The sequence below is a fragment of the Clostridium autoethanogenum DSM 10061 genome, assembly GCF_001484725.1.
Lineage (GTDB): Bacteria > Bacillota > Clostridia > Clostridiales > Clostridiaceae > Clostridium_B > Clostridium_B ljungdahlii.
The window spans coordinates 980,417-1,038,087 of the sequence record NZ_CP012395.1; the positions used below are offsets into that span (position 1 = coordinate 980,417).

General features: G+C 30.2%; 55 protein-coding genes, 1 pseudogene and 1 riboswitch (1 of these 57 cut by a window edge). Of the genes and pseudogenes, 18 read left to right on the forward strand and 38 right to left on the reverse strand.

Annotated elements, in window-relative coordinates; genetic code table 11:
• Positions 1-143: 143 nt before the first annotated feature.
• Positions 144-302 (reverse strand): hypothetical protein, encoded by a 159-nt coding sequence (locus tag CLAU_RS20840; protein ID WP_013239557.1) that lies wholly within the window; start codon positions 300-302, stop codon positions 144-146.
• A 294-nt stretch (positions 303-596) separates the two neighbouring features.
• Here CLAU_RS20840 and CLAU_RS04320 point away from each other — a divergent pair, with 294 nt between their 5' ends.
• Complete coding sequence (locus CLAU_RS04320) at positions 597-1,871, forward strand: SH3 domain-containing protein (protein ID WP_013239558.1); 1,275 nt, start codon at positions 597-599, stop codon at positions 1,869-1,871.
• A 308-nt stretch (positions 1,872-2,179) separates the two neighbouring features.
• Here CLAU_RS04320 and CLAU_RS04325 read toward each other — a convergent pair whose 3' ends face one another.
• From CLAU_RS04325 to CLAU_RS04335, 3 genes are all read right to left on the reverse strand, one after another.
• Positions 2,180-3,019, reverse strand: coding sequence for a response regulator transcription factor (locus CLAU_RS04325; RefSeq protein ID WP_013239559.1), 840 nt, complete (start codon positions 3,017-3,019; stop codon positions 2,180-2,182).
• Positions 3,020-3,143: 124 nt separating this feature from the next.
• A complete protein-coding gene (gene ymfI, locus CLAU_RS04330; protein WP_013239560.1) occupies positions 3,144-3,887 on the reverse strand; it encodes an elongation factor P 5-aminopentanone reductase in 744 nt (247 codons plus the stop codon).
• A gap of 50 nt (positions 3,888-3,937) precedes the next feature.
• Positions 3,938-6,004 (reverse strand): methyl-accepting chemotaxis protein, encoded by a 2,067-nt coding sequence (locus CLAU_RS04335; protein WP_013239561.1) that lies wholly within the window; start codon positions 6,002-6,004, stop codon positions 3,938-3,940.
• Between the two features lie 236 nt (positions 6,005-6,240).
• Positions 6,241-6,330, forward strand: a riboswitch (glycine riboswitch).
• A 143-nt stretch (positions 6,331-6,473) separates the two neighbouring features.
• Between CLAU_RS04335 and CLAU_RS04340 the strand changes: the two genes are divergently transcribed.
• The 4 genes from CLAU_RS04340 (at position 6,474) to CLAU_RS04355 (ending at position 10,586) form a co-directional block, all read left to right on the forward strand.
• Positions 6,474-6,743, forward strand: a complete 270-nt coding sequence (locus tag CLAU_RS04340) for an ACT domain-containing protein (RefSeq protein ID WP_013239562.1) — start codon at positions 6,474-6,476, stop codon at positions 6,741-6,743.
• An 18-nt stretch (positions 6,744-6,761) separates the two neighbouring features.
• Positions 6,762-8,120, forward strand: coding sequence for a PFL family protein (locus CLAU_RS04345; protein WP_023162007.1), 1,359 nt, complete (start codon positions 6,762-6,764; stop codon positions 8,118-8,120).
• Between the two features lie 172 nt (positions 8,121-8,292).
• The gene (locus CLAU_RS04350) at positions 8,293-9,351 is read left to right on the forward strand and encodes an HD-GYP domain-containing protein (RefSeq protein ID WP_013239564.1); all 1,059 of its coding nucleotides are present in this window, start codon (positions 8,293-8,295) and stop codon (positions 9,349-9,351) included.
• 191 nt (positions 9,352-9,542) lie between these two features.
• A complete protein-coding gene (locus tag CLAU_RS04355) occupies positions 9,543-10,586 on the forward strand; it encodes a PocR ligand-binding domain-containing protein (protein WP_013239565.1) in 1,044 nt (347 codons plus the stop codon).
• A gap of 172 nt (positions 10,587-10,758) precedes the next feature.
• Here the strand turns inward: CLAU_RS04355 and CLAU_RS04360 are convergent, their stop codons facing one another.
• The 4 genes from CLAU_RS04360 to CLAU_RS04375 form a co-directional block, all read right to left on the reverse strand.
• On the reverse strand, positions 10,759-11,286 hold the full coding sequence (locus tag CLAU_RS04360; protein ID WP_013239566.1) for a 2'-5' RNA ligase family protein: 528 nt from the start codon (positions 11,284-11,286) through the stop codon (positions 10,759-10,761).
• Between the two features lie 210 nt (positions 11,287-11,496).
• Complete coding sequence (locus CLAU_RS04365) at positions 11,497-12,297, reverse strand: hypothetical protein (RefSeq protein ID WP_013239567.1); 801 nt, start codon at positions 12,295-12,297, stop codon at positions 11,497-11,499.
• 25 nt (positions 12,298-12,322) lie between these two features.
• Positions 12,323-12,742 carry a GNAT family N-acetyltransferase gene (locus CLAU_RS04370; protein WP_013239568.1) on the reverse strand — a complete coding sequence of 140 codons (420 nt, stop codon included), beginning with the start codon at positions 12,740-12,742 and terminating at the stop codon, positions 12,323-12,325.
• A 43-nt stretch (positions 12,743-12,785) separates the two neighbouring features.
• Positions 12,786-14,114 carry a nucleotide disphospho-sugar-binding domain-containing protein gene (locus tag CLAU_RS04375; protein ID WP_013239569.1) on the reverse strand — a complete coding sequence of 443 codons (1,329 nt, stop codon included), beginning with the start codon at positions 14,112-14,114 and terminating at the stop codon, positions 12,786-12,788.
• Between the two features lie 125 nt (positions 14,115-14,239).
• Here CLAU_RS04375 and CLAU_RS04380 point away from each other — a divergent pair, with 125 nt between their 5' ends.
• Complete coding sequence (locus tag CLAU_RS04380) at positions 14,240-14,662, forward strand: DUF2000 domain-containing protein (protein WP_013239570.1); 423 nt, start codon at positions 14,240-14,242, stop codon at positions 14,660-14,662.
• 42 nt (positions 14,663-14,704) lie between these two features.
• Here the strand turns inward: CLAU_RS04380 and CLAU_RS04385 are convergent, their stop codons facing one another.
• The gene (locus CLAU_RS04385) at positions 14,705-15,496 is read right to left on the reverse strand and encodes an AraC family transcriptional regulator (protein ID WP_013239571.1); all 792 of its coding nucleotides are present in this window, start codon (positions 15,494-15,496) and stop codon (positions 14,705-14,707) included.
• Positions 15,497-16,334: 838 nt separating this feature from the next.
• Between CLAU_RS04385 and nifJ the strand changes: the two genes are divergently transcribed.
• The gene (gene nifJ / locus CLAU_RS04395) at positions 16,335-19,859 is read left to right on the forward strand and encodes a pyruvate:ferredoxin (flavodoxin) oxidoreductase (protein WP_023162010.1); all 3,525 of its coding nucleotides are present in this window, start codon (positions 16,335-16,337) and stop codon (positions 19,857-19,859) included.
• Between the two features lie 172 nt (positions 19,860-20,031).
• On the opposite strand, the gene CLAU_RS04400 is transcribed toward nifJ, so the two are convergent.
• A complete protein-coding gene (locus tag CLAU_RS04400) occupies positions 20,032-20,169 on the reverse strand; it encodes a CDIF630_02480 family spore surface protein (RefSeq protein WP_455551084.1) in 138 nt (45 codons plus the stop codon).
• 228 nt (positions 20,170-20,397) lie between these two features.
• Between CLAU_RS04400 and CLAU_RS04405 the strand changes: the two genes are divergently transcribed.
• Positions 20,398-22,176, forward strand: coding sequence for a glycosyl hydrolase family 28 protein (locus tag CLAU_RS04405; protein ID WP_013239574.1), 1,779 nt, complete (start codon positions 20,398-20,400; stop codon positions 22,174-22,176).
• A 97-nt stretch (positions 22,177-22,273) separates the two neighbouring features.
• On the opposite strand, the gene CLAU_RS04410 is transcribed toward CLAU_RS04405, so the two are convergent.
• Positions 22,274-23,023, reverse strand: a complete 750-nt coding sequence (locus CLAU_RS04410) for an AAA family ATPase (RefSeq protein ID WP_013239575.1) — start codon at positions 23,021-23,023, stop codon at positions 22,274-22,276.
• 18 nt (positions 23,024-23,041) lie between these two features.
• The gene (locus CLAU_RS04415) at positions 23,042-23,827 is read right to left on the reverse strand and encodes an IclR family transcriptional regulator (RefSeq protein WP_023162011.1); all 786 of its coding nucleotides are present in this window, start codon (positions 23,825-23,827) and stop codon (positions 23,042-23,044) included.
• A gap of 182 nt (positions 23,828-24,009) precedes the next feature.
• On the opposite strand from CLAU_RS04415, the gene CLAU_RS04420 reads away from it, so the two are divergent.
• On the forward strand, positions 24,010-25,191 hold the full coding sequence (locus CLAU_RS04420; RefSeq protein ID WP_013239577.1) for a pyridoxal phosphate-dependent aminotransferase: 1,182 nt from the start codon (positions 24,010-24,012) through the stop codon (positions 25,189-25,191).
• 51 nt (positions 25,192-25,242) lie between these two features.
• Here CLAU_RS04420 and CLAU_RS04425 read toward each other — a convergent pair whose 3' ends face one another.
• From CLAU_RS04425 to CLAU_RS04435, 3 genes are all read right to left on the reverse strand, one after another.
• Positions 25,243-26,061: a nitroreductase family protein gene (locus tag CLAU_RS04425; RefSeq protein ID WP_013239578.1), complete on the reverse strand. Its 819-nt coding sequence runs from the start codon at positions 26,059-26,061 to the stop codon at positions 25,243-25,245.
• Between the two features lie 183 nt (positions 26,062-26,244).
• Positions 26,245-26,778: a MaoC family dehydratase gene (locus CLAU_RS04430; RefSeq protein ID WP_023162012.1), complete on the reverse strand. Its 534-nt coding sequence runs from the start codon at positions 26,776-26,778 to the stop codon at positions 26,245-26,247.
• 273 nt (positions 26,779-27,051) lie between these two features.
• Complete coding sequence (locus tag CLAU_RS04435; RefSeq protein WP_013239580.1) at positions 27,052-27,675, reverse strand: TetR/AcrR family transcriptional regulator; 624 nt, start codon at positions 27,673-27,675, stop codon at positions 27,052-27,054.
• A gap of 168 nt (positions 27,676-27,843) precedes the next feature.
• Between CLAU_RS04435 and pdxR the strand changes: the two genes are divergently transcribed.
• Both pdxR and CLAU_RS04445 read left to right on the forward strand, forming a co-directional pair.
• Positions 27,844-29,298, forward strand: coding sequence for a MocR-like pyridoxine biosynthesis transcription factor PdxR (pdxR, locus tag CLAU_RS04440; RefSeq protein WP_023162013.1), 1,455 nt, complete (start codon positions 27,844-27,846; stop codon positions 29,296-29,298).
• A gap of 14 nt (positions 29,299-29,312) precedes the next feature.
• Positions 29,313-30,005, forward strand: a complete 693-nt coding sequence (locus tag CLAU_RS04445) for an aspartate/glutamate racemase family protein (RefSeq protein WP_013239582.1) — start codon at positions 29,313-29,315, stop codon at positions 30,003-30,005.
• A 347-nt stretch (positions 30,006-30,352) separates the two neighbouring features.
• Here CLAU_RS04445 and CLAU_RS04450 read toward each other — a convergent pair whose 3' ends face one another.
• A complete protein-coding gene (locus CLAU_RS04450; protein WP_023162014.1) occupies positions 30,353-31,798 on the reverse strand; it encodes an MFS transporter in 1,446 nt (481 codons plus the stop codon).
• A gap of 166 nt (positions 31,799-31,964) precedes the next feature.
• On the opposite strand from CLAU_RS04450, the gene CLAU_RS04455 reads away from it, so the two are divergent.
• Positions 31,965-32,603 carry a TetR/AcrR family transcriptional regulator gene (locus CLAU_RS04455; protein WP_023162015.1) on the forward strand — a complete coding sequence of 213 codons (639 nt, stop codon included), beginning with the start codon at positions 31,965-31,967 and terminating at the stop codon, positions 32,601-32,603.
• Positions 32,604-32,655: 52 nt separating this feature from the next.
• Here CLAU_RS04455 and CLAU_RS04460 read toward each other — a convergent pair whose 3' ends face one another.
• From CLAU_RS04460 to CLAU_RS04510, 12 genes are all read right to left on the reverse strand, one after another.
• Positions 32,656-33,867, reverse strand: coding sequence for a YecA/YgfB family protein (locus CLAU_RS04460; protein ID WP_023162016.1), 1,212 nt, complete (start codon positions 33,865-33,867; stop codon positions 32,656-32,658).
• A gap of 143 nt (positions 33,868-34,010) precedes the next feature.
• Positions 34,011-34,373, reverse strand: a complete 363-nt coding sequence (locus tag CLAU_RS04465; protein WP_013239586.1) for a sulfite exporter TauE/SafE family protein — start codon at positions 34,371-34,373, stop codon at positions 34,011-34,013.
• Between the two features lie 65 nt (positions 34,374-34,438).
• Positions 34,439-36,958: a CoA-disulfide reductase gene (locus CLAU_RS04470; protein ID WP_023162017.1), complete on the reverse strand. Its 2,520-nt coding sequence runs from the start codon at positions 36,956-36,958 to the stop codon at positions 34,439-34,441.
• A 224-nt stretch (positions 36,959-37,182) separates the two neighbouring features.
• Positions 37,183-37,743 (reverse strand): class I SAM-dependent methyltransferase, encoded by a 561-nt coding sequence (locus tag CLAU_RS04475; protein WP_023162018.1) that lies wholly within the window; start codon positions 37,741-37,743, stop codon positions 37,183-37,185.
• 36 nt (positions 37,744-37,779) lie between these two features.
• Positions 37,780-38,079: a HesB/IscA family protein gene (locus CLAU_RS21435; RefSeq protein ID WP_338032499.1), complete on the reverse strand. Its 300-nt coding sequence runs from the start codon at positions 38,077-38,079 to the stop codon at positions 37,780-37,782.
• Between the two features lie 125 nt (positions 38,080-38,204).
• Positions 38,205-38,567: a C-GCAxxG-C-C family (seleno)protein gene (locus tag CLAU_RS04480; RefSeq protein WP_013239590.1), complete on the reverse strand. Its 363-nt coding sequence runs from the start codon at positions 38,565-38,567 to the stop codon at positions 38,205-38,207.
• Positions 38,568-38,667: 100 nt separating this feature from the next.
• Complete coding sequence (locus tag CLAU_RS04485; RefSeq protein WP_013239591.1) at positions 38,668-38,955, reverse strand: ArsR/SmtB family transcription factor; 288 nt, start codon at positions 38,953-38,955, stop codon at positions 38,668-38,670.
• Between the two features lie 437 nt (positions 38,956-39,392).
• Positions 39,393-40,361, reverse strand: a complete 969-nt coding sequence (locus CLAU_RS04490; RefSeq protein WP_023162020.1) for a permease — start codon at positions 40,359-40,361, stop codon at positions 39,393-39,395.
• 115 nt (positions 40,362-40,476) lie between these two features.
• On the reverse strand, positions 40,477-40,716 hold the full coding sequence (locus CLAU_RS04495) for a thioredoxin family protein (RefSeq protein WP_023162021.1): 240 nt from the start codon (positions 40,714-40,716) through the stop codon (positions 40,477-40,479).
• 173 nt (positions 40,717-40,889) lie between these two features.
• Entirely contained in the window at positions 40,890-41,183 is a 294-nt protein-coding gene (locus CLAU_RS04500) for an ArsR/SmtB family transcription factor (RefSeq protein WP_023162022.1), read from the reverse strand.
• Between the two features lie 168 nt (positions 41,184-41,351).
• Positions 41,352-41,885 (reverse strand): DUF421 domain-containing protein, encoded by a 534-nt coding sequence (locus CLAU_RS04505; RefSeq protein ID WP_023162023.1) that lies wholly within the window; start codon positions 41,883-41,885, stop codon positions 41,352-41,354.
• 92 nt (positions 41,886-41,977) lie between these two features.
• Positions 41,978-42,430 carry a CBO0543 family protein gene (locus tag CLAU_RS04510; RefSeq protein WP_023162024.1) on the reverse strand — a complete coding sequence of 151 codons (453 nt, stop codon included), beginning with the start codon at positions 42,428-42,430 and terminating at the stop codon, positions 41,978-41,980.
• 227 nt (positions 42,431-42,657) lie between these two features.
• Between CLAU_RS04510 and nhaA the strand changes: the two genes are divergently transcribed.
• Entirely contained in the window at positions 42,658-43,848 is a 1,191-nt protein-coding gene (nhaA, locus tag CLAU_RS04515; protein ID WP_023162025.1) for a Na+/H+ antiporter NhaA, read from the forward strand.
• 268 nt (positions 43,849-44,116) lie between these two features.
• Here nhaA and tnpA read toward each other — a convergent pair.
• Both tnpA and CLAU_RS04525 read right to left on the reverse strand, forming a co-directional pair.
• Positions 44,117-44,591, reverse strand: a pseudogene (gene tnpA / locus CLAU_RS04520) (IS200/IS605 family transposase).
• A gap of 246 nt (positions 44,592-44,837) precedes the next feature.
• Positions 44,838-45,290, reverse strand: a complete 453-nt coding sequence (locus CLAU_RS04525) for a DUF2680 domain-containing protein (protein WP_023162027.1) — start codon at positions 45,288-45,290, stop codon at positions 44,838-44,840.
• Between the two features lie 220 nt (positions 45,291-45,510).
• On the opposite strand from CLAU_RS04525, the gene CLAU_RS04530 reads away from it, so the two are divergent.
• From CLAU_RS04530 to CLAU_RS04545, 4 genes are read left to right on the forward strand one after another with little or no spacing between them, the layout of a single operon-like run.
• The gene (locus CLAU_RS04530; protein WP_013239598.1) at positions 45,511-46,203 is read left to right on the forward strand and encodes a response regulator transcription factor; all 693 of its coding nucleotides are present in this window, start codon (positions 45,511-45,513) and stop codon (positions 46,201-46,203) included.
• Complete coding sequence (locus CLAU_RS04535) at positions 46,196-47,998, forward strand: ATP-binding protein (protein ID WP_013239599.1); 1,803 nt, start codon at positions 46,196-46,198, stop codon at positions 47,996-47,998. Before CLAU_RS04530 ends, CLAU_RS04535 begins: the two co-directional genes overlap by 8 nt.
• Positions 47,995-48,420 (forward strand): SHOCT domain-containing protein, encoded by a 426-nt coding sequence (locus CLAU_RS04540; protein ID WP_013239600.1) that lies wholly within the window; start codon positions 47,995-47,997, stop codon positions 48,418-48,420. The genes CLAU_RS04535 and CLAU_RS04540 overlap by 4 nt, the downstream gene beginning before the upstream one ends.
• On the forward strand, positions 48,407-49,555 hold the full coding sequence (locus CLAU_RS04545) for a 4Fe-4S binding protein (RefSeq protein ID WP_013239601.1): 1,149 nt from the start codon (positions 48,407-48,409) through the stop codon (positions 49,553-49,555). The genes CLAU_RS04540 and CLAU_RS04545 overlap by 14 nt, the downstream gene beginning before the upstream one ends.
• A gap of 47 nt (positions 49,556-49,602) precedes the next feature.
• On the opposite strand, the gene CLAU_RS04550 is transcribed toward CLAU_RS04545, so the two are convergent.
• The 4 genes from CLAU_RS04550 to trmB form a co-directional block, all read right to left on the reverse strand.
• On the reverse strand, positions 49,603-49,800 hold the full coding sequence (locus CLAU_RS04550; protein ID WP_023162028.1) for a hypothetical protein: 198 nt from the start codon (positions 49,798-49,800) through the stop codon (positions 49,603-49,605).
• 207 nt (positions 49,801-50,007) lie between these two features.
• Complete coding sequence (locus CLAU_RS04555; RefSeq protein ID WP_013239602.1) at positions 50,008-51,084, reverse strand: M24 family metallopeptidase; 1,077 nt, start codon at positions 51,082-51,084, stop codon at positions 50,008-50,010.
• A gap of 92 nt (positions 51,085-51,176) precedes the next feature.
• A complete protein-coding gene (locus CLAU_RS04560) occupies positions 51,177-51,755 on the reverse strand; it encodes a GDSL-type esterase/lipase family protein (RefSeq protein WP_029169987.1) in 579 nt (192 codons plus the stop codon).
• Between the two features lie 18 nt (positions 51,756-51,773).
• Positions 51,774-52,409 (reverse strand): tRNA (guanosine(46)-N7)-methyltransferase TrmB, encoded by a 636-nt coding sequence (gene trmB, locus CLAU_RS04565; protein WP_013239604.1) that lies wholly within the window; start codon positions 52,407-52,409, stop codon positions 51,774-51,776.
• Between the two features lie 167 nt (positions 52,410-52,576).
• Here trmB and CLAU_RS04570 point away from each other — a divergent pair, with 167 nt between their 5' ends.
• Complete coding sequence (locus CLAU_RS04570) at positions 52,577-53,725, forward strand: hypothetical protein (protein ID WP_013239605.1); 1,149 nt, start codon at positions 52,577-52,579, stop codon at positions 53,723-53,725.
• A gap of 274 nt (positions 53,726-53,999) precedes the next feature.
• Here the strand turns inward: CLAU_RS04570 and CLAU_RS04575 are convergent, their stop codons facing one another.
• The 4 genes from CLAU_RS04575 to CLAU_RS04590 all read right to left on the reverse strand — a co-directional run.
• Positions 54,000-54,635 carry a site-2 protease family protein gene (locus tag CLAU_RS04575; RefSeq protein WP_029702351.1) on the reverse strand — a complete coding sequence of 212 codons (636 nt, stop codon included), beginning with the start codon at positions 54,633-54,635 and terminating at the stop codon, positions 54,000-54,002.
• Positions 54,636-54,666: 31 nt separating this feature from the next.
• Positions 54,667-55,692, reverse strand: coding sequence for an NHL repeat-containing protein (locus CLAU_RS04580; RefSeq protein ID WP_013239607.1), 1,026 nt, complete (start codon positions 55,690-55,692; stop codon positions 54,667-54,669).
• A 35-nt stretch (positions 55,693-55,727) separates the two neighbouring features.
• Positions 55,728-56,738, reverse strand: a complete 1,011-nt coding sequence (locus tag CLAU_RS04585) for a phosphodiester glycosidase family protein (RefSeq protein ID WP_013239608.1) — start codon at positions 56,736-56,738, stop codon at positions 55,728-55,730.
• 382 nt (positions 56,739-57,120) lie between these two features.
• Positions 57,121-57,671, reverse strand: partial view of a PhoH family protein gene (locus CLAU_RS04590; RefSeq protein WP_029169988.1) — the end only. Its footprint extends 826 nt past the window's final position; only the last 551 of its 1,377 coding nucleotides appear in the window; its start codon lies off the right edge, out of view — the gene reads right to left on this strand; its stop codon occupies positions 57,121-57,123.

Sequence of the window (57,671 nt, forward strand, 5' to 3'; positions counted from 1 at the left end):
CTAAAATTTTATATCTTAACTTCTATGCTAGCTCTAGAAGTTATTTACCTTGAAATTTTAATTAATAATATAAAAAAGGCAGGGCTCCTAATGAGCTCTGCCTAAATTAATCAAATACATTTTGTGTACGTAAAATTATTCAATCATGTATCTACAATTATATTACTCATTAGAAAAGGATTCAATTTTTTTGAGAAGCAAAAGTAACTAGCGCTAAAATAAAAATAGCCCCAGCTAAAAGTAAAGTTAAAATAATATTTTTCACTTATTGCTTCTATTTCCTTTCTAATGATGTTTTTCATTAAATTTCCCCTCCATTGCAAATAATGCCACTAATTTTATAAATTAATTCTTAATCTATTTGTTCTCAATTATAGCATGTTTATTCCTTATGTCAACAGTAAGTTTCCAATTTTATTTATTTTTATCGTATAAAATATGAAAACTTTGCTAAAACTAATGGAAAATTATTTTAAACCATAGTATAATTAAATTAAACATTTTTTTAATATTATTAAAAATAATTATATTATATAAAATTTATGTGAATTTAAAATGTTATTTTTAAATATACTATAATTTCAGGAGGAAAGAGCATGAACACGTCTAAAAAACTGATCTTTGCTTTTTTTATGTCAGCATCTCTTATGAATAGTAAGGGCTTGGTAAGTACTGTATATGCTGCTGATGTACCAAATATGAGCAGTAGTGCTTATACTGCTGTTGGAAATATATTTGCAAAATCAGGATACACCGGGCAATGTACCTGGTTTACTTATGGAAGAGTACTTGAAAAATTAGGAATTGCACTGCCATCACAATTTTACGGTAATGCAGTAGACTGGTGGTATGCAAATGCCAGTTCAAACGTATACCCTTATGGCTCAGAACCTAAAGCAAATTCCATAGTTGTATGGGGTGGCGGTCCACATGGATATGGACACGTTGGCTTTGTGGAAGAAGTAAGTGGAGATACTGTATATTTTAACGAAGGAAACTTCAATATAAGAGGAAATTATGACGGAAGTGAAAAAACGCTTTCAAAAGAGGCTATAAAAAATAGAGGAAATTTGTACCTTAAAGGATACATATATGTAGGCGATGGCAGAAAGTCTATTCCAGCTAGCAATCCTTCGCCTAGCAATAACAGTAGTTCAAATTCAGCCCCTGTTACTAATATTTCCAAAACAGGAATTGTTAACATTTCAAATAGCAGTTCCACATTGAATGTAAGGAATGGGGCAGCTACGTCCTTTGGCGTTATAGGAGGATTAAAGAAAGGACAATCCGTTGCTATAGTAGGATCAGTTGGAAGTTGGTATAAAATTAAATATAATTCTTCTTACGGATATGTGAGCTCTTCTTTTATAAGTGCAAGCTCACAAGCTAGTCCTAGTAGTCAGCCTTCTTCTAATTCGGAAGCACAATATTTATCTCCAGCTTCTGCGAAATCAGGTTATGTTAAGCTTAGTGACAGTTCATCATCTTTAAACTTAAGAACATCTCCAGGAGGTTCTGTAATAGGATCGCTTGCTAATGGTACTGCTGTAAATATATTAGGAACTAGTGGAAGTTGGTATAAAGTAACTGCAAACGGAAAGTCAGGATATGTTTCTTCTAGCTATATAAGTAATTCACAGTCCATAGTAGCAACTGCTGCAAGCGTTCAGTCTACAACTTTGAAAACTGGTACTGTAACATTAAGTAATAAGTCTTCAGTATTAAACTTACGAAGTAACCCTTGGACTGGTCGTATTGTATCCACTCTATCTTCTGGAACCAAAGTAACCATAACAGGCACAGATGGGCGTTGGTATAAAGTAACTGTTGGTTCCTTAACAGGATATGTTCATTCAGATTACATCAAGTGATTCTTAGGTTCAGGTGGAGTTTTCTTATAAGGAATACCTTTTCTGCATCTGAACCTTATTAACAGTATTCTTAGTGTCTTTAGCACTTTAGAATACGTTATCCTTTAGGGGAAGAACTTATCCAGGCGCGTAGCAGTGCTTATCCCCCACTTTGAAGAAAAGCAGATATCCCAAATCTTTGATTTGGTGATAGTCGCTTTCACAGAGTGCGATGGGGGTGTTAGCAATGGTAGCGATCGGATAAAATAAAAAAATAATATTGTGTAGAACTATCTACACAATATTATTTTTTTATTGCCAGAAAAACATTACTTTTCTTTATTTATTTTCATTTTCATTTTAATATTTAATTTATTCATTAAATAATTTTTATCTGTTCCATCATCAGGAAAAATAACATAGCTGCATTTAAGATCATACTCACTATACTTTTCATTCATAATTTTTATTTTATTATAAACACATTCCATCTGATGAACAACTGAAACAACTTTTCTGTAATTACAGTCTGGAACTACACTTATAAACGTAGATAATCCGTATTTCTCAAATAAATCTGGTACCTTAAAAAGACTTCTCAACTTTTCATAAACCAAATCAAGTAAAATAAGATAACTGTCTTTTACTTCTATTTTCTCTTCTTGTTCTGTATAGTATTTTTTTACTAAGCTTACCATAATAATTGAAAGCTTTTTATTTTGTGACCCACATTTCATGATTTGTCTGGCAATATACTCCTGAAAATTCAAGTATACTATTTCTTCTGGTCTATCTGAATTTCTACTAGATTTTATGAGTTTCATTATTCTTTTAACTAAATTTTTACTATTGAAAGGTTTTAATATATACTCTGAAGTACCTGCTTTTATGCCTTTTATAAATGCTTCTCTAGAATTTAATTTTGTAAGTATCATTACAGGAATGTTTAATTTTTTAGCCTTTATCTTTTTAAGTACTTCAAATCCATCTTCAGTGCTTAATCCCACCTCAAGTATTATCAAATTTATTTCTTCTTTTTTATCATATAACCTATTAAAGAACTCAAAGGAATTTCCACATTCATATACCCCAATTCCAGCATCTTCTAATACGCGTCTCACCCTATATCTTACATATATCATATCATCTAATATTATAACTTTGTTCATAATTATTCATCCTATAACATCAATATTTTAACCATCCCTTTTATTAAAATTAATTTTTCCATATTCTATTTATCGTCCACTACTACTATTATTTTATATGTATATTACACTAAAGGTTCATTTCTCATATCATTCCACCATCTACCGTTATTATCTGTCCTGTTATGTAGGCAGATGAATCACCTGCCAAAAAGCATACAGTTTTTGCTATATCTTTACATTGTCCAAATTTACCCATAGGTATATCTTCGATTAAACTTTTCTTCTCATCCTCTTTTAACCAGGAGTTCATTTCCGTATCAATTACCCCTGGTGCAACTGCATTTACCCTTATATTCGAAGGTGCCATTTCCTTTGCAATAGATTTTGTAAAAAGATTTATAGCTCCTTTAGATGCAGAATAAATGGATTCACAGGCAGCACCTACATTTCCCCACATAGAAGAAATATTTATTATAGATCCTGATTTTTTAGAAATCATATGTTTTAATACAGAGTGAGAACAGTTAAGTACACCCTTTAAATTCACATCTATAATAGAATTCCACTCATCTTCTTTCATATCTACAAAAAGTCCTATTTTAGAAATTCCTGCATTATTAACAAGTATATCTATTTTCCCCATTTTACTTAATGCATATTGCACTATTCTTTCAGCATTACTATATAAACTAACATCCCCCTGTACTACCATTCCTACCGAACCGGCTTGTTTTATCATATCCAAGGTTTTATAGGCTTCTTTCTCATCTTTTTTATAATTTATTACTACATTTGCACCACATTTTGCTAAATTTATAGCAATACTTCTTCCTATTCCTCTAGAAGCTCCTGTTACTATTGCTACTTTTCCGCCTAAATTTTCCATAATGATTTTATCCTTCCTACATTAACATAAAATTTACTTTTCAATTAATATTATACATTAAATTTACTTAAAATGTGAAGAAGCTCCTCAGACCCACTTGCATTTCTCATAGTATACAAAGATATGTCCCTATTTTCATTTGCTATTTCATCTATATTATCTGATATATCTACGGATGCTTTAGTTCCATCATTTGATGACTCCACTATAATACACATTATTTTAGTTATTACTAAAAAAGACTCATCTATATTTTCCATAAGCCCACAAACCTTTTTTAATACAGATTCAAATCTCATTCCATCCTCTTCATAATCTTTGCTTATGTCCACCATTTTTCTGTAATCCGACAAAATATTTTTCTCTAAAATTTTCAATACACTTTCAGCTGATTTGGAGAGTTTTTCTACCGATTTTAAAGCACTTTTTACATTTAATTGTATATTACTTACCATATCAGAAGATTGCATAGCTAATTTTCTTACCTCTTCTGCCACCACCATAAATCCCCTGCCATATTCGCCAGCCCTTGCGGCTTCTATATTGGCATTTAATGCTAATATATTTGTTCTATCTGATATAGTTTTTATTTCTTCAGCCATTATAGAAATATTTTTTACTACTTTCACATTTTCCAGTGCATGTCTTAATTCATTACTATACTGTGTATAATAATTTTCAAAGTCATGCTTTGAGCTTTCCGTATCTTTTTTAATATTTAAAGCCCTTTCCCTTATGTTTTTTGCAAGAGCCAAGCCTTGATTTGCCTCTTTTGCTGAGTTTTTTATTTCATGCTTTATATTTGATATCTTTTGGTTCACTTCTTCTATAGAAGATAAGTTCTCCTGCATATTAGAACATATTTGTGAAGATTCATCTGAAACCAACTTTATTTCCGAATGCGATTTTTCAAACATTTTATTTACATTATCCGCAGCTTCCAAAGCTTCTCCGCTTTTTAGTTTTACTTGTTCTATAATATACTTTATTTCATTCATTGCATAATTTAATGCTGAAGCCGTATCTCCAAATTCATCTCTTTTGTCAATTTGTATTCTGTAGTTTAAATTAAACTTTGATAATTCCAGGGCATACTTTCTTATTTTATGAAGTGGTTTTTTTATAGTTCCAGCTATAAATAACCCTATAAAGAATCCTATCAAAATAAATAGAACAGTTATCATAATTATTTTGTATTTTAACATATTTACTTCACTAAATATTTCACTCTTATCTATAGTAAGCCCCAGCGACCAATTTAAGTCAGCTATTGGTGCATAGGCCATAAACATATCTTCATTATCTTTTTTATAGTATCCCGAGCCACTTTTACCCATTATCATATTTTTTTCTAAAATTGACAGTTCACTTAAAGAATGATCTTTTTTTTCATCTTCTATAGTATTATCTTTATTTAGCACCAGTTTCAAATCCTTATGTGCTACCTTAACCCCTTCCTTATTTATTATAAAACAGTATCCGCTTTTACCCAGTTTTTCATTTTGAACTAATTTATTTAAACTTTCCATACTTACATTTGAAAATAATACTCCTACAACTTTTTCATAAGAATCTTTTATTGGAACTGCCACCGCCATTATCTGCTGCCCATCCGTATTCATCACTGGATCTGAAATAGACATTTTCCCACTTAACGCATTTTTAAGGTAGTAATTCTTGGTGTCCTCTAAATTAGCTTTAGTCTTTTCACCAGTTTGCATATAAATCATACCACTTGAATCCATCACATTTAAGTTCACATATCCTAATTGTTTTGCTCTCATCTTAAGAAGAGGTGTCTGTATTGAAGTATTCATGGATTTTATAATATCATTTGATGCTAACTCTTCAATTGCTTTAACATCCTGTTTTAAAGTTGCATCTATGAGTTTAGAAGACTCTATTGCTCTACTTTCAAGCGAAAATTTTATACTATCTTCCATAGCTCTATAAGCACTGTAATAAGATGTTATTCCTAATATACTGCATATGAATATTATAAGTATTCCAATCTCACAAACTATTTTCACTCCCACACTGTTTAAAAAAGATAGATTAAACTTTTTCTTCTTACCAAAAAATAACTTTGAGGCACTTAAAAATAATTTTTTTAACATAAAATTCCTCCAGTATATAAATTTACATTAATCATATCTTTTATTTTAATGTGATATTTTTAAGCTGTTGTTAAATAGAACTTTTTTTAACGTAAATTTAACCTATGATAACCAACATGGATATTCCAATGAAATTTACAATAATATATTTGAATTGGCTTTTTTAATATGATATAATTGTGATAATTTAAAAGGGTCGGATGAAAATAATGGGATTAAATTTTTAAACCGTTATTAGACGAACCTCTGGAGAGACTCTTATGAGCACCGAAGGGGAAAGCCAAAGTTGGGTGAAACTCTCAGGTACAAGGGACAGAGGATTTTATACAAAATGATAATTATTGACTTAATTAATAGTTATTGTTTAAAATCTTATTTTCCAGAGACTAATTTAATTTGGTCTTTTTTTTTATAATTGCTAATAATAGAATTAATCAATACAAACTATTTAAAGGAGATGGATTATAAAATGAAGTCATTTATAACTGTACTTGGAGAAGACAAAACTGGTATTATTTACAAGGTAACTTCTGTACTATTTGAAAATAACATAAATATTTTGGACATAAACCAAACTCTCATAGAAGGCTATTTTACAATGGTAATGCTAGTTGATTTATCAAAAATGAAAACAGATTTTATAGAACTAAAAAATCACCTTGAAAACAAAGCTAAAGAAATAGGAGTTGTCATTAAGCTTCAACGAGAAGACATATTCACTTCTATGCACCAAATTTAAACTAAGGAGTTGAGTTAAATGATAAATACTAAAGACATTATGGAAACCATAAACATGATTGACAAAGAAAACCTAGACATAAGAACCATAACTATGGGTGTCTCTCTTTTAGATTGTATAGATAGTGATGGAAAAAAAGCAAGAACTAAAATTTACGATAAAATAACTAAACAAGCTGAAAACCTAGTAAAAACTGCCAATGAGATTGAAACGGAATATGGTATACCCATAATACATAAAAGAGTATCCGTTACACCTATTTCACTGATAGCTCAGGCAAGTTCTGATAAAAGTTATGTAGAATATGCGAAAATTTTAGATAAAGCTACCCAAACTTTAGGTATTGACTTTATTGGAGGTTTTTCAGCACTTGTTCATAAAGGTTATACTAAAGGTGACAAAATACTTATAGAGTCCATTCCAGAATCTCTAGCTGTTACTGAAAAAGTCTGCTCCTCTGTAAATGTAGGAACTACAAAAGCAGGAATAAACATGGATGCAGTAAAAGATATGGGAAGAATAGTAAAGGAAACTGCCTATCTCACTAGAGAAAATGAGAGTATAGGTTGTGCAAAGTTAGTAATATTTTCAAACGCAGTAGAAGATAATCCTTTCATGGCAGGAGCATTTCATGGAGTTGGAGAAGCTGATTCCATAATAAACGTAGGTGTTAGTGGTCCTGGCGTTGTAAAATGTGCTCTAGAAGAAGTTAAGGGGCAAAATTTCAATGTAGTTGCAGAAACAATAAAAAAGACAGCTTTTAAAATAACAAGAATGGGTCAATTAGTTGCTGGAGAAGCTTCAAAAAGATTAAGTGTTCCTTTTGGTATAGTAGATTTATCACTTGCACCTACACCTGCTGTAGGAGACAGTGTTGCAAGAGTTCTGGAAGAGATGGGCCTTGAAAGTTGTGGGTGCCCAGGTACTACTGCTGCTCTAGCATTATTAAATGATGCAGTCAAAAAAGGAGGCATAATGGCAGCATCTCAAGTTGGAGGATTGAGTGGGGCTTTCATACCTGTAAGTGAGGATGAGGGTATGATAAGTGCAGTAAATTCAGGGTCTCTTAATCTTGAAAAATTGGAAGCAATGACTTGTGTATGTTCTGTAGGTCTTGACATGATAGGTATACCTGGTGATACTCCTGAATCCACTATATCTGCCATAATAGCAGATGAATCTGCTATTGGAATGATTAATAATAAAACAACTGCCGTAAGGTTAATCCCTGTTTATGGGAAAAATGTCGGAGATGAAGCAAATTTTGGAGGACTTCTCGGAAAAGCACCTATAATGCCTGTAAGTAAATTTTCAAGTGAAAGTTTCATAGCTAGAGGTGGAAGAATTCCTGCTCCAATTCACAGCTTTAAGAATTAGATTTTCCACTTAAAAGCCCCATATATTTTTAACGTTGAATGCAAATTTAAATATAGGTATAAATAAAATTTAATTTTATTGTAAACATGTTTAGAAATACAATAATACTACGATAACATATACATAGTTACTATATATTGCTATTCTAATGATTTATATGAGGTGAGATAGTATGTTGTCAAAAAAGAAATTAGTTCGAATAAGCGAATTAGAACCAGGAATGATATCAGCAAGTGATATAACCTTTGAAAATAAAATGCTGTTAGCTAAAGATATTGCCATTACGGAATCGGCTATAGAAAAGCTAAAACAAAATATTATTGTGGACGAAGTAGAAATTTACGTAGAAGATACTTCCGAGGATCCTTTAACTGCTAAAATAGAAACGGTACAAGAACTTGAGAATACTTTTAATGAATTTTCTTACAACTTGGAAAATATATTTGATACCATATCTAATTTAAAAGCTCCTGAAATAAAGGAAGTACGAACTTTTTCAGAAAAAATACAAGAAGAGTTTAACTCTACAGGCCTAGTTATTAAAAATATAGTATTCCACGGAAGTGGCAATGATACCATTTACAGACACAGCGTAAACGTAGCAGCTGTAAGTTTTATACTTGGAAAATGGTTGGGGTTTAGCAAAAGGGATATAAATTTATTAACTTACTCAGCAGTACTACATGATTTTGGAAAAATCAAGATAAGTAAGGATGTTATAAATAAAGAGGGAAATCTCACCCCAGAAGAATATAAAATTTTTAAAACTCATCCTGCCATAGGTTATAATTTTGTAAAAGAGATCCCCTATTTAGATTCTTCCGTAAGTTATGGTGTATTAATGCATCATGAGAGAATGGATGGGTCTGGGTATCCATTAGGTATTAAAGAAGATAAAATTCATAAATTTGCTAGAGTAATAGCTATTGCAGATTTGTTTGATGATTTAAGCTCCAATAGATATTGTAAAGAACTAAGCGGTCCTTTTGAAGCTTTAGAAATTATTCAACAGCAAAGCCTTGGGAAACTCGATTGCCAATATTGTACTATGTTTTTAAATCACATAGTAAACTACTATATGGGTGAAAATGTACTTTTAAATAATGAGCAATGTTGTAAAGTCATCCAAGTTGACATGAATGATTTGAGAAATCCTCTTTTACTTGATGACAATGGATTCCTTGATTTAAAAAAAGAAAAAGATTTATATGTTAAAAAGCTGGTTATTTAATAACCAGCTTTTTGTTCACTTTTTATAACATTTTGTTTTACAGTTGTATACATTTACTAATAATTAGCGTCAGTTCCATATAATAATCACTAAATCCTTGCTTTTTATATACGATATAGTATTATAGACTATGGTTTAATTACTTTTTAACAAACTATTATTACATTATATAACATAGGAGGCTATTATTTATGATAAAATTTACCGATAATGATAAAATTGACTTAGATTCATTAGAAATACAGGATGTTTTGGATATTAATACACTTCAAAAATTTCAGGATAACTTTGCTGATAGTATGAATATTGCAAGTGTTACAGTTGACAAAAATGGACACCCTGTAACAAAACCAAGCTCTTACACTGACTTTTGTTTAAATCTCACCCAATCAACTTCCAAAGGAACTTCCCGCTGTGCAGAGTCACACCGCAGGGGAGGTGAAGAAGCAACAAGGACTGGCAAACCATATATTTATACTTGCCATGCGGGTTTGATTGATTTTGCTGCTCCTATAATAATAGAAGGCAAATCAATAGGAACAATACTTGGTGGACAAGTTGCTTATTCTAAAGTAGATGAATCAGTCGTTCGAAAAAATGCCGCAGAAATGGGTATAAACGCTGATAGATATGTAGATGCATCGAACAAAGTCTATACAGTAAGTGAAAAAAGCGTAAGAGCAGCTGCTGAAGTTTTATTTATCGTGGCAAATGCACTTTCCAAAATAGGTTATGAGGCACTTTTACTTGGTGTATCTACTAAAAATTTATCTGAAAATTTCGGCCAAATTTCAGCAACTATGGAAGAGCTAGCTGCTTCAGCTGTAAATGTAAGCAACAATCAACATCTTTTAAATGAAGAAATAAGCAGAGTTAAAAATATATCTATGGATATAAATTCTATATTAAATTCCATAAAAAGTATTGCAGATCAAACAAAAATGCTTGGTTTAAATGCTTCTATAGAAGCAGCTAGAGCTGGAGAAGCTGGAAAAGGATTCAGTGTAGTAGCTGCAGAAATAAGAAAACTATCTCAGGATTCTAAAGAAACTGCTTCTAAAATAACAGATCTTACTAAAAAAATACAGGAATCTGTAGATAAGGCACTAGAAACTTCCAGTTCCACTTTTGAAACTACAGAACAACAGACATCTGCAATAGAAGAAGTATCTGCTAATGTCCAGGAAGTTTCCGTAGTAGCAGACACATTAAGTAACATGGCAAATAAGAAATAGTTATGAATTGGTAGTTAAGAATTAATAGTTATGGATGATTTTCTTACGCTTTTCACTATTAATTCTTAACTCTCTCATATATAAAATTTTTACTTAACATAAAAAAATTGTAAATTAATCAATTTACTTAGTGGATAGTGACAAGTGCTATATGGCAAGTGAATGAGTCTTTTTATTTTAAATCATATCTTTTTAATAATATCCACGTATTTTTATTCCACATATAAAGGGATATATTATCAAAATACTCGTCAAAATCACAGGGATATTTGTTCACATAATCCCATATTTCTTTAAATTTGTCCTGTATCCTCTTTGACACTATAGTACAATGAAATACCTTATTTTTACCCTCGTTGGATTTAAAATTTATCCATGGGATTTTGCTAAGTTCATCTATAAGTTCATCATGTGTTTTCTTTGCCTCAGGTGACACCTTCACATTCATATAAATTACATCTTTCCTAAACTTACCATATTCCTGGATTTTTATTTGGGTCTTATGATTGTTTTTTTGAAACTCTTGTAAAACCTTCAACATATCTTCAATTTTATCCGTTTCAAAAGGTGCCTTTATTGTAAAATGAGCCGGTAATTTAGCTTTCCTCTTTTTAAATTTATAGCATACATCATTTCTCAACTTTTCATGAAATTTTAGTGCATTACCACCTATAGTACATACAAGAACATATCGTTCCAATTTTATGCCTCCTTTCAATGCAAATATTACATTATATTTTCACCATATTTAAAATTGAAATACCTAATTTTATTTTTTTGTCCGATGACTACCTGCTCTAATACTCCCACTTCTCCAAGTGGTAGTAAAGAGCAGCTACGTCCCTGGATAACGATTTCTAAGCATCAGGTGGAGTCAAAAAACTCCATCTGATGCCAAGAACTCTGTTTATCAATGCTTTATTACAGTTAAAACTAAACTTATTAAAAATGTTATTGCAGAAAGCAATACAGCTAAACTCAAAAAAACCGTTATGAGAACATTATATTTAACTATGTTTTCAATTGATAAATATTTTGTCCACCCAACAACATTAAACATTAACAATACTAAAAATATAGTAATTAATCCTCCTGAAGCCCCCCTAATATCCGCATAACTCAATGATATATGAGAACATATGCAGATTGCTATAAATAAAAACATGTAAAAGTATATATTGTGAAAGTTAGCAGTAGAAAATATATTTTTTATCAAAACTTTATACATACTAAATATATGTACAGCTACAGCTTTGTTTATAACAGTTACATGGGAATTTACCTTTAAAATACTTATAAATTCATCATAAGCTCTAGGTATCATAAAACGCATTAGCGCAACTACAGACAAGATACCTCCAAATATAGGTGCAGTTCCTATAAAAAAATTTCCTACCTGCTGATAAATACTATTTTGATTATAACTGTGCTCTACATATCCCATTACCCCATTTTCATCAGGCTTTTGCAGAAGCTTTACAGCAGTTATTTTATGTCCAAAAATAGCTGCAAATATTGCATGACTCATTTCATGTACTGGAACCCCTATAAATCCCGTTATCATTATGGATTTCATGCCAAAACTTCTAGCAAAATTTTTTATAGTGTAGTTTCTCATAATTCCAAGTAGCATTCCAACTAGTATTATTATGCCTGTCAAATACACTGTTTCTATACAGGTCCTAATTAACATTTGTATTAAAAATCTCATAATTGTCTCCACTTTCTATATTATTTCATAAACTTAAAGGTCTGTTAAACATATACTTATAACAATCTTCTTCCTTAAAGCCGCATTTCAAATATACTTTTTCAGCATACTTTGTCCAAAGAAATTTACTTGTATCTTTTATAGCCGGATATTTATTTATAAATTCAATTAGCTTTTTTCCCAATCCTCTTCTTCTATACTTTTCATCAATAATTACATCTAATATTAAGCTGTAAACAGCATAATCACTTACAACTCTTGCAAACCCAATTTGTATATCATTATGATAAATTGCAAAACAAAGGGAGTGCTTAATTGTCTTAGCAATAACTTCAGCAGGTCGGTTTTTAGCCCAATGAGATTGTCTTAGTAAATTACAAACTTCTTCTAGTTTAATTTTATCAACATTATCTGTAAATATGTATTCACCATTTACTATTTCCATTACAAATCTCCCTTCTAAAACTTCATTTTAATTTACCGCTTTTTTAAACACTATAAGACATGTTCTTTAATATATATTTCCATATTGCAACAGCAGAATTCTTCTTACCATCTACCCTATCCAAAACTTTTTTCAGTTCTTTTATACTTTCTTTATAAGAGGGATTTCCTGCTACAGTTTTTACTGCAGATTGTATGTTATTTGCATTCCATTTGTGTATGGGAATTCTTATTGCTCCACCTCTAGTTGCTACATTATCAAGATTTATCTGCTGTTCTGGCTGTATGGCAAATCCAACAATAGGTGTTCCACTTGCAATGGCAGTCTGTATTGTACCCTGTCCACCATGAGATATAACCACATCTGCAAGTGAATTAACTAGTGGCGCTGGTACAAATGCATCTGTTATATAAATATTTGAGCTATCTTTTGCACAGGCAATTGCTTCATCAATTGGACATACTGCCTTAGGAGCTAAAATTACTGCACTCCATTTCTTGCCTATACCTTGAGTTAACGCCTTTATAGCCTCAAACAGATATTCCTTTTTTCCTGAACTTCCAAGAGTACAAAAAATTTTTAAGTTTTTATTATTATGGTTAAAAATTTTAAAAATATTTTCATCTACTACTCTATCATTTAAAGAAGATGCATACAATGGTCCTACAATTTTAAAAGTATCTGGTAGCGTGATACCTTTATAAAATTCCTCAAAGTCATTTACAATTGTAAGGTCAGCTCTCAGCATATCAAATAAATTATTTATGGATTGTCCCTTGTAATTAAATTTTCTAAAAGCTTCTCTAATATTAGTTTGTACAAATGATGGATTTTTTAACATTAAAGATTTTGGTATAGATTTTATTATTTTTTTACGAAGCTTTAATGGTAGATATGTTAGAGGCCTTACCATGTCCGGAATATCTTTCATCAATTTATTAAGAGTGTCTTCATGTAAAGGTATTGGAAGATAGCAAATACCAAGCACTGGTTTATTAAGCATTCTACGTGCAATACCTGCTATTGGGTAAAAACCATGTATAACTACATCAGGCTTTAATTCATTAAGTGCATCAATTTCTCCCTTAATCAATTCAAAAGCAAGTTTTTTATCACCGATTAAATTAAAACTAGTAGGTTTAAAATCTTGATGAAATCCTATTCCAGGAAGTTTAGGATTACACTTATAAATTTTAAATCCATTAGAAATTACTTTTTCTTCAAACCTACTCCCTGTAGATAAAAAAACTATGTCTACTTCATAGTTCTCAGGACAAAATTTCCTAATTCCATCTGCTATCTCAAGAGCACGCGTTGCTTCTCCAGCATCTGAAAGTATAACTGAAAAAGCAATAGTTAAATATTTTTTCATGCTTATATAGCTCCTTCCAATGTAATCTTCCACTTGATAAAACTTTAAATTTACCTCTGCAATTTTTTACTATATATAAGTAAATGATTATATTATACTATAAAAAAACTTAGGAGGATTTATACATGAACTGTACTGATAAAAAATGCGTTATTATAATTGATAAAGAACTGCCTTTAGGATTAATTGCCAACACCTCAGCTATCTTAGGTTGTACCTTAGGTAAATCTATAGGGAGTATTGTTGGTGAAGATGTTTCTGATATAGGCAACTTTCCACATAAGGGAATTGTAAAAATACCAATACCAATACTATCATCAACCAAAAATAAAATAAGGGATTTATATACTATAGTAAAAGAAAAATACAGCAAAGAAATAACCATAATTGACTTTAATGACATAGCTCAAAAATGCAAAATATACGATGATTACATACAAAGATTATCTTGCACTGATTCATCAGAATTAAACTATCTCGGAATTTGTTTATATGGTAGTAAAAAAACAATTACAAGCTTAACCGGAAGCTTGCCGACATTAAAATAAAAAAATTTCATTAACAATAACTGCACCATTTATAGGCTGCAGTTATTGTTTATACATACCTGGTGTAACTCCTGTATAATCTTTAAAATATTTTATAAAATGACTTTGATCATAAAATCCAGATTCCAGCGCTGCATCCGTAAAACTTCTATTTTTTCTTATAAGCCTTTTGGCATAATTTATCCTTAGATTAGTTATATACTTGTGTGGTGATATTCCATAACAATTCTCAAATTGTCTAACTACACAGTATTTACTCATATGTGACATTTCAGCTAAATCTTTCAACGTTAAATTATTTAGATAATTTTTATCTATGTATTTTTTAATTTTTTCTAATTCAGCTAGATTGGAAACTTTAACGGCTTGCTCATTCCAATTTTTGTCCCTGTCATATTCTAAAAAGGAAATATAATTTATAAGTTTAGTCTCATTTTCAATATTCATTATGTTATTTTCAATGTCTGCAAATAATTTGTAAGCATTTTTAAATGCAATTTTATTTAATTTTATATATGAAAATTTTATACCTAAGTTATCTCTATTAAATACAGTTTTAAACCAATCTTCATTTATATAAATCATTCTAAAATTCCAATTTTTATAGCTATAAGGAGTACATTTGTGAACTGTATTTTGTGGTATTATCAAAATTGTATTTTCCGAGATTTCATATTTTCCACTTTGCATTTTTGTACTGCAACTTCCCTTTTCAACTAATCCAATAGAGATTTCATTATGGAAATGTTCTTTACATGAATGTATTGAGTTTTCACATTTTTTTATTTCTACATTTCCATTATAATCACTGAAATAATATCTTATTCCCTGCATTTTTCCTCCACACTATTTTTTGTATACTCAACTTTAGCACATATAAAATTTCTTTAGTTAATAGTTAAGAATTAAAAATCAATAGTTAATGTGGATTTTTTTCCGTTACACTATAAAAAATCTTTGATTAAGCTTTTCATCACTTGTTTCGCTAAAGCGAAGCATTGCTGATTTATATAAATTAAAGATTTTTTGCGACAGCTAAAAATCATCCTTCACCATTAATTTTTCATTATTAATTCTTAACTTGCGAAGCTTTGATTCGCATTATTTTTAAACTGCAAAAGCTGAGTTATATATTATTTATAAGAATATTAATAAATAGTTGCCTTTAATTAACTACTAGTATATTTTATAGTATAGGTTACTTTTTTTAAGATTTCAATTGTATATACATAAAACTTATTTACAAAATTTATGGAGGTGATAAATATATGATAACTATTCAAGAAAAAGCCCTTAAATATGCTAAAAAAATTCAAGGCTGTTTTTTAATTAGAACTCGTTCTAACTGTATAAGCTGCTGAACAAGTGAGATGACGAAAGTCACAAATCTCAGTGTTGAGGTTTTAAAATATTTTAATAAAGAAGAAATTTATGATGAATATGAATATTGTGGAATTAAAATTTATATATTGAGTAGTTTAATTTTAGAAGAAAACGTTAATATATTCATGCTTCCTAAAATTCCATTCATGAAACCTGCTTTCAGTGCAAGCGGGATAAAATATAATTAAAAATTAATAGTTAAGGATTTAACCTAAATTCATGAATTCAATAGGCATACTTTGTAAATACTAAATATGTTAAAAATTATTTATAGAGGAGGAAGCATGATATGACAAAGAAATTAAAGACCATGGATGGGAATCAAGCTGCTGCTGAAGCTTCCTATGCTTTCACAGATGTTGCAGCTGTTTATCCCATAACACCATCTACTCCGATGGCTGAACTTGTAGATGATCTATCCTCCCATGGTAAAAAAAATATATTCGGTCAACCAGTTAAACTTGTTGAAATGCAATCCGAAGCTGGTGCTGCTGGAGCTGTCCACGGATCATTGGCTGCTGGTGCACTGACAACTACATACACTGCTTCACAAGGACTACTTCTTATGATACCTAATATGTATAAGATTGCAGGTGAACTGCTGCCTGGGGTATTTCATGTAACTGCCCGTGCAATTGCAACTCATGCACTATCAATTTTTGGTGATCACCAGGATGTTATGGCAACAAGGCAAACTGGATTTGCGCTTTTAGCATCATCAAGTGTTCAAGAAGTTATGGATTTAGCAAATATTGCCCACCTTTCTGCAATTAGAGCTAGCATTCCTTTTTTACATTTTTTTGATGGTTTCAGAACATCTCATGAATATCAAAAAATTGAAGTAATTGACCATGAGGATGTGGCAAAATTAGTTGATTATAATGCAATCCAAAAATTTAGAGACAAATCTTTAAATCCAGAACATCCTTCAGTTAGAGGAACTGCTCAAAATCCCGATATTTATTTTCAGCAAAGAGAATCTTCAAATAAGTTCTTTGATGCTGTTCCAGATATTGTTGAAGGCTATATGAGAGAAATAGAAAAACTTACTGGAAGAGTATATCATCCATTTGATTACTATGGAGATCCAAATGCGGAATATATAATTGTTGCTATGGGATCAGTTTGTGATACTGTAGAAGAAACTGTAGATTATTTAAGACAAAATAATGAAAAAGTAGGACTTATAAAAGTACACTTATACAGACCATTTTCTTCTTCTTACTTCTTTAAATATTTACCTAAAACAGTTAAAAAAATTGCTGTTTTAGATAGAACAAAAGAACCTGGTTCTACAGGAGAACCTCTTTATTTAGATGTAGTAAATTTATTTTATAATAATGCAGATAAACCTGTAATTGTTGGTGGAAGATATGGATTGGGTTCAAAAGATACAACACCTTCTCAAATTTTAGCTGTATTTAAAAATCTTAAAAATCCTAATTCAAAAAATAGATTTACAATCGGGATAGTTGATGATGTTACAAATACATCTCTGGCTGAGGAAGAAATAATAGATACAACACCAGAAGGAACTATAAGATGCAAATTCTATGGTTTGGGATCAGATGGTACTGTAGGTGCAAATAAAACAGCAGTTAAGATCATAGGCGATAAAACAAATTTATATTGTCAGGCTTATTTCTCCTACGACAGTAAAAAATCAGGTGGAAGTACAGTTTCTCATTTGAGATTTGGCAATAAACCAATAAAATCACCTTATCTAGTTTATGAATCAGATTATACTGCTTGTCACAATAAATCCTTTATTTACAATATAAATGTATTAAAAGGATTGAAGAAAAATGGAGCATTCGTTTTAAACTGCCCTTGGAGTGAAAACGAATTAGATGAACATCTTCCAGCTTCAATGAGACGGTATATTGCTGAAAATAACATACAATTTTATATAGTAGACGCAGTTTCAATAGCACAAAAAGTTGGATTAGGTTCTAGAATAAATATGATAATGCAAGCTGTATTCTTTAAACTAGCTAATATAATTCCTGTAGATCAGGCAATCCAATACTTAAAAGACTCTGTAGAATACGCCTATGGTAAAAAAGGCGAAAATATAGTTAATGCAAACAAAGCAGCAATAGATGCAGGAGCAAATGCTGCCCATAAAGTTACTGTACCAGAATCCTGGAAAAATGCTAAAGATCCAGATATGCCAAAAAAAGAATTTCCTGATTTTGTAAATAAAATTGAAAAACCTATGGCAAGACATGAAGGAGATGAACTTCCAGTCAGCGCTTTTAATGGAATGGAAGATGGTTCTTACCCACTTGGTGTAACAGCCTACGAAAAGCGTGGGATTGCAGTTTTCATACCTGAATGGCAAATTGACAAATGTATTCAATGCAATCAATGTTCCTATGTTTGCCCTCACAGTGTAATAAGAGCCTGCTTACTAGATGATAGAGAAAAAGAAAATGCTCCTGAAAATTTTCTAACAAAAAAACCTGTTGGTAAAGACCTTGAAAACTTACATTATCGTATTCAAATAAGTCCACTCGATTGTACCGGATGTGGAAATTGTGCAGATATATGTCCTGCTCCAGGAAAAGCTTTGATAATGAAACCTGCAAAAGAAGAAATAGAAGAACAATCTGATAATTTTGAATATGCCATGAAAATTACTCCTAAAGAAGGATTAATGGATTTGCATACAGTAAAAGGAAGTCAATTTGCAAGGCCACTCCTGGAATTTAACGGTGCCTGTCCTGGCTGTGGAGAAACTCCTTATATTAAACTTTTAACTCAACTTTATGGAGATAGAATGATGATAGCAAATGCAACAGGCTGTTCATCAATCTGGGGAGCAAGTGCACCTGCAATAGCCTACACTACAAATAATTTTGGCAAAGGTCCTTCCTGGGGTAATTCATTATTTGAAGATAATGCAGAATACGGATATGGAATGTTCCTTGGTGTAAAACAAATGAGAGAACGATTAGCTGATTTGATGGAAACAGCCATGACAATGGACATTAATTCTGAACTGAAAGAAGCCTTTAAAGAATGGCTTGCAGGATTCAATGATGCAGATACTTCAAAAAGAGCTTCTGCAAAAATACTAAAAATCCTGAACAATGAAAGTTTAAAAAATAATAGTATTTTAAATGAAATATTTATGAAGAAAGATTATTTAATCAAAAAATCTCATTGGCTAATCGGCGGTGATGGATGGGCCTATGACATTGGATTTGGCGGTGTAGATCAAGTACTTGCCTTAGGCGATGATGTAAATATATTTGTTATGGACACAGAAGTCTACTCAAACACTGGTGGTCAATCGTCAAAATCAACTCCTACAGGAGCAGTTGCGAAGCTCGCTGCCAGCGGTAAAAAAATAAGGAAAAAGGATCTTGGTTTGATGGCCATGACTTATGGATACGTATATGTAACTCAAATAGCCATGGGGGCAAACATGAACCATACCATTAAAGCAATTACAGAAGCAGAAGCTTATAAAGGTCCTTCTCTAATCATAGCCTATGCACCTTGTATAAACCATGGTATCAAAACTGGAATGGGTACTAGTATTGCAGAAGAGAAAAAGGCTGTTGAATCCGGTTACTGGCACCTATATAGGTATAATCCTCTATTAAAACAGGAAGGTAAAAATCCTTTTATATTAGACTCCAAAGAGCCTACAAAATCATATATAGACTTTATTAATGGAGAACTCCGTTATTCTTCATTAAAAACTATCTTCCCTGATGCAGTTGAAAAAGCATTTAAAGAATCTGAAAATAATGCTCATGAAAGATATGATATTTACAAGAAATTATCATCAATAAAATATTGATTACAATCAATGAATCTTACTTAGTGGGAGTTTGTTTCTCCCACTAAGTTTAGATGAATTATCTAGGGGCGTATCTACTGTTATCTTCCGCTTTGATAGAAGTGGAAGTGTTACAGTAGGTAGCCATCAGATAAAAGACCTAACCAATCAGTTAGGTCTTTTATAATAGGAATTATTTTTCATTAGAATCTACATATTCTTTAGCATTCTTAACATCAAATTCACTTGGCACTGATACTTTTGAAACTGGTTTTTCCTTATGGATATTTGCCCATGCTGCAGTATCGTGTTTTTCAATTGGCAGTTCCATGGAACCATCTTTAGTTCTATCTCCTTCCACAATAATTCCTCCTCTCATACATATTATCTTCAATTTTAAAAAATGTATGAAAAAATATGAATTAATCAAATTATATTCACTAAAATTTTCACAGTATTACAGCTTTATTCATTAAAATATAATAACTTTTATATATTCTTTTAATAATCAGCTATTAAAATGATATAAAATACTATTAATATACTAGGAGATGATCTAATGAATAAAACTATAAATATTAAATTACTAAGCTTATTGTCAGGATTAATAGTTCTCGGTTCATTATTTATAGGATGCAGCAGCGTAAATTCTAAGAGTATAAGTAATGAAACTATTAAGGATTCATCAGTACCTCAAAATTTAATAGTACCAACTTTAGCTTATAATGATAATAGCATTACTTTAGCATGGCACAAGCCAGACAATTACAAAGACATTACTAAATATAACATCTATTTGAATGGAAAATACATAGGTAATACAAATAGTATATCATCCAAGTCCAAATCATTGGTTGATAACTTTTATAAAGATCCTAGTAATAATTCAGCCGTAAAAATAAGTGAGCATACTTATACTGTTACAGGACTTAAACCAAATACCACTTATAAATTTACTGTTAGATCTGTTAACAATAATGGAACTGAATCAAAGGACAGCAATACCATTATTGAAACTACAACTAAAATACCAAAAATATTTGATGTAACTAGATATGGAGCTATTGGTGATGGACAATCCCTTGATACAAAGTCCATTCAAGCTGCTATTGATGCTTCTACTAATGGTTCAGAAGTGATTCTTCCATCGGGAAAGACTTTTAAGTCAGGTGCACTTTGGTTGAAACCTGGTATTATTTTCAGAGTAGATGGAACTCTTATTGGCTCAGATAACCCGGAGGATTATATAAAAACTGATGCTACATCAAAAGATACCAATAAAAGTAATGCTCTTATTAATGCTATTGGCACTAATAACAGCAAAGATTTAAAAATAATTGGAAGCGGCACAATAGACGGAAACGGATGGAAACAGGGTAACGCTGATGCCCTCACTGGATTCCCAAATTCTTTAAAAAGCAGCTTAAAAACAGTTTCAGGAAATGGTATCCTGGCAGCCAATCAATTTAAGTTAGCAAAAAATAATGGACTTTCTGATACTAAGGCCTATTCTACGAGATCAAATCTTGTTTCAATTAGCCATATAGATAATGTATATTTAGGTGACGGTCTTTCTTTTGAAAATCCTTCACAGCACACTATTGTAACAAGTCACTGCAATAACACAGTTTTAAACGGTGCCCTTGTTAAAACTTTTGATTGTAATAACGCAGATGGTATCGATTTTGATTCAAATGGTTTAATCGTATTAAATAGTGTATTTGATACTGGTGACGACGATATAAATTTTACGGCTGGAAAAGGTGCAGAAGATGAAAAAACTCGCAACCCGGTAGACAATGTATGGATATTTGATAATTACTTTGCCCACGGTCATGGTGCTGTAGTAGCTGGAAGTAATACAGCTGCTTGGATAGAAAATATTCTTGCCGAAGACAATGTGTTAAATGGCACAGGTGCAGGCCTTAGATGTAAAACAACACCACAAACAGGTGGTGGTGCAAAAAATATAACCTTTCGTGATTCTGCACTCAAAAACATTACTGACAGCGAAGGTGAACCTTTTACTTTCACATCCAATTATTCTGATTCAAATAAAGCTCAAGGCTTTAAACCAGCTTTAAATCTACCACAATTTAAAGATATTTCCGTTATCAATTGTAGCATAGACAGTTCGAAAAGTAATGCTATATTTGTGTCCGGACTAAAAGATTCCTATGATGACAACATAAATTTTGCAGACACATCATTTAAAAATACAAAACCTGCTAGTATAAATTATCTTAGTAATAGTACATTTAAAAATATAACATTTGATGCTAATATAAAAAATCCTTGGATTACAAGTAACTCTAAAAATCTTGTTTTTGAAAAGTAGTTGTACCTTGTTTTCTATTTAAAAATAAATCACTTGAGGCAATAAGAATTTTTTATCTATTCTATTGCCCAAGTGATTTTATTATAGTCACTTTACCTCACTTGTCATTTATAAGTATGTCCATCATCTTATCTGTATTATTTAAAAAACTCTTCATCACTTGATAGTGTTCTGTTTCTTCATATCTAACTTTTTTAATAGAGTCCTTTATCTCATATATAACTGCGTCAGGATATGCCATTATAATTGGAGAATGAGTTGCTATGATAAACTGTGAATCTTTTTCTATAAGTTCATGTATTTTTGAAATCATAGCCATCTGCCTGGATGGAGATAGTGCTGCTTCTGGTTCATCTAATATGTACAATCCCTTTCCACTAAACCTATTTATAAATACTGAAAAGAAAGACTCTCCATGAGACTGCTTATGTAATGAACGTCCACCATAATACGATAAAAGTCCTGGAGTTTGTTTTTCAAGATCATCAATATTTGTTGCAAGATTATAAAAACTTTCTGCCCTTAAAAAGAATCCATCCTTCGGAGCTCTAATACCCTTAATCAATCTAATGTAATTATATAATTTCGAATGAGTATCACAGGTTGCAAAATTAAAATTTTTAGTTCCCCCTTCAGCATTAAATCCAGATAAAACAGCAATTGCCTCAAGAATTGTAGATTTACCAGTCCCATTTTCTCCTACAATAAATGTAACCTTAGGATGGAACTTTAAACTGGATAAATTTTTTATAACTGGTAAACAAAATGGGTATGTTGAAAAAGATTTTATCTTATCTCTCCTAAGCTCTATACTTCTTAAATACTGATTAACATCCGTTCTTTCCATAACTTCTTCACAACCACCCTAATATGTAATATTAATTCCTAGTACTTTCACTTTCTCACTGATCTTATTTGCTACATTTTTTAACTCATTTTCAATATACTTTATACCTTTAAACTTCATGCGGCTAATAGGTCCTGAAACACTTATCCCTGCTGCAATCTTTCCTTTACTATTATATATTGGTGCAGAAATACATCCTAAACCATATTCATACTCTTCTATATCGTAAGAAATTTGCTCTGCTATTATCTTTTTTCTTTCTAACAAAAAATCCTCATAATTTGATATAGTGTTTACTGTTCTTTTTTGATTATGCCTTTTAAAATAAGCTTTAATCATTTCGTCATCCTGATAACTAAGAAATATTTTTCCCATAGATGAACAATGCAGAGGAGATACGGGTATTAATCTTGAAACAAGTACTGAACTTTCTCCATTTACACTGGAAATTGTCACTACATTATCCTCATCTAATATTCCCAAATTTGTAGATTCTCCAGTTTTTGCAGAAAGATCAACCATAAAAGGTTTTGCAATCAAATTTAAGTCAACTTTGGATTTGACTTTTTCACTATACTGAATAAAAATTAACCCTAAACCATATTTCCCATTTTTATCTTTTTCTATAATAGAATTTTGAAAAAGGGTATTTAAAATTCTATATACTGTTGCTTTAGGTAAGTCAAGATTAGAAGATATTTCGGAAACACCAATAGGAACCTCTGATTTATATATTTCATTTATAATTTGAATCGCTCTATCAACCATAGAAATACTATCATAATTTTGTGAATTATTAGTCAAAAGGGACTCCCTCCTCTATTACACTATGTTAATATAATAATATTATCTATAAGTTACGTCAATTTATTATTGAATATTTATAAACATTGTTGAATATTTATTGAAAATATTTTGATACATGCTATAATAGTTTTTGAAACACCGTTTCAGAATCAATTTTCATTATAAGGAGATAATTTAGCATGAAAAATAAATTTTTATCTAAAAGATATTGGAATAGTATATCCACTCCAATGGGTGAAAGTAATGATCTTTTAAAAAAATTTGATGATATTATTGATTTCAGTCTCGGAGATCCTGATATTACAACTAGTGAAATTATAATAAAAAAAGCATTTGAAGATGCCATGAATGGCCATACACACTATACAGACTCTTTAGGTGATCCAGAACTTCGTAAAGAAATACGCAAATTTTACTTAAATAAATATGATTATAACGTTAAAAGTGATGAATGCATGATCACTACAAGTGGATGTCATGCAATGTGGTTGACTCTAGAAGCCATTCTCGATGATGGAGATGAAGTCATAATACATGATCCTTATTTTACTCCATATCCACAGCAAATAAAACTAGCTAGAGGTATTCCTGTACATCTTGAAACCTTTGAAGAAGAAGGATTTCAAGTAAATCCTAAAAGATTAGAAAACTTAATTACTAATAGAACAAAAGCGATAATAATAAATACACCAAACAACCCTTCAGGAACATGTTTTAAAAAGGAAACACTTAAAGAAATTGCAGAAATTGCTATTAAATATGATTTAATCGTAATTGCGGATGATATTTATACACTATTTAGCTACGAAGAACCATTTATTCCAATTACTACTCTTGAAAAAATGCGTGAGCGTACAATTACAATTGGCAGTTTCTCCAAAAACTATGCCATGACAGGATGGAGAATAGGCTACCTTATTGCACCTTCATTTATCATTCAAACTGCTAAAGATATAAATGAAAATAATGTGTTTGCCTCACCTTCAATATCCCAGCGTGCTGCGATTCATGCACTTAAAAATAGAGATAAAATACAACCGCAGATTGCTTGCGAATATAAAAAGAGGATTTTTTACGCCTATGATAGAATTTGTTCAATTCCAAATATGTCAGTTTTAAAGCCACGGGGTAGTATTTACCTTTTTGTCAATATAAAAGCTACAGGACTTAGTTCAAAAGAAGTAGCCGATAAAATGCTAAATGAGGCTCATGTTCTTGTACTTCCTGGTAATGCTTTCGGTAAATGTGGTGAAGGATACATACGACTTGCCATGACAGTAAATACCAAAAAAATGAATGAAGCATTTAATCGTATAGAAAAAATGAACATTTTTAATAAATGCATGGTATCTGCCTTGTAACAGAGGGCTTCTTTGAAGCCCTACAATATACCACTTTGTAATTTGTAATATTTACTTCCAGCGTATATCTGCTTTTCTCCTTGGTACAGTTCTTAGATATTTCACATTAGGATATCCAACTATCATGAAAGTTACAACCTTTCTCCCTTTCTTAACTCCAAGAAACTTACTTATTTTTTCATCCATTTGGGCAGCCACAGCAGAAAAACCACTAAACAACGTTCCAAGTCCTAAAGAATTAATCATAAGTTCCATATTTGAAGATGCTAAAGCTCCATTTACTTCCTGTCTTGCCGTAACAACTATTACTACTGGAGCATTAAAAAATAATCTATCGTTTTTAGGGTTTTCTTTATATTCCTTATACATATCAATCCATATTTTAGCATATCTTTGATAAAGTATATTTTTTTCATTTGTATCTTTAAGTATTTTTTCTCCAACTTGATTTAAACTTTCAATTATTAATTTTCTTAAATCCTGTATTCCATCTCTTACAACTATATAAGATACATCCTGCATATTGCTTGCTGTTTGGGTAAATCTTCCGGCTTCTATAATTTTAAGAATTTTTTCATCTTCTATTTTTTTATCCTTAAACTGTCTTATAGTTCTTCTGAACTTGATAAAATTTAATAAAGTATCAGCATCTACGGAAAAATCTTCTTTATTGTATTCTTTTATATCTTCCATGTTATATTCGTCTGTTGATACTGCACTTTTAGGACACACCGCAATACAGTGCCCGCACTTTATGCAAGTAATATTATTTATTTTAGCTTTACCATCTATTATCTCTATGTCTCTTGCAAAACAATCTTTAACACATTGTCCGCATCCTATACACTTTTCACTATTTACATTCATCATAAAGTCTCTACTCCTTTTTCAATGTAATTTTATCCGATGACTATCTACTCTTAATATTCCCCTTTCTCTAAGTGAAAGTATTAAGAGTAGTTACATCCCTGGATAACGATCTCTAAAGCATTATGTGGAGTCAAAACTCCATCTGATGCCAAGAATTCTGTTTATACTTTCTTTATTCATATTTTAAAGCAGGGTTGCTTTAAAACATAATATACCATTACTAAAACCTTTAATGAGATTTCCCTCATATTTTATATAAACCGGATTACCACTATAAACAGGATGAACATACTTTACTTCTATTTCATTGGTTTGAGATGTATCACAAAGTTCTTTCAGTATAAATAATCCTTGTACAACAGGATTTTCCGTGAGATGAATAGAATTTGTATCTCCTGTAAGATGACTAAAATCTGCAATTTCTTTTTTTGAAAAATTACGCCATAAAGTACCCACATCTTTGATAGATTCTAATTGAGTAGCTTCTTTAACTGTAGCATTCATCATTAAATAAACTGTTAATGTTTCTACAACTTCATTATTAACATATCCACTACAGTTGATTACAGAAAGTCGTCTATTGCTTTTTATAATCTCATTTTTATAAGTTTCTTTATCTGATTTTGATTGAAATCGTTGATATTTTGCCTTGGCAATAAATGCACCATCATAAAAAAAATCATCCTTTGTAGCAAATGCTCTAAATAAATCTATCATTTTATTCCCACCTTATAAATACTTTATACAATATATCTAAGCTATTTTTCATCCGATGGCTAGCTACCAACCGTAATACCCTTCTTATAAAGTGGGGAATAACGGCTGCTACGACCCTGGATAAAGATTTCCCCTAAAGGATAACGTCTTCTAAGTGCTAAAGCACTAAGAATCCTGTTAATAAGTTTCAGATGGAGAAAAAACTCTACCTGAAACCAAGAACTCTGTTTATATTTTCTATTTGTGACTTATATTTAAGATATAGCACTAGTTTTACTTAGTGTATTCTGTAAGTAATCTTTTAAATCCATCATAATTGTATTTAAACGCAAATCTCACTACATTTCTTCGTTCATCCCCATTCATATCACCTTCCAGGGAATCCAGCAGCATATTAAGCATATTGTAAAACACCATTCTTATTACTTTATAATTTTGAGTTGTCCTACAGTTATCTGCAAAATTATATTTTTGCAGATAACTACATTCGCGCTGTATTATATTTTCTAATATCTCTTCTTTCAAATTTTCATATTTTGTACCTTTGCTGCACCTCAATAATATTAACAATCTTTTACGATTTGCTATTAAATCCTCTACCTGTTTATGATTTGGAACATACCTTTCTAAATCTTGTTCATTATTAAAAAAGGCTTTTGTTAATATTGGAAATATATTAGAATTATAATTTCTAAAAGCATCTACAAAAGATTGTGGTAAAACAGTATAAAATAAATTTTCTTTGTTTTTAAAATAAATATAAATATTTCCTACTGATATATTTGCTTTTTCAGAAATATCCTTCATTTTTGTGTTAAGATACCCTTTTTCTAAAAATATATCTATCGCCGAACTTTCAATTGCCTGCCTAATTTTGTCTTTTTTTATTTGAGCCATTTTATCCCCGCCAATATAAAACTGAATATGTAATTCATTTTATAATATGATAGTTTATTTGTCAATAAAGTCTGGATGGTATTATAAATATTTAAACTGGATGTTTTTGAAATACACTCAAGTTGATATAATAAGTTTAAGAACAACCTTAGCTAAGCGAGTGATTATATGGAAATTAAAATAAACAGGAAAAGTAAAATTGCTTTATACATTCAAATTGAAAACCAAATAAAAAATATGATTTATTCCAAAATACTTCCTAAAAACTACATATTACCATCTGAAAGACAACTTGCAAATACATTAAAAGTTAATAGAAGTACCATAATTAAAGCTTATGAAGAGCTCAAAGAAAAAGGTCTCATTGATTCAAATGCTAGAAGAGGCACTTATATTAGCTTTTACGATAACCATGAGGAAAATGATCATAAAAAGTACTTGTTTTGGGACGAAATATACAGCAAAAGTTCAAATAATAATTTTGACAATACAATAACTAAAATTATGAATACCGATATCAATAGCAAAATGATTTCCTTTGGTGGTGGTATGCCATCACCAGATCTATTTCCTCAATTGGAATTTCAGAAAATACAAATTGATTTATTAAAAAATGAAGCAAAGAACATGTTTTTTCAAAGTCCAGTATCTGGAAACAAAGATTTAAAAAATGAAATTAAAAAACTTATGTTAAATAGAGAAGTTAGAATATCTACAAGCGACATAATTGTTACTTCTGGTTCTCAGCAGGGGTTGGATTTAGTTGTAAGAACTTTTGTAAATTATAATGATGTAATATTAGTGGAAAACCCAACGTTCTTCGGAGCTATCCAACTTCTTCAGACACTGGGTGCTAAAATCATAAGTATTCCTATGGATAAATGCGGTATGAGAGTTGATGTGCTAGAATATTTAATTAACGAATTTAACCCAAAATTTATTTATACCATACCAAATTTTCAAAATCCAACAGGAATCACTATGAGTCTTGAAAGAAGATATGATCTCATTAAAATTTCAGAAAAATATGGAATTCCCATAATTGAAGATGATCCCTATGGTGAACTCAGATATGAAGGTAACTATCTTCCGCCTTTAAAAGCATTAGATAAAAGTGGTTATGTAATATATTTAAGTACCTTTTCAAAAGTAATTTCTCTCGGTTTAAGAGTGGGCTGGATCGCTGCTCCAGAAAGGGTAATAGCTAAACTGAGTTTGTTTAAGCAGCTTACTGATTTACATGTAAATACCTTAAGTCAGCATATTGTATGTGAATTTTTAAGACAGGGCTATTATAAAAAGCATGTTAAAAAAATAAGAAAAAGCTATTCTCTAAAAAGAGATTTGATGTCTGAAAAACTTACAAGCAATATTAGAAGTATAAAGTTTTTTAAACCTGAAGGTGGCTTTTACATTTGGTGTAAGCTTCCAGATAATATTTGCTTAAAGTCACTTTTAAAAAGGTCTTTAAAAAATGGAGTAAATTATGTCACTGGAGACTCCTTCTACATTAAAAAAGATGAAAAAGGTAATTTTATAAGGTTAAATTTTACTTATCCTAAAAATGAAGAAATTATAAAAGGTATAAAGTTATTGCAACTTAGTATATCTGAAATAATTTAAAGGAGATGTTTAAATTGAAAAAAATTGGTTTAATAGGCGGTATGAGTTTTGAATCCACTTTGGAATATTACAGAATTATAAATGAAACTGTTAAAAAAACTTTAGGAGGACTTCATTCAGCTGAATGTATATTATATTCGGTAGACTTTAATGAAATAGAAATTCTTCAACATCAAAATAAGTGGGAGGAATTATCAAATATAATGGTTAATGCTGCTCAAAGTCTTAAAAAAGGTGGCGCTGATTTTATCATAATATGTACTAATACAATGCATAAACTAGCTCCTGATATAGAAAGTAAAGTTGGAATCAAGGTTTTACATATAGCAGAAGCTGCAGGTAAAAAAATAATTGAAAAAAATATAAAAACTGTAGGACTCCTTGGAACAAAATTTACTATGGAAGAAGATTTTTATAAAAAAGTGCTGAAAGATAAATTCAATATAAACGTAAGTATTCCAGATGAAAATGATAGAGAAGTTATTCACCAAATCATATACAATGAATTATGCAAAGGTATAATAAAGGATCCATCAAGAGAAAAATATAAAAAAATAATAAACAAGTTATCTTTAAATGGTGCTGAGGGAATAGTTCTTGGCTGCACTGAAATACCTCTTTTGATAAAACAAAAGGATGTAAACATTCCAATATTTGATACAACAGCAATTCATGCTGTTTCTGCTGTTGAGTTTGCCTTAGATTAAATGGCATAGACAAAATCTATTATTTACAGACTCAACTTTCTCAGTTTAAGAACTTTGTGAAGCAAAGTTTTTGAAAATAACAAAGTTCAAATAACAAAGAACAGATAAAGATGATTTCCATCGTACCTCAGGAAATCTATAATTTTAATATTTCCTGACGTTAGGAAGAAAATTATCCTTATTTGATATTTGAACTTTGAACCTTGTTCTTTAAAATATTGCTCCGCAATATTTTTACATTAAGTCAAAATTTTATATATGCAAAAATTAAGTAATAGATTTTAAGATATCCATGACAACAATATCAAAATTTTCTCAGACAATGGTAATATAACTATATCAGGCAACTAATTTGTTTTAACTACAGCATTCCCACATGGTGCTGCAGACTTTCCACGCATAAATGATAATACTATTGCTGATATAACACATATTGCTGCTACAATACATGTAACCTTAGTTGAAAACCTAAATTCTGCTTGCCACAGCAATGTACTTTTCAACCCCTTTGATATAAATGTAGGTGCTGACTTGTTCATGCTAAAAGCAATAAGCGCTGCAGAAATTGCCTCCCCTGACATCATTCCAAAAGTTCTCATTGTACCAAGAGCTGCTGAGGCAACTCCCCTTCTATCTGCAGTTACACTTCCCATTACTGCACTGGTATTTGGAGTTTGAAAAAATCCCCCTCCTAACCCATATATAAAGAAAACTACAGCTAACATCCAAATTGGTGTTGAAGCATTAAATCCTCCAACGAATAAAGTAGCTAATGCCATTACTGCAAGTCCAATACATCCTATATAGCGGCTATCAAAATTATCTGAGATTGTACCACTTAACGGAGCTGCTATAATCATAGCTATTGACATAGGCAACATCATTACTCCAGACATAAAAGGAGTAAGCATTCTCATCTTTTGCAAATAATAAGGCGCTAGAAAAACTAAAATAAATTCTCCCATGTAAAAAAACATAGCTGCAAAAGTACTTCCTGTAAAAACTCTATTTTTAAAAAGCTCCATATTAAGTATTGGATGCTTAGATTTCTTTTCAAATGCAATAAACAATAAAAGTACAAAAATACCTCCTAAAAAAGAAACAATGCTTCCAATATTAAAATAAGATTTACTTAAAAGATTTAATGGAAGTAATATTAAGAAGATCGCGGCAATAATTAATGTACTTCCTGCAAAATCAAACTGAACTTCATTTCTTCTTTTATCATCTTTTTTAATAACTTTAATAGCTAATATAGAGACAACTATACCAATTGGAACATTTATAAAAAATATACTGCTCCAACCTGCCCTAGAAGCCAAAAGTCCTCCTAATGCTGGACCTGTACAAACAGCCACGGCTACAGAAATGGCTATCATTCCTAAGGATTTTCCCCTATTTTTAGGTTCTACTGCATCAATTATAATTGGACTGCCGCTGGAAGAAATCATAGAAGCTCCAGTTGCTTGAGTGATTCTAAAAATAATCAACATGACAATAGACATTGATAGTGCACAAAAAAGGGAACTTATTGTAAATAACATTAAACCAGCTACATAAATTTTCTTATGTCCAAACATATCGGAAAGTCTTCCAAATGTAAGCTGTGTTGCACCAAGCACCATTAAATAACCTACTATTATCCATTCTATAGACGACATACCGGCATGAAAATACGACTGCATTATTGGCAGAGCGGTATTTACAACATTTATATCAAAACTAGATATAAATGTGCCAAGCATAATTATAATTACTGTACTTACTCCTGTTTTACTTTTCACTGAATTCATATTTACAGCCTCCAAATCAGAATGTGAATGTTTATTCTTGTTTATGTTGATTATATTACGCCAAGTTTATCCATAAGTCAATATATAAATAAGAACTTTTATTCATATTTTTTATTGACAACCTATTATTATTTCTTTAAAATGTTGATATAAGGGATGTGATAACATGATAAATGAACGTAAAATAAGAGAACCCCAGCAAAAAAGAAGTATAGAAAAAAAGGATAAAATACTTAAAGCCGGCTATAAACTGATTTGTAAAAATGGGTATTACAAGACAACAACCTCAGAAATAGCAACTGAGGCTGGTGTTTCAATAGGATGTCTTTATTCTTACTTTAAAGATAAACATACAATTTTTTTAGACATTCTTAAAAAATATCAGGCACAATTTGATAAACTTCGAGATGAATTTATGAATAAAATGCTGCTTTTTAAATCACCAGAAGAATGTTTCCGTGAATTCATGTTAATACTTATAGATATTCATGATAAATCTGTGGATTTTCAAAGAGAAGTAAGAACACTTTACTACTATGATCCAGAGGTTGCAGCACTTTCAGATGAGCAAAGACAAAAAATACAAGATGCTGCACTTTATTCTATAAAACTATATAAAGAATACATTGATATAGACGATTATGAAGCTGCCGCCATAGTTACATCACTTATTATAAATTCTGTAGTAGACGATGTTTCTCTTTATAAAAGCTCAATTGACAGGAATCGTATTTTAGATGAAACTGTTAAAGCTTTATGTAGATATTTAAAAATGAAGCCAATAAATCACTTAAATAAGTACTAATACCTGCCATTATAGCTAAAATGGCAGGTATATATACTCTTATTTGAAGATTTTATCCTCTACCACAACACTTTTTATACTTCTTTCCACTTCCACAAGGACAAGGATCATTTCTTCCTATCTTTTTTTTGTTAACTGCAGTAGGCTGACTAAGTTCCATAGGGGTATATCCTTTTATAGTCCACTGCCTTATATTATTAGCAAATTTAATAACTTCACTTCCAATAAAATTTGATTCATCAACATTCGAAAGCTGAAAGTTACTTAAGAAATCTGAAATAGCATCAGAAACTTTTTCATCATTTTTAATATCTGCCTCTAAGGAAAATATTAAATCTTCTGCTACATTAACATCTATATCAAAATTATTTATTAAAAAGCTATGAAATTTCTTATATGCTTTTGTTTTATCCTGAAAATCTGCTCTTGCTGCTGCCAACAATTCTTCTTTTTTGAAAGGATAAAAATCCAAATCAATTCTTTTATGCTGCTTTAAAAATATATCATCCACATTATCAACTAAAACATCATTACCTATATTCCCATCATACTCAAATTCATTATAATAAGCTGCTCCATTTTCTAATACAATTTTAAGATCCATACTTGATAAATCAAAATCAATATATTTTTTTATTAATTGCTTAAAATCATCAATATGAATAACACCATAATAATTACACATTCCCCAAAATAGTTTTATAACTTGTCCATTATTTTTCATTCTATCTCTCAAACTTTTGTTATCTTTAGTTAAAACTATTTTTTGCAATTCTTCTGGCATAATAATGACATCTTCTTCATTTAGTATTCCTGTAAAAAGAAATGCCATATCCCTAAAATAACCAATATCATTTATTTGTATATCTGTATATCGAACTTTACAAAATTTTTTTCTTGCAAGGTCAATTAAGAATTCAAATCTTTCAACATCTATATTTTCTATAAGAAAATATGACTTTTCCTCGTATAATTCTAATATTCTATTTTTTAGTTCCTCTTTCTTTAGACTTGAAATTTTATTTATATAGAGATTTCTGGCTATATTCAGCAATTCAACTTTTGTTAGTCTATTTAAATGATATTCCAGTGAAAAGTCTTCTTCAATAGGCTTCCAACTTTTAAGTTCTTTCTTTAATTCAGTTTTCATTATCTTGTCTTCATCTTCATAAGAAAAATCCTCAAATTCATCCTCCTTTCTTACGCATGCAATTTTGTTTGCGGCATTTACTTTTAAATATGTATTATCTTTAGTTTCCTCCAATATATAAAACACCTCTTAAAAATTATAAATTAAATTTACTACACCATAATATGTCTTTACCTGAAAATTTTATATCATTTATAGAAATAATGCAACATTCTCTTTTATTCCTCTCATTCCCAAAACATTTATTGAATTAATTTTTATTTACTAAAAATTAATTTAACAGCTATTAACATCATTAAAATACCAAATAATTTTCTCATAATACCTACTGGTATTACATGAGACATTTTAGCTCCTAAAACTGAGCCTATAACTAAAAATATGCATATTAATATTCCTGCTAAAATATTGACATTTCCATTTTTATAGTAATCCATAAATGCAAGTATGCCTACCGGAGGTAATAAAATTGCAAGAGATGTGCCTTGGGCTTTTAACTGGGTAAATCCACATAGATAAATTAATGCAGGTACTATTATAATTCCTCCACCTATACCAAATAATCCGCTCAAAATACCTGCGATACATCCAATAACAATAAATAAAACAATATTACTCACTTATTTAACCTCCTTGTCTCGTTATATAAATTACAGAGCACATCTATTGCAATTGATAAATAATCTTATATAAACAAATTAACGTTAGAATCTTCTGCTTCTCCTAAATAGTATCCTACACCACCTACTTTAACTCCATCTATTAGTTCTTCTTGTTTAAGTCCCATTACATCCATACTCATCTGACATGCAACTATTTCTATTCCACTGTCAATAGCTGCTTTAATTAGCTCATCTAGTGAAGAAACATTTTTATTTCTCATTACCATTTTCATCATTTTTGTACCCATACCAAGCATATTCATTTTGGAAAGTTTTAACCTTTTAGCTCCTCTAGGCATCATAAAACCAAACATCTTATCCATGAATCCCTTTGAAACACTAACTTTTTCATGCTTTCTTAAAATATTAAGTCCCCAGAAGGTAAAAAACATTGTAACTTTTTTACCCATAGCCGCTGCCCCGTTAGCTATTATAAAGGACGCTAAAGCTTTATCCAAATCTCCACTAAACACAACTAATGTTTTATTATCTTTCTGTGCAATGGTACCAGTATTAACTGAATTATTATTTGGAACTGCTTGTTTTTTATTACCTTTTCTTATAAAAGCTATTATATTACCTTTATCTTTTTCTCTGCTAAGGAGCTCATTATTAGTTCTTTCACACCAAGATTTTATATCCTCATAAAATCCCTGATCCGATGACATTACCTTTAATACTTCTCCTTCTTTCATATCCTGTATATTACTATTAACACGCATTAAAGGTCCTGGGCAGCATATTCCGCAAGCATCAAGGTTTTTGTCAAAGTCTCCTTTTTTATATACTTCATCAGCTTCTTTATATTCATTTAAATTGCTCTCTAAACTTACATTAGATTTTTTCCCTCCTAAATCAATAGAACCGCCTTCACCACTATTATTCATTACAACATCTCTTGGTTTAAACTTACCCATAGTATAGGTTTTATATCCACCTGTTAGATTTTTGACTTTAAATCCATTTGACCTTAAAATTCTTGCAGCTATATACCCTCTAAGTCCTACCTGACAATAAATTAATATTTCTTTGCTTTTATCCAGTTCATTCATTCTAGCTCTTATATCTTCTGAAGGTATATTTATAGCTCCTTCTATGATTCCATTGCTGCATTCTAATTCAGTTCTTACATCAACAAGTTGTGTTTTATCCTTATCTCTATTATCTATGTCCTCTGTAAGTATTATTTCATCTTTGCCAGTTAAGACATTTTCCGCAATAAACCCGGCCATATTTACAGGATCTTTAGCTGAAGAATAAGGAGGCGCATATGCAAGTTCCAATTCTGTTAAATCATAAACCGTTCCACCAAGCCTCATAGTAATAGCTATATCATCAATTCTCTTATCTACCCCAGCATATCCAAAAGCTTGGGCTCCTAGTATCTTTCCTTCATCATTGAAAATAAGCTTTATTGTCATTGGTGCTGCACCTGGGTAGTAGCCAGCACTTGAATTAGGATGAAGATATATAACCTTATGTGGTATGTTCTTTGATTTTAATGTTCTTTCATTGTTCCCTGTACTTGCACCAGTTAACCCAAATACTTTAATAATTGCTGTTCCCATTGTACCTTTATAAGTTGAATTTAAACCACATATATTATCTGCTGCAATCCTTCCCTGCTTATTTGCTGGTCCAGCAAGTGCAATAGCAGTTTTACTTTCATTTACAAAATCAACTACTTCAATAGCATCTCCTACTGCATATACCCCTTCCACTTTAGTTTCCATTTTATTATTTACTATTATATGGCCCTTAGGTCCAAACTCTATTCCTGAATCCTTTAAAAAGGCAGTATCTGGTTTTACTCCTATAGCAAGTATAATCATATCTGCATACAAAATTTTTCCACTGTTTAGAATTACATTTACTCCTGTTCCCTCTTCTTTAAATTCCTTAACCCCGTCATTTAATACAATTCCTACGCCGTTATCCTCTAATTCTTTTTCTGCAAAAGTTACCATTTCTGAATCAAAAGGTGCTAATATATGTGGTGCCGCTTCAACTAAAGCTGTATTTAAGGCTCTTTCTTTAAGATTCTCAGCCATTTCAACTCCTATATATCCTCCACCAATAACAATTGCATTTTTTACATTTTCTTTATCCACATAAGCTTTTATTTTATCAGTATCAGGTACATTTCTTAGTGTAAATATCTTGTCACTTTGTATTCCAGGAATAGGGGGTTTAATAGGAGTTGCCCCAGGTGATAAAATTAAATAATCATAGTTTTCTTCATACTCTCCCTTGTCTTTACTACTAACCCTTACTTTTTTACTTTTAGTATCTACTGTTATTACTTCACTATTTACTCTAATATCAATATTAAAACTTGCCTTCATGGCCTCAGGAGTTTGCACTAACAGCTTTTCTCTTTCTTTTATGGTTTCCCCAATATAATAAGGTAATCCACAATTTGCAAAAGATATATATTCACCTTTTTCAAACAATATTATTTCTGCATTTTCATCAAGTCTTCTAAGTCTTGCAGCAGCTGATGCTCCTCCAGCTACTCCTCCAACTATCACTATTTTTTTCATATATATTTCCTCCAATCATTACATTCTCCGTTATCTAAAAGGCCTTTTTCTATACAACCAAATGTGATAATAATTTAAGTATCTCAGCAGTTGCATTATATTTATTAGAATTCTTATCTATAATCTTTCCCTTCTCTTCAAATACCATGTATGATTATTGCATTCATATATTGAGATATAACGATATAATTGTCAATAATTTTTACTAAAACATATCTTTTTCATTATATTTTAAATTTTAATCCATAATGTTCAGTATTAATATTTACTTCCTCTAAAAATGTAAAATCTAAAGTTTCAACTAAATTTCTTACTTCTTCTTTTGATATTCTTTCATTTGCAGGTGGTCCATCTTTCATATCTCTTTTATCCCAATCAATTATATAAACATATCCTTTATCTTTTAGTACTCTTTTTGCTTCAGTGAAAAATCTTACCTTATCCTCTATTTCATGAACAACATTACATACAAAAACATAATCAATAGAACTATCTTCTACTAAAAAAGAATATTCTTCACTTTTTTTAAATTCTATATTAGATATATCTCCTGCTTTTTCTCGCGCAATATCAAGAATTTCTGTCATTATATCTACACCAATTACATTTCCATTAGTAATAATTTTTGATGCTGGTATAGTAAAATAACCTATGCCGCAACCTATATCAATCAATGTACCTTTATCCCCTATTTTAAACTTTTTTAAAGTTTCTTCAGGAGGCATACTCTCTCTTCTTTTTAGATTATCCAATTTCTCTAACTTTTTAATATCAAATTTATGCATTTAACCACTCCCTTCATTCCACAGTTATTTATATTTTTAACATGAAGAAGAATTTGGACTACTTATAGTGAATCCTGGGCTAAACCAATTATTTGAATAATCAATAACTGATCCATTTACATATGTTTCAAGATCCAAATTATAAACAATACTCATCCCTTCTACTTTAACAAGTATATCGTCATTATTTTTTAACTCATCCAGAGCTAATTGTAATTTGGGGCCACCTCAGCCATAACCTCCAAAACTAATTCTTAACATTGCATTTAACATATTTTCATCTTTTTGCTTAATTTTATTAAACTTTTCAACCGCCCGCTTAGTAACCTTAACCATAGTAAATTCACCTTTCTTTAATATTTTTATCTTAACTTATATTTATATAACAAATTATTTTTTAAGTTAAATTTATATTTCTATATTTAAATATAGCAATATAATAGTTAAAAAAATTTTTCCTATTATTTATTTAAAATATGATTTAAACCTTCAAAAGTATGTTCTATAATTTCTGCACACCCTATACCATTCCTCTTTAAATCTTTACATGTTTCTGTCCCATATTTTTGTTTTACATCTTGCATTAATTCTCTTGTAAGTCCTCTTGCTTCATTTTTCTCTGTACCGTTCTCTCTTCCCCTTATAAAACCTATAATTACAGCTGCAGCTCCAACAGCTCCACATGTGCTTCCAACAGTAAACCCTGCACCCATGCCACTGCCAAGGCTTATTGGAATGCTAGTACCATTTTTTTCATTATACACCTTAATTATAGCTTCTCCACAGGTATATCCTTGCTTATGATATTCTGATGCCTTTGTCATAATGCTACCCTCCTAATAAATATATAATAACTTTCTTATATACTTATATTAAGATGCTATTTTATTTTTGTCAATATGCAAATTACATTTATCATAAATTTTATTTACAATAGTTTTCCTTCAATACTTGAATTATATTAACTATCCTTTCGTCTTTAATAAAATAAGTTATTGTCAATCCACTTTTATTTGAATCCAATATTCTGTTAGCTTTAAGTATTGATAAATGTTGGGACAAAGCTGGTTGAGTTAAATAGCTCATTTTTTCATGAAGTTCGCTTACTGTCATAGGTTTTTCTATTAAATAGCACACTATTACCAATCTATTTTCATTAGACAATACTCTTAGTAGTTTTGATATTATTTTAGCCTTTTCTATTTCTTGCATTTATACCCTCCCATATTTTTGTGTATAACTATATTAAATTTGGCACATATAAAATTTTGACTTAATATAAAAACATTGCGAAGCAATATTTTTAATTAATAGTTAAGAATGAAGAATTAATAGTTAATGTGGATTTTTTTCCGTTACACTACAAAAAATCTTTGATTAAGCTTTTCATCACTCGTTTTACTAAAGCAAAACATTGCTGCTTTATATAAATTTAAAGATTTTTTGCGACAGCTAAAAATCATCCTTCACTATTAATTTTTCATTATTAATTCTTAACTTGCGAAGCTTTGCTTCGCAAAGTTTATAAACTGTGAAAGTATTATAACTATATAAGAACATTACTATATAATTATAATACCTATATTATTGTTTTACTTAAATTTTGTCAATATGTGCATAGTGCAGATCTATTTCGTTGCTTTTTTAATTTATCTTATTACAAAATTAAATAAATAACCAGTAAACACTATTCCGAGCGCTACTACCCCAAAGAATACTGCTAATAATTTAGGCTTTAAAACCCTTCTTAAAAGAATTGCCTCTGGTAAACTAAGTGCTGTAACTGCCATCATAAATGCTAGTGATGTTCCCATTGCAACTCCAGCTCTTGTAAGTTCACTAACTAATGGAATTACTCCAGCAGCATTGGAATACAATGGTACTCCAATTACAACAGCTACAAATACTGCAAATGGGTTACTCTTTCCTGCATATTTTGCCAATGCTCCTGCTGGAATCCATCCATGTATAAAGCCACCTATAGCAATACCGATTATTACGTATAGCCATATTTTCTTTATTAAATCTCTTGTAAAATTCCATGAATCCATTAGTCTTTCCTTTGTAGTTGGATCAGGCAATTCCAAATCAGAATTCATTTGCATTTCATAAACATATCCTTCCACATACTTTTCCATTTTTAATTTTCCAATTATAATACCACTTACTATTGCAATTATTTCACCAGAAACTACATAAATCACAGCTATTTTTATTCCAAACAAACCATAAAGAAGTCCTAATGCAACTTCATTTACCATTGGCGCAGCTATTAAAAAAGAAAATGTAACTCCAAGAGGTACTCCTGCTTCAACAAAACCAATAAAAAGCGGTACTGCAGAACATGAACAAAATGGTGTGACAATTCCAAGCAATGCTGCAAGAACATGCCCAATAAATGTACTTCCTTTACTCTTTGCAAGTATCTTTTTCGTTTTTTCCGGTGGAAAGAAGCTTCTTATAAAAGTTATTACATAAATTATAATTAATAGTAAAATAAATATCTTTATTGTATCAAATACAAAGAAATTTAAAGCACTGCCAATTCTACTTTCCTTAGCAATTCCAAATACATTATAAATAATCCAATCAGCAAAAATTTGTACTGGTGTAAACATAGTATCTCTCCCTTTAAATTATAACCTTATAATTAAATACTTATATGTTCTTTTAAAATATTGGACTCTAATCCTATTAAAATAGGGTCAAGTCCCGTTTTAACATAGTTTATTTTTATTTTTCATCATTAATGTATTTTTTAATTTCATCAACACTTGAAACCTTTCCAACCATTTTAACCTTTTCATTGATAACTATAGCAGGTGTTCTCATAACTCCATATTTCATAATATCCTTAACATCCTCTACTTTTGTAATCTTAACATCTCCATTGAACTCTTTAGCCGCCTCCCTGGCATTTGCTTCAAGTTTCTTACAATTTGAGCATCCTGTTCCTAAAATTTTTATTTCCATAATTAAACCTCCTGAATTTATTTATCCGATCGCTACCATTGCTAACACCCCATCTCCTTCAAAGTGTGGGATAAACACCGCTACGCGCCTGGATAAGTTCTTCTAAGGTTCAGATGGAGAAAAGGTATTCCTTATAAGCAAACTCCACCTGAACCTAAGAATCACTTGATATTTTATTTTGAATCATGCAAATAACTCACAGCAAGTTTATCAACACTATCAATAATACTTTTTATTTCTTCACTACTTATCCCATAATGAATATTCATGCCAACTTTTTCGGATGATAATATGCCGGCTTCCTTAAGTATTTTTAAATGCTGGGATAAATTAGCTTGACTAAATTCTATATGTTCATTTAATTTACATACACATTTGGGACCATCATATAAAAACTTAACTATTTTATATCTTATAGGATGCCCCAATGCTTTAAAAATTCTAACACTTACTTCTTGTTGATCCATCATTTTCCTCCGCAAAGTGATAACCTTATAATTAAATACTTATATATTTATAATATACATTAATATATATTATGTCAATATTGATTAAGTAATTTAAGAACAGTGTATCATTACTGACCCAACATTTTTCTTTCATTTCTTTGTTTTTACTGAAACATATAAAATTTCTCAAGCATTTAACCCAGCATAAAATACGTTCTCAACATTAGAAACATTAGAACTTTTAAGCTGTTTTTTAATCCATTTTTCATCATGATTAGCAGACTTTAAATTATCATACATTATCTTACCGTCAACAATTATATCACTCATTAATCCAGTATAGTTTGTTGAAATATTTAAGTCTCCAGTTGTTATTGGTTGCTTATTTACTTTGGGTAGTACGGTTAATTCTCCATCACTCTCTATGATTGCAAGTGCTACATCATCTATATTAAATATATTTTTTTCTCTTAATTGCATCAACAACTTATTTATAGTAATCTTTACTTTCTTTAAATTATAATCTAATAGTTTACCATTATTTATTAGTATAATTGGCTCCCCATCTACTAATTTTCTAAACTTAATGCTTTTAATCTCTAAATAATCTGAAATTACAACCATTATAGTGATGACAATTGCTGAAATTGAAGCTAATAGCGGTGATTCTTGTGAACCCAATGCTATTCTTACTGCAATAGGACCCCAAGGTAATTCCAACTATAAAATCAAAAAACGTTGTCCTAAATATCATTTTTCTTCTAATTATTCTTCCTAAAGCCAATAAAATAATGGAAGTATATTGCTGTTATCTACCAAAATATTTTAATTTTTTTTAACTTTAAATAATACCAATATACTAATAAATATGGAATAAGATACGATAAAAAAGTCCACCCGATATTCCACCCATTTCCATAGGAAACTAAGTTAAATAATACTGCTAAATATTCTAATATTGTAGTAACTATTGTAAAAATCAAAGTGATTGAATAAGAGTTTATATGCTTTTTTGAAATATAGTAAATCAAATAAGATCCCAAAATAGGATATAACCCCAAATTTACAGATACAGAAGTAAGATCATCATTAATATTTATAGGTACTAACCTCCAAAAATTAAGATGAAAACAGAATTCATTTACTGTATATCCTAATATTGACGAAAAAGGAGCAATAATTAATACTGTTTTTTTATCTTTAAAATAAAGTATTACTCCAAATATCCAAAGAATTATAAAACCTAATACTATATTTAAAATCATATACTATCTCCTCCACCTAATATTTTACTTCTATTATTCCCCAAGAAAATTTTATAATTTGTTTTCAAGCAATTTTAGTTTCTGGGGTGGGAAACTCTTTATAGAGTATACCCATATTTTTTAGGGTTAGATTTTTTGAAATTGCGAATAGATACTGAACCTGTAGTTGTAATTTTTAATTTAAACTAAAATTTTAGGGTATATATAATAATATAAAGGAGAGCGACATGAAAAATAAAGTTTACAATAAAATTTTAAATCCATTTTTATATTTTTTTAAAAGTGAATCTATCAGTGGTCTAATACTTATAAGTTTTGCTATTATTGGAATAATAATTGCAAATTCTAGTTATACTACAACATACAATAATATACTCCATACATATATAACTATTGGATATAAGCAATTTTCTCTATCACTGTCAGTTATTCACTGGATTAATGATGGATTAATGGCTGTATTTTTCTTAGTAGTTGGTATGGAAATTAAACGAGAAGTGGTATTCGGAGAGCTTAAATCTTTTAAAAAAACTATACTACCTATCTCTGCTGCTATAGGAGGAATGATTGTACCAGCAATTATTTATATAATATTTAATTATAGAGAACCAACTATCACTGGTTGGGGAATTCCAATGGCAACAGATATTGCCTTTGCTTTAGGAATACTTTCATTGGCAGGTAAAAAAGCACCTAAAGGGATAATAGTCTTTCTTACAGCTTTAGCTATAGTTGATGATTTAGGAGCTATCATTGTAATTGCTATATTTTATACTAATCAAATTTCTTGGGGTGCTTTAGTTATAGGATTAGCTATTTTAATTGTTCTTATATTAGCTAATAGACTTAAAGTTAAATTCATATCTTTATATATTATTTGTGGAATTCTCCTATGGATTTGCATTTTAAAATCAGGAATACATTCAACAATTGCTGGAGTACTACTTGGAATGATATTGCCAATAGGGAAAACTATTAATGAATTTAAGACATCAATTTTACATAGACTTGAAAATATATTAGTGCCATGGTCTAGCTTTATAATTATGCCAATATTTGCACTAGCAAATTCAGGTATAACTATTGATATTAATAATTTCTCAACAATCATATTGGAACCAGTTAGTTTAGGAATTATTTTTGGTCTATTTATTGGTAAACAAGTAGGTATATTTGGAGTTTCATATATTTTATTAAAGCTAAAAATTGCCAAACTTCCATCTCAAGTAACTAAAAGACATTTATATGGTGCAAGTGTGCTTGGTGGTATTGGATTTACTATGTCATTATTTGTTTCATCTTTGTCATTTGCAGATGAAACAGTATTATCTACAGCCAAAATGAGTATTATGATAGCCTCAATTCTAACTGCAATATTAGGCACAATAGTTTTTAAACTTATAAAATTAAAAAGTTAATAACGAATTTTTCAAAAAGTTCAAAGTTTATTTTCAAATAAAAGCTTTGTTAAACAACCTTTTTAAACAATTTTAGAGATGGAATATTCTTATATTGAGCATTATAGTAAAAGTATTTCATATATACTATACATAGCATACAAATCAGCACCACCCGTAAAACGGGTGGTTTGCTCTAGCCCTATAAGGGCATGTTACTGTCAGTGCTACTCGCACACTGAACGGTCTGCCAACCGCATGCCTTTACAGGCTGCACCTAAAAGGTGCTTTATTTTTTGCCTTTTTTTATTTTGTCACCCGTAAATGGGTCAATATACTCTTTTAAACTCATTTGTTCGTATGCTATATCTTCTTGTATTTGATTTTTTATATATTCTTCTATGATTTTTTTATTCCTTCCTACAGTATCAACATAGTACCCTTTACACCAAAATTGCCTATTACCATATCTATATTTTAAATTTGCATGTCTATCAAAAATCATCAGTGAACTTTTTCCTTTCAGATATCCCATAAACTACGATACACTTAATTTAGGTGGTATACTTACCAGCATATGTATATGGTCTTTACATGCATTAGCTTCAATAACTTCAACACCTTTTTGCTCACATAATTTTCTTAGTATTAACCCTATATCTGCTTTTATCTTTCCATATATTATTTGCCTTCTGTATTTTGGTGCAAAAAACTATATGATATTTACAATTCCATTTGCTGTGTGCTAAACTACTATTGTCCATTTCGGACACACCTCCAATATATTTTAGTTGTGGTTGGCAAACCCACTTCTATTTTATATTGGAGTTTTTCTTTTTTCTACTCATAGCTATAAGCTTTCCGGAACCACAGGTAAAACCTGTGGTATTCTAGATACAAAAAATCCGTAAGAATATGTTTTCCTACGGATTTCTACCTAAATAACACCTCCATATTTTTGTTTCATTATATCCAAAAGTTGTGTAGAAATCATGTAGATTAAACTATCTTTACTTATTACCTAACATTTTACCATTTCCTCTTATGCCATTTCCATGTGCCTGACCAACATTTCTACTGCAGTTATTTACATTATTTTTTATATTTTCTTTTAAAGAATCACCCTGCTCTTTTGTAATTGTTCCCTTTGATACTGCTTCATCAATAGATTTTGACTTTTCTTTAATTAGTGCTGCTTTGAATTCGTCAATAGTCATACCCTTGTCTTTTGCCAAATCATACATGGTCTTTCCTGAATTTAAGCCATCGGTTATTTCCTTGTCCGTCATTCCAAGTTTGTCCTTTAATACAGAAGATACATAATCATAGCCTCTCATGGAAGTTATTCTTCCAAATCCTAATCCATGATTTGTATAATTAGTTGTTGTTTCTGCATAAACGGTGGCGCTTGCTCCTACTACCAATACCACCGCCAATGCTGCTAAAAAATTCTTTCCTTTCACTTTTCATTCCTCCTTAATTTTACTTTCAATTTGTTGGGTATACTATGATAATAAATAAATTTCAATATAAAAAAGTGTCCTAATTGTGTTATATTTATTAAAATTTACTTGAATATGTTTACAATTAAATCACAATCATAACAAATATAGTCCACAATTATTTCACACTTCTAATTATTACGGATGATATAATCTAACCAAGATAACGAGGTGATACAAGATGGATAAAAATATTTTAATTGCTGATGATAATATAGAAATTATTAAAATCTTAAAGCCTTATATAGAAAAAGAGGGCTTTACTGTAATTTTTGCCCTTGATGGAGAAGAAGCATTATTAAAATTTAACCATTATAATCCACAGTTAATCTTACTTGACATTATGATGCCCTTAATGGATGGAATTGAGGTTTGCAATAAAATAAGAGAAAAATCAAATACTCCAATAATAATGATAACAGCCAAAAGTGAAGATGCCGACAAAATTTTAGGGTTAAATTCCGGCGCTGATGATTATATTGTAAAGCCATTTAGCCCTGGAGAAGTAGTAGCAAGGATAAAGGCTGTCTTAAGAAGAATTACTTTTCCCGAAAGTAATAAAATGTCACTAATTAAATATGAATCTCTTGAATTAGACATTGACAATTACTCAGTTAAACTAAAAGGTAAGAATATTAATCTTACTAAAAAAGAAATTGAGGTTTTATGGATGCTCTCAAGTTCACCTAACAAAATAGTTTCAAGGGATGATTTACTGGACAACATATGGGGTGTGGATTACTTTGGAGACCCAAGGACAGTAGATACCCATATAAAAAGGATAAGGTCAAAACTTCACCTTAATGGGCAATATAACTGGGACATTAAAACTATTTGGGCTATAGGATATAAATTTGAGGTGAAAGATGTTTAAAAAAAATATTACTTTTAAGCTTACCCTTGGCTTTTTAACAATTGTTATCGTTTCAACTCTTTTAATTGGAATTATTGCATTAAATGTATTTAAAAACAATATCTATGAAATCAAAAGAAATAATATGAAAAAACATGCTTTAGAAATTTCAAATACTATTAGGCCTTATATGTCTCAAAGCACTAAAGAAAAAAGTTTTGTAAATATTATAAATTTAATAGACTCCATTGATAACGCAAAACTTTGGATACTAGATTCCAATAAAAATATTATAAGTGCGTCAAATAATAAAGATACTGCTCTCACTTACATTAACGATGCAGATGTAAAAAAAACATACAATTCTATTACTAAAAAAGTATTCACTGGTTCAGAAACATACGGTGAGATATACAACCCTTACTATAAAGAATACATGATGACTACAGCAGTTCCAATAAAAAATAGCAGCAGCACTGTAATAGGTGCAGTAATTCTTAATTCTTCTTTATATGATTTATCAAATTCTATGAACAAATTTTTTATATATATAGTTTTAACTCTTATAGGCGAAATATGCCTTGCTGGATTTATGGGATATTATTTTTCCAAAAATATATCTAAACCATTAAAAAAAATAAATTCATCTGCACTTGAACTGGCAAGAGGTCACTATGGAATAAAGACAAATATATATCATAAAGATGAAATTGGAGAATTATCAAATTCATTTGATTTATTATCTCTAAAACTTCAGTACACCATAGGCAAACTTTTTGAAGAAAAAACTAAGTTAAGTAATGTACTAACAAGTATGAGCGAGGGTATTTTATCTCTAGATACAAATTTTCATATTATAAATATTAATCACTCTACCTTAGAACTGCTGTCTTTAAAGAACATTGAATCAGACACAAAAGTTAATGAAATATTACTAAATTTAAATATAATTGAAGAGTTTAATTTTACTATATCAAATGATACTAAAAAATCTACAGTAAAAGAATATCTAAATAAAGTATTAAATTTCTCTATATCTCCTATAAAAAATAATTTAAATCAAGTTATAGGTGGTGTAATTCTTATTCAAGATGTAAGTGAAAAAGAAAAACTTGAACAAATGCGAAAAGACTTTATTTCAAATGTTTCACATGAATTTAGAACTCCTTTAACAGTCATAAAAGGCAACTTAGAATCTATTGTAGATGGAATAACTCAACCAGAATGTATACAAGATACCTGTATTACACTCCTAAATGAAACTAACAGGCTTGAAAGAATGGTTAAAGATTTGCTTAATTTAAGCAAATTAGAATCCGGTAAATTAGAGATTGATTTTAATGAACTAGATATCAATATGCTAGTTAATGACACCATACGAAGTATTAAGCCCCTAATAGATGCTAAATCCATAGATTTGCAGCTATCTTTACAGAATAATTTACCACCATTATTTAGTGACTATGACAAGTTGAAGCAATTACTCATAATATTTTTAGATAATGGAATTAAATTTTCACAAAATAAAGGTAAGTTAAAGATATCCTCATGTTCTGATAATGAAAATATTTGTATAACTATTGAAGACAATGGAATTGGTATACCCGAAGATGAAATTCAGTATTTAGGTGAAAAATTTTTCAAAGCTGACAAATCAAGAACTTCAAACGCTGGTGGAACTGGACTTGGACTTTCAATTGCAAAAAGATTAGTAAAAGTTTTAAATGGACATTTTTCTATAGAAAGTGAACTTACAAAAGGAACAAGAATAACTATTTCTTTTCCAGCAAAGTCTAAAAATGAGGTGAAATTATGATGAGACATGGATATCATATGGGACTAGGGTTTTATGGTTCTTATATTTTAATATTTCTTCTATTAATTATTTCAGTCTTAATATTTTTAGTATTAAAAAGTAAGCCTTCTTTAAATTCCTTTATAATAAGGCTTCTAGATATACTTAAAGAAGAATATGCTTCTGGTGCCCTTACTGCCGATGAATTTATAGAAAGGAAATCTATTATTGAAGATATTAAATATTCAAATTCTTATACCCCTATACTTATTGAAAGATATGCAAAATGTGAAATAACTACAAAAGAATTTTTAAATATCAAAAATGAAATTGAAAGTAATAATTATAATGCTTCTATATGTGAAGAACTTGCAAAGGGGAAACTTTCCTATGATAAATTTAAATTAAAAATATCAGGAGGACAAATGAATGAAAAGCAATAAATTATTAAAAAGCTTACGCTACTTTTTACTTGCAGTGTTCTTGATACTTATTACAATTGAAGCTTACCTCCATCAACTGCTTGGAGGCAGCAAATCACCATCTATACATGCACTGTGTCCCTATGGAGCCTTAGAATCACTTTACAGCTTGATCTTTGGCGGAACATTTATACAAAAAATATTTTCAGGTACACTTATTCTCCTTATCATAACATTATTAATCGCACTGATCTTCAGGAAAAGCTTTTGTGGGCTTATATGTCCTTTTGGTGCTCTTCAAGAGTTCTTTGGGATTATAGGCAAAAAAATATTTAAAACGAGACTTACTGTACCATCAAATATAGACAAGCCTTTAAGATACCTTAAGTACATTGTCCTTGCAATAACACTATATTTCGCATGGAAAACTGCTGGTTTGTGGATGAATCCCTATGACCCCTGGGCAGCATATGGGCATATATCTGAAGGCATATCTTCCCTTACTGGCGAATACCTAATTGCTTTTATTATACTAATAGTCACTATAATTGGCTCTTTATTATATGACAGATTCTTTTGTAAATACCTTTGTCCTATGGGTGCATTTTACGGCATAATTTCAAGAATAAGTCCAGCAAAAATAGTAAGAAATAATGATACCTGTATTAATTGTGGTCTATGCAGCAAAAATTGTCCTGTTAATATTAAAGTTTCTGAGCTTAAAGAAATTAAATCTGCTGAATGTATTAATTGTCAAACTTGTATACTATCTTGTCCTGAAAAAAATGCCTTAGAATTTAAAATTAAAAATAAATCCGTTAAACCAGTATTTATTTTAAGCTTTGTAATTTTATTGTTCTTTGGAGGAATAGGCATTACTAAACTTACAGGAATATACCAGGATACGCCTCCTAAAATATCTCTTGAAACTACAACTGCCTCTGGCACTAAAACTTCTGAAATTAAAATAAATCCTGAAGAAATAAAAGGTTATATGACTTTGCAAGAAGTATCTGAAGCATTTAAAGTTGATTTAAACGAATTGTATAAAAAACTTAATATACCTAATTCCATTCCAAAGGATACAAAATTAAAAGACATTAAAAACTTTATTGCCGATTTTAAAGTGGAAAAAGCTAGAGAAGCACTGAAGTAAGCTATCATATACTGAGAAAAGATAAACCGAGAGTCAAAACTCCCGGTTTATTGATTTTTCGTTTCTAATTCTTTAATTATCAGGTCATCAACATATTCATCACAATTTTTGCAATAATATTTTATCTCTATTTCTTTTCCACACTTCTCATGACATACTGTTCTTTTGCAACTTTTTAAATATTTATTTGCCCATATAATAATCGAATTAAACACATGCTTAAAGTCTCTTCCCTTTTCTGTCACCCTACTGTAACGCTCCCTCTAAGTAAGATTCATTGATAATAAAAAAAGATGTAAATTTAGAAATCTACATCTTTTTTTATCCGATGACTACCTGCTCTAATACTCACACTTTTCCAAGTGGGAGTAAAGAGCCGCTAAGTCCCTGGATAACGATTTCTAAGCATCAGGTGGAGTCAAAACTCCATCTGATGCCAAGAACTCTGTTTATTACTCAACCACTATAATATCTTTGCTGTATTTATTTAAAACTTCACAGCCATCTTCCGTAACAAGTACTAAATCCTCTATTCTAACTCCTATCTCACCTGGTATGTAGATACCCGGTTCAATTGAAAATATCATACCAGGTTGTACCTTATCGCTATTTGCAGAAGAAACATCACCTAAATCATGACATTCTATTCCTATAGAGTGCCCCGTTCTATGTGTAAAGTACTTACCATAACCTTTCCCATCTATATAATCTCTTGCAGCTTTATCTATATCGCAAAATCTTACCCCAGGTTTAACTGCTTCAATTCCCCTTTTATTAGCTTCTAAAACTATATTATATACATTCTTACTATTTTCAGGAACATATTTATAAAATACAGTTCTCGTCATGTCAGAACAATAGGAATCTTTAACACATCCAATGTCTATAGTTACAGCTTCTCCTTCTTTAAGTATAGAATTATCTGTCTCATGATGAGGGTCAGCTGCATTTATTCCATAAGCCACAATAGGATCAAAAGAAAAACCTTCTGCTCCTAAACTTTCATATATATTTTCTAAAGCTTTTCCCATCTTCTTTTCCGTATAACCTTCAGGAATCAGTTTTATTAACTTGTCTATAGCCTCATCATTAAGCCTGGATGCTTCTCTCATTAAACTTCTTTCATCATTATCTTTACACATTCTTATTCTATCAATTATTTCAGAACCATTTACAAAATTGCTGCTAGCTTTCAATTCCATTAATCTCAAAAGAAATCTGGCCGGCCAATTCTTGTCTATACCTATAGGTGAATTTTTGTCCGTATATTTTGAGATTATTTCCACAGCATCATCTGTATCCTTATACCAAATTTTCTCTACCCCTATATCTTCTTCTAAAGTAAATAACTCATTTATAAACAGCTTCTTATCCCCATTTATATTTAAATAAAGTACAAGTAATCTTTCCCCTGGATGTATCCACTTTCCAGTTAAATAAAATATGGATGCTGGATCTGATACAATAAGCTGCGGTACATTTTGAGATTTCATTTTTCCCAATACTTTGTTTAGTCTATTTACTTTCATGTCAATTTCATCCCCTATATTTTTAATTATAATTATATGTCCTATATAATTATAGATTTCTTTTATTCTAAAAACAACAAAAATACATCTATTTAACTATACTGTACTATATTTGAATTAACTATTATTTTAGCTATTTCATTATGAATCTCTTTTGACACATGTATTCCATCATCTAAGAAATGTTCTTTCATTTTCCCATTTTCAGCTAAAATAGTTCCTACATCTATAACTTCAATATTTTTCTTTTTGCCATATTCAACTAACAGTTCCCGCAATTTGCCTAAATAGTCATTAACCTCTTTATAATCCCTATCTTTAAACCATGTCTTTTCTACAATATCATCTTTAACCGGCAGTGGTGTTAAAATTATAGGAACAAATTTATTTTTTTCACATATCTCAACCATCATATCTATGTTTTTTAAAATATCATTAATACTTGTCTTTAAAAATACATCATTTGTTCCCCCCATAATTAGAACTTTCGATGGTTTAAACTCAACAACATCTTTTTCAAATCTTTCTTTCATTTCGCCTGTTGTATTACCTGGTATACCTTTATTAATAATGTTTTCTTTTATTTTCTTAGATAACACACTAACCCAACTCTCTGTTTTACGAACTCTAAAACCAAAAGTTATGCTGTCTCCAATACATACAATACTCATTTTATTTTCCCCTTCCTCTTACAACATTTTTGCTATTAAAAACATAGTTTTCATTCCAAGGGAAGTGAATTTTTCCTCATATTCTGTAACTACATTTTCAGCAAAATCACTACTGTGAAGATCATAAGTAAGGTACTTTATCTCAAAATCATTTTCCTTGAAATATTCCTGAGATTCTTCAAAAAGTTCCCTGTCATCTGTTTTAAACCATATTTCACTACCTAGTTTTAAAAACTTTCTATACCTGTTTAGAAATACAGTATGGGTAAGTCTTCTTTTCTTTTGTCTTCTCTTAGGCCATGGATTACAAAAATTTATATATATCCTGCTTATCTCGTCTTTATCAAAAACTTCCTCAATTTGAGCTATGTTCATAGGCATTATCCTGGCATTTGTAACCTCAGCTTCTTGAAGCTTTTTAAGTGCATATATTAAAACTTCATCTTTTAAATCAATACCTATATAATTTATATTAGTATTGTTTAACGCCTGAGTATACAAGAATTTTCCCCTTCCGCAGCCTAACTCCAAATATATATCATTCTGATTTTTAAACTCTTCTTTCCATTTTCCCTTATACTTTTGTGGTTCTGTTATAGTTAAAGAACTAGCCTCCATTTCAGGTCTAGCCCACCATTTTTTTCTAAGTCTCATATTCTAAATTCCTTTCCAAATTTTTAATCACAAAATAAATTATCTATTTAAATTACAAAACTGTCAATGCTATTATATAAATATTGTTTTCTATACATTATTAAAGTTTTTTCTACAATATACGATAATAATAAGTAAAATATTATACTATTCAGGTTGTGAAAATTATGGATTACTTTATAGAAGAACTAAAAAACAAAAAGATAATTAACACTGATGATATAAAAACAATGCAAGAATACATTAATAAAAAATATTTTAAGATTCCATCCAGCGAAAAGGCAAAAATGCTTTCCAACACCATACACCATATTTTAGATACAAATCTAAAGGAACTACCAGAAAATTATAGACAAACTGTAAAAATAAACACTTTAAAAAATACCTTTTCTAAAAATAAAGCCTCAATTTTCATGTATGATATATTTCTCTGCTGTATTAAAATCGAACCTTTAAAGAAAAATTTTACAAAAGAAATTACCCGCTGGATAAATGCAAATATAGAAAGTTCAGTTGAAGAAAAAGATTTAAACAACTATTTAGGGATAACAAATCCAAAAATGAATCCTGTTACAGATGAAAACCTAAACAACAAAATAACTGAGCCTGTTAGCCCCAATAGAACTATTGAAACTACAGCTGCTCCAGCTATACCTTTCAAGTTAAAATTTAATAAAAAACTTTTAATATTTTCCTCAATTATATTTTTTGTTTTAATTTCTCAGGTATTAGGACAAGTTTTTTTTCAAAAAAGCCTATTTAAAATTCCTTTTTATATAGCCAGTACTTCTGAAAGTGGGAATAGCTATTTAAAAGATCTGGTTGACCAAGTAACTCTAAAAAATGCTAAAAAGAATTTTCCGAATGTATATCTTCCTGAATATTTAAAATATCAAACAATAGATGAAGATAAATTGAAATCCTACTTAAGCAGCCGCAATTCGCTCCTAGGCAAAGATCCATATTTTTCTACTATAATGAGTACTGCAAGAGAGTTTAATTTAAATCCAATTTTATTATTTGCTATAACAGGACAAGAACAGGACTTCGTACCTGTAAATACTCCAAGTGCCTCTAAAATAGCTAACAACCCTTTTAACGTATATCACAGTTGGCAGGAATATAATACTGATATAAAAGATTCTTCAAGAATAGCTGCACGAACTATTATAAATCTATCGGAAAACATGCCAAAGGAAAACAACCCTTTTATGTGGATAGGCAAAGAATATGCAGAAGATTCAAATTGGGGAAATGGAGTCCAAGCCATATTTGAAGAAATAAACAATTACTTTGCACTTCACAGCAAAAAATAATAGGAAGATTGTAAATAAAAAACAATTTTACAATCTTCCTCTGTTTATCCGATGACTACTCGCTATAATACTCCCACGCACACAGCGAAAGCGACTATCACCAAATCAAAGATTTGGGATATCTGCTTTTCTTCAAGTTGGAGTAAAGAACGACTATGTCCCTGGATAACGATTTTCTCCTAAAGGATAACGCCTTCTAAGTGCTGAAGCACTAAGAATCCTGTTAATAAGCATCAGGTGGAGTTAAAACTCCATCTGATGCCAAGAACTCTGTTTATCTGATTATACTATTGGCAATGGCCATAAGTTTAGAGTATATGGCCATTGACGGAATACCTACTACATAGTTTGCAATTGGTGTAGCTACAAATATAAGAAGTATAATAAGCTGATACCTATATAAAGTATCTGATATATTATAGTAAAAGGAAGGAAACAAATCCCTTAGTATATGAAATCCATCTAATCCAGGTATAGGTATTAAATTGAACACAAACAACATACAATTTATATTTACTACATACAATACAATTTTAACTACTATATTTGAAACTAAATTATAATTACTAGATGAAAAGATAAATTTATATAAAAACACTGTCAAGAGTGCAGCTAAAAATGCTGTTATTAAATTAGCCAAAGGACCTGCCGCAGAAACTTTTAAATCATCTTTATTTCTATTTTTAAAGGCATTTGGATTGATCTCAACAGGCTTTGCCCATCCAAACCCTACAAGTAATATCATTATAAAACCTATAATATCTATATGTGCAAATGGATTTAAAGTAAGTCTTCCTTGAAATTTAGCTGTTTTATCTCCTAATCTATCTGCCACAAAGGCGTGAGCAAATTCATGGAATGTAAGCCCTATAAGTATTCCTGGTATAATAAGTATCTTATCCAATATCATTTCATTCAAATAATTTCATCCCCTCATTTTACTAATTTAACGTTACTTTTTGTAACTTTCCATCATTTATCGATGCAATTCCGCCTTCATATATTTGTACAAAATTTCCTTTATATACATACTGCTTTCCACTTGTAATTTCCGTAACAATTCCTTTTAAATTGTCATTTATATATATTTTGCCCGATGGCATGACAAACACGTCATCCTTATTCACAGATTGGCCCAAATTTATGTTTTGATAATTACTTCCGCTGTCATTTATAGTTCCACAGTAGATATTTGATATTTTATTGTCCTTTTCATCACCTATGTATATTTTATCATTTTCATCTACTCCTACCCAAACAGGATTTTCTACCCCATTTATCATAAGTGACCTATCATCACCTGTAACATATATCTTACCATATACTTTATCTTCATATATAAGTTTATCATCTAAAGATAATATTCCCATATTACCTACCATATAAGATCTTGTAGTTACTTTTTGTATTTCATTCATTATATCAATTCTATATATATTTGTCCTTTCCCCACTGCTTTCCATCTTAACGTATATAACATTGGTATAAGGAGATTCTTCTATATCATCAATTTTAGCTTTTTCATATGTCGAATCCAATGATTTTATGTTTTCTTTTATATCTTTACCAGCTTCATAATATGATAATTCAAATTTTGAACCGTCATCAGAACTTTCTTTTTCTGCTATAAGTATTCTATCCCTATCGTTTTGCCATTTATAAAAAGATACCTTGACTCCATCCCTAAATTCTATATTTTTTTCATTTCCATTCTTTGTATCCACCACTTTCAAAACATTTGATTCACAATATGCCAGATACCTACCATCAAAGGAAACACTAATATTATTAGCATCTTCTGGTACCTTTATAACAACATCTGCTTTTTTTGGCTCGCTCTTTACAATTTTTTTTGTTTTTATCTCTGTTTGAGAGGATAAAAAATAATTATTTATATAAAACAATCCTGCAAACTGTACTACAAGAGATATAATTATCCAAATAGTAATTTTCTTAAAAATTTTCATTCGTTACTCCCCTTTAATAATTATCTTATAACCTTCTATGGTTTTACGTAAATAGCTGATGGCACTGATCTCTCACCTAAGGGATCACAAGTGTTGTTTATTACATCTCCCTCATAGTACATAGTTGAAGAAGACCCTCCATCTAAATTTGTAGCATTTACTGCGCCATATTGAAGCATTATATTTTGAACATCCTTCAAGGAAGCACCAATACTTTTAGCTTGTCGTCCGTCTATAACTAGCAATAAAATAGCACCATCTGACCTTTGTCCTATCGCAGTTCTAGGAGCTATTCCCCAGCCACCATCACCGGATATCATTCCTTCTCCACCCACTACTAAGGCAGGCTCAAAAGATATGGCTTCTGTAACATTTCTCTCTTTCAGTTCATTTAAGCTGTGATGTCCTACTATAAGCTCTCCTTTATTTGTAAGTGCCATTACACTTTTTGATTTATCATCAGGATCAGTTATATCATTAGCAACAATCTGGCCATCACTCATAAGTATACCTGTAGGTTTCCCTCCTGTACCCGTCCACTTATTGTCACTATCACTAGAAGAACTGTCTGTAAAAGCTCCTCCATTTATAGCAGCTACAGCATTATGATCTTTTGCTATTTGACTTGTAAGTTCTCCAGCTACCCCTAATTTTTTACTGTATCCTACTTTAACTCTAGTAGGATCGTGTATTATAAGCATATAACCTTTAAATTTTCTTCCATCACTTATTTCTTCTCTTTCTATACTACTATCATGCTTATTTTCAAATTTTAAAGGTGAATTATCTTTTTCTATATTTTTAGGTTTGTCTTCACTTAGTATTTTTTGTATTTCACTATCTGATAAAAATATTTTTGCTATGTACTGATGACTTAAAGTAGTCATGGCTGCGCCTACTACTGTTTTCTTTACATTTTCAAAAGGACCGTAAAATACTAAAAATGGAGCAGTCATTCCAGTAAATATAAACTCAAATAATATGAAATACAGTATGAGTTTCCAAACTGGCCGTTTCTTTTTGCCTTCAATTTTCCCCTTCTTCATACGTTGAAACCTTTCCTTTCTAAAAAAAATACATCCTTCAACATTGTACAATAAATGATAAAATTTTTAAATAGAAATAATTATGAACATACTAAAAACTTTATATAATATAAACAGATTTCTAAGCATCAGATGGAGTTTTAAACTCCATTTGATGCTTAGAAATCGTTATCCAGGGACATAGCATAGCCGCTCTTTATCCCCACTTGGAGAAGTGGAAGTATTAGAGCGGGTAGTCATCGGATAAAGGACTAAATAAAAAAATCACTCTGGTGTTCAGTATACAATCCATTATCTAACACCAAAGTGCTCTTGTATAAAGTTTCAAATTATAAATAAGTTTTTCCAATTTTCGATCTATTTTAAAAATTATATTTCCTATTTACAGTCTCTTTGAGGCTTCATATGCAAGAGGAGACCTCTCACATTCATCATGTTTCAAAGTTATTTGATAACATAACTTGCTTCCTTTCATCTTTTCTGAAGCATAACACAACCCATTCGATCTTGAATCTAAAAAAGCTTGATCTATTTGCTCTGGATCCCCTACTAAAAGTAGTTTTGTACCCGATCCAACTCTCGTTATAATTGCTTTTACCTGTTTTGGAGTTAGATTCTGGGCTTCGTCAATTACAAGCCAGTTTTTTACAATAGATCTTCCTCTTAAATAACCTACCGCCTCTGTAGTTATAATTCCCCTGTCAAATAATTCTCTTATTTTATCAGCTAATTCCTTTTCGTTTTTATATCTTTCTTTTTCATCGGAATCCACTAATATTTCTAGATTATCTAATATCGGTCTCATAAAAGGCGATATCTTTTCCTGTTCTGTACCTGGAAGAAATCCTATATCTTCATCCATGGTAACATTAGGTCTGCATACCAGCATCTTTCTATATTTTCCTTTATCTTCTTCCATTATACTATGGAGAC

Bases quoted from the DNA above. Each gene is read 5' to 3' on its own strand.
- CLAU_RS04475 (WP_023162018.1), bottom strand. From the start codon at position 37,743: ATGCATAAATTTGATATTAAAAAGTTAGAGAAATTGGATAATCTAAAA.
- CLAU_RS04370 (WP_013239568.1), bottom strand. From the start codon at position 12,742: ATGGAAATAGTAAATGGTGAATACATATTTACAGATAATGTTGATAAA.
- CLAU_RS04495 (WP_023162021.1), bottom strand. From the start codon at position 40,716: ATGGAAATAAAAATTTTAGGAACAGGATGCTCAAATTGTAAGAAACTT.
- ymfI (WP_013239560.1), bottom strand. From the start codon at position 3,887: ATGGAAAATTTAGGCGGAAAAGTAGCAATAGTAACAGGAGCTTCTAGA.
- trmB (WP_013239604.1), bottom strand. From the start codon at position 52,409: ATGAGACTTAGAAAAAAATGGTGGGCTAGACCTGAAATGGAGGCTAGT.
- CLAU_RS04485 (WP_013239591.1), bottom strand. From the start codon at position 38,955: ATGCAAGAAATAGAAAAGGCTAAAATAATATCAAAACTACTAAGAGTA.
- CLAU_RS04585 (WP_013239608.1), bottom strand. From the start codon at position 56,738: ATGAAGAAGGGGAAAATTGAAGGCAAAAAGAAACGGCCAGTTTGGAAA.
- CLAU_RS04355 (WP_013239565.1), top strand. From the start codon at position 9,543: ATGATAAAATTTACCGATAATGATAAAATTGACTTAGATTCATTAGAA.
- CLAU_RS04545 (WP_013239601.1), top strand. From the start codon at position 48,407: ATGAAAAGCAATAAATTATTAAAAAGCTTACGCTACTTTTTACTTGCA.
- CLAU_RS20840 (WP_013239557.1), bottom strand. From the start codon at position 302: ATGAAAAACATCATTAGAAAGGAAATAGAAGCAATAAGTGAAAAATAT.
- CLAU_RS04320 (WP_013239558.1), top strand. From the start codon at position 597: ATGAACACGTCTAAAAAACTGATCTTTGCTTTTTTTATGTCAGCATCT.
- CLAU_RS04455 (WP_023162015.1), top strand. From the start codon at position 31,965: ATGATAAATGAACGTAAAATAAGAGAACCCCAGCAAAAAAGAAGTATA.
- CLAU_RS04325 (WP_013239559.1), bottom strand. From the start codon at position 3,019: ATGAACAAAGTTATAATATTAGATGATATGATATATGTAAGATATAGG.
- CLAU_RS04575 (WP_029702351.1), bottom strand. From the start codon at position 54,635: ATGATATTGGATAAGATACTTATTATACCAGGAATACTTATAGGGCTT.
- CLAU_RS04400 (WP_455551084.1), bottom strand. From the start codon at position 20,169: ATGGAACTGCCAATTGAAAAACACGATACTGCAGCATGGGCAAATATC.
- nhaA (WP_023162025.1), top strand. From the start codon at position 42,658: ATGAAAAATAAAGTTTACAATAAAATTTTAAATCCATTTTTATATTTT.
- CLAU_RS04435 (WP_013239580.1), bottom strand. From the start codon at position 27,675: ATGGCTCAAATAAAAAAAGACAAAATTAGGCAGGCAATTGAAAGTTCG.
- CLAU_RS04350 (WP_013239564.1), top strand. From the start codon at position 8,293: ATGTTGTCAAAAAAGAAATTAGTTCGAATAAGCGAATTAGAACCAGGA.
- CLAU_RS04560 (WP_029169987.1), bottom strand. From the start codon at position 51,755: ATGAGTATTGTATGTATTGGAGACAGCATAACTTTTGGTTTTAGAGTT.
- CLAU_RS04340 (WP_013239562.1), top strand. From the start codon at position 6,474: ATGAAGTCATTTATAACTGTACTTGGAGAAGACAAAACTGGTATTATT.
- CLAU_RS04580 (WP_013239607.1), bottom strand. From the start codon at position 55,692: ATGAAAATTTTTAAGAAAATTACTATTTGGATAATTATATCTCTTGTA.
- CLAU_RS04450 (WP_023162014.1), bottom strand. From the start codon at position 31,798: ATGAATTCAGTGAAAAGTAAAACAGGAGTAAGTACAGTAATTATAATT.
- CLAU_RS04380 (WP_013239570.1), top strand. From the start codon at position 14,240: ATGAACTGTACTGATAAAAAATGCGTTATTATAATTGATAAAGAACTG.
- CLAU_RS04500 (WP_023162022.1), bottom strand. From the start codon at position 41,183: ATGGATCAACAAGAAGTAAGTGTTAGAATTTTTAAAGCATTGGGGCAT.
- CLAU_RS04405 (WP_013239574.1), top strand. From the start codon at position 20,398: ATGAATAAAACTATAAATATTAAATTACTAAGCTTATTGTCAGGATTA.
- CLAU_RS04430 (WP_023162012.1), bottom strand. From the start codon at position 26,778: ATGATAGATTTATTTAGAGCATTTGCTACAAAGGATGATTTTTTTTAT.
- CLAU_RS04335 (WP_013239561.1), bottom strand. From the start codon at position 6,004: ATGTTAAAAAAATTATTTTTAAGTGCCTCAAAGTTATTTTTTGGTAAG.
- CLAU_RS04480 (WP_013239590.1), bottom strand. From the start codon at position 38,567: ATGACAAAGGCATCAGAATATCATAAGCAAGGATATACCTGTGGAGAA.
- CLAU_RS04470 (WP_023162017.1), bottom strand. From the start codon at position 36,958: ATGAAAAAAATAGTGATAGTTGGAGGAGTAGCTGGAGGAGCATCAGCT.
- CLAU_RS04385 (WP_013239571.1), bottom strand. From the start codon at position 15,496: ATGCAGGGAATAAGATATTATTTCAGTGATTATAATGGAAATGTAGAA.
- CLAU_RS04540 (WP_013239600.1), top strand. From the start codon at position 47,995: ATGATGAGACATGGATATCATATGGGACTAGGGTTTTATGGTTCTTAT.
- CLAU_RS04570 (WP_013239605.1), top strand. From the start codon at position 52,577: ATGGATTACTTTATAGAAGAACTAAAAAACAAAAAGATAATTAACACT.
- CLAU_RS04490 (WP_023162020.1), bottom strand. From the start codon at position 40,361: ATGTTTACACCAGTACAAATTTTTGCTGATTGGATTATTTATAATGTA.
- CLAU_RS04345 (WP_023162007.1), top strand. From the start codon at position 6,762: ATGATAAATACTAAAGACATTATGGAAACCATAAACATGATTGACAAA.
- CLAU_RS04425 (WP_013239578.1), bottom strand. From the start codon at position 26,061: ATGATGAATGTAAATAGTGAAAAGTGTATAGGATGCGGACAATGTGTT.
- CLAU_RS04510 (WP_023162024.1), bottom strand. From the start codon at position 42,430: ATGATTTTAAATATAGTATTAGGTTTTATAATTCTTTGGATATTTGGA.
- CLAU_RS04410 (WP_013239575.1), bottom strand. From the start codon at position 23,023: ATGGAAAGAACGGATGTTAATCAGTATTTAAGAAGTATAGAGCTTAGG.
- CLAU_RS04555 (WP_013239602.1), bottom strand. From the start codon at position 51,084: ATGAAAGTAAATAGACTAAACAAAGTATTGGGAAAAATGAAATCTCAA.
- CLAU_RS04420 (WP_013239577.1), top strand. From the start codon at position 24,010: ATGAAAAATAAATTTTTATCTAAAAGATATTGGAATAGTATATCCACT.
- CLAU_RS04535 (WP_013239599.1), top strand. From the start codon at position 46,196: ATGTTTAAAAAAAATATTACTTTTAAGCTTACCCTTGGCTTTTTAACA.
- pdxR (WP_023162013.1), top strand. From the start codon at position 27,844: ATGGAAATTAAAATAAACAGGAAAAGTAAAATTGCTTTATACATTCAA.
- nifJ (WP_023162010.1), top strand. From the start codon at position 16,335: ATGACAAAGAAATTAAAGACCATGGATGGGAATCAAGCTGCTGCTGAA.
- CLAU_RS04375 (WP_013239569.1), bottom strand. From the start codon at position 14,114: ATGAAAAAATATTTAACTATTGCTTTTTCAGTTATACTTTCAGATGCT.
- CLAU_RS04530 (WP_013239598.1), top strand. From the start codon at position 45,511: ATGGATAAAAATATTTTAATTGCTGATGATAATATAGAAATTATTAAA.
- CLAU_RS04365 (WP_013239567.1), bottom strand. From the start codon at position 12,297: ATGAGATTTTTAATACAAATGTTAATTAGGACCTGTATAGAAACAGTG.